This is a genomic window from Vibrio sp. SBT000027 (genome assembly GCF_963894355.1).
Taxonomy (GTDB): domain Bacteria; phylum Pseudomonadota; class Gammaproteobacteria; order Enterobacterales; family Vibrionaceae; genus Vibrio; species Vibrio splendidus.
In genome coordinates this window covers 2,825,779-2,883,449 of sequence record NZ_CAWQGD010000004.1, presented here as the reverse complement: position 1 = coordinate 2,883,449, position 57,671 = coordinate 2,825,779, and the positions used below count along the sequence as shown (strand labels likewise).

The 57,671-nt window shown below is 44.8% G+C and carries 45 protein-coding genes and 1 tRNA gene (2 of these 46 only partly in view); 26 read left to right on the top strand and 20 right to left on the bottom strand.

All coding sequences use genetic code 11. The annotated features are described in order from the left end of the window. Together djlA and AACU28_RS22660 are read left to right on the top strand one after the other, a co-directional pair. On the top strand, positions 1-624 hold the 3' portion of the coding sequence (gene djlA, locus AACU28_RS22665) for a co-chaperone DjlA (protein WP_102495647.1). Its footprint begins 231 nt before the window's first position; only the last 624 of its 855 coding nucleotides appear in the window; the start codon falls outside the window, past its left edge; the stop codon is at positions 622-624. A 58-nt stretch (positions 625-682) separates the two neighbouring features. Further along, positions 683-1,228: a DUF924 family protein gene (locus AACU28_RS22660; RefSeq protein WP_121603619.1), complete on the top strand. Its 546-nt coding sequence runs from the start codon at positions 683-685 to the stop codon at positions 1,226-1,228. Positions 1,229-1,324: 96 nt separating this feature from the next. Here the strand turns inward: AACU28_RS22660 and AACU28_RS22655 are convergent, their stop codons facing one another. The 5 genes from AACU28_RS22655 to leuA all read right to left on the bottom strand — a co-directional run bounded on the left by AACU28_RS22655 (position 1,325) and on the right by leuA (position 7,185). Further along, positions 1,325-2,107 carry a DUF547 domain-containing protein gene (locus tag AACU28_RS22655; protein WP_121603618.1) on the bottom strand — a complete coding sequence of 261 codons (783 nt, stop codon included), beginning with the start codon at positions 2,105-2,107 and terminating at the stop codon, positions 1,325-1,327. Positions 2,108-2,301: 194 nt separating this feature from the next. Beyond that, positions 2,302-2,904 carry a 3-isopropylmalate dehydratase small subunit gene (gene leuD, locus AACU28_RS22650; protein WP_065681809.1) on the bottom strand — a complete coding sequence of 201 codons (603 nt, stop codon included), beginning with the start codon at positions 2,902-2,904 and terminating at the stop codon, positions 2,302-2,304. 14 nt (positions 2,905-2,918) lie between these two features. Continuing rightward, a complete protein-coding gene (gene leuC, locus AACU28_RS22645; RefSeq protein ID WP_121603617.1) occupies positions 2,919-4,331 on the bottom strand; it encodes a 3-isopropylmalate dehydratase large subunit in 1,413 nt (470 codons plus the stop codon). A gap of 117 nt (positions 4,332-4,448) precedes the next feature. Continuing rightward, a complete protein-coding gene (leuB, locus tag AACU28_RS22640) occupies positions 4,449-5,540 on the bottom strand; it encodes a 3-isopropylmalate dehydrogenase (protein ID WP_004735886.1) in 1,092 nt (363 codons plus the stop codon). A gap of 97 nt (positions 5,541-5,637) precedes the next feature. Continuing rightward, positions 5,638-7,185: a 2-isopropylmalate synthase gene (leuA, locus tag AACU28_RS22635; RefSeq protein ID WP_004735885.1), complete on the bottom strand. Its 1,548-nt coding sequence runs from the start codon at positions 7,183-7,185 to the stop codon at positions 5,638-5,640. Between the two features lie 568 nt (positions 7,186-7,753). On the opposite strand from leuA, the gene AACU28_RS22630 reads away from it, so the two are divergent. From AACU28_RS22630 to AACU28_RS22585, 10 genes are all read left to right on the top strand, one after another. Beyond that, entirely contained in the window at positions 7,754-8,416 is a 663-nt protein-coding gene (locus AACU28_RS22630) for a TetR/AcrR family transcriptional regulator (protein WP_102441793.1), read from the top strand. Further along, positions 8,413-9,750: an efflux RND transporter periplasmic adaptor subunit gene (locus AACU28_RS22625; RefSeq protein WP_108091715.1), complete on the top strand. Its 1,338-nt coding sequence runs from the start codon at positions 8,413-8,415 to the stop codon at positions 9,748-9,750. The genes AACU28_RS22630 and AACU28_RS22625 overlap by 4 nt, the downstream gene beginning before the upstream one ends. After that, positions 9,747-12,854 (top strand): efflux RND transporter permease subunit, encoded by a 3,108-nt coding sequence (locus tag AACU28_RS22620; protein WP_108194347.1) that lies wholly within the window; start codon positions 9,747-9,749, stop codon positions 12,852-12,854. Before AACU28_RS22625 ends, AACU28_RS22620 begins: the two co-directional genes overlap by 4 nt. Before the next feature lie 306 nt (positions 12,855-13,160). Further along, a complete protein-coding gene (locus AACU28_RS22615) occupies positions 13,161-13,685 on the top strand; it encodes a phosphatase PAP2 family protein (RefSeq protein WP_004735880.1) in 525 nt (174 codons plus the stop codon). Positions 13,686-13,742: 57 nt separating this feature from the next. Beyond that, positions 13,743-14,798, top strand: coding sequence for an MJ1255/VC2487 family glycosyltransferase (locus AACU28_RS22610; protein WP_121603616.1), 1,056 nt, complete (start codon positions 13,743-13,745; stop codon positions 14,796-14,798). A 346-nt stretch (positions 14,799-15,144) separates the two neighbouring features. Further along, a complete protein-coding gene (leuO, locus tag AACU28_RS22605; protein ID WP_004735878.1) occupies positions 15,145-16,104 on the top strand; it encodes a transcriptional regulator LeuO in 960 nt (319 codons plus the stop codon). Positions 16,105-16,305: 201 nt separating this feature from the next. Continuing rightward, the gene (locus tag AACU28_RS22600; RefSeq protein WP_102445176.1) at positions 16,306-18,114 is read left to right on the top strand and encodes an AMP-dependent synthetase/ligase; all 1,809 of its coding nucleotides are present in this window, start codon (positions 16,306-16,308) and stop codon (positions 18,112-18,114) included. 460 nt (positions 18,115-18,574) lie between these two features. After that, positions 18,575-20,332: an acetolactate synthase 3 large subunit gene (locus AACU28_RS22595; RefSeq protein ID WP_102453214.1), complete on the top strand. Its 1,758-nt coding sequence runs from the start codon at positions 18,575-18,577 to the stop codon at positions 20,330-20,332. A gap of 1 nt (position 20,333) precedes the next feature. Continuing rightward, a complete protein-coding gene (ilvN, locus tag AACU28_RS22590; RefSeq protein WP_004735875.1) occupies positions 20,334-20,828 on the top strand; it encodes an acetolactate synthase small subunit in 495 nt (164 codons plus the stop codon). A gap of 111 nt (positions 20,829-20,939) precedes the next feature. After that, positions 20,940-22,823, top strand: coding sequence for a sensor domain-containing diguanylate cyclase (locus tag AACU28_RS22585; RefSeq protein ID WP_108093262.1), 1,884 nt, complete (start codon positions 20,940-20,942; stop codon positions 22,821-22,823). 664 nt (positions 22,824-23,487) lie between these two features. Here the strand turns inward: AACU28_RS22585 and AACU28_RS22580 are convergent. Continuing rightward, positions 23,488-24,159, bottom strand: a complete 672-nt coding sequence (locus tag AACU28_RS22580; protein ID WP_017080206.1) for a GntR family transcriptional regulator — start codon at positions 24,157-24,159, stop codon at positions 23,488-23,490. Positions 24,160-24,332: 173 nt separating this feature from the next. Beyond that, the gene (pykF, locus tag AACU28_RS22575) at positions 24,333-25,745 is read right to left on the bottom strand and encodes a pyruvate kinase PykF (protein ID WP_017077653.1); all 1,413 of its coding nucleotides are present in this window, start codon (positions 25,743-25,745) and stop codon (positions 24,333-24,335) included. Positions 25,746-26,174: 429 nt separating this feature from the next. Between pykF and AACU28_RS22570 the strand changes: the two genes are divergently transcribed. Further along, on the top strand, positions 26,175-26,945 hold the full coding sequence (locus AACU28_RS22570; RefSeq protein WP_121603615.1) for a DeoR/GlpR family DNA-binding transcription regulator: 771 nt from the start codon (positions 26,175-26,177) through the stop codon (positions 26,943-26,945). 107 nt (positions 26,946-27,052) lie between these two features. Beyond that, entirely contained in the window at positions 27,053-28,885 is a 1,833-nt protein-coding gene (gene glmS, locus AACU28_RS22565) for a glutamine--fructose-6-phosphate transaminase (isomerizing) (protein WP_102453216.1), read from the top strand. A gap of 111 nt (positions 28,886-28,996) precedes the next feature. Here glmS and AACU28_RS22560 read toward each other — a convergent pair whose 3' ends face one another. The 6 genes from AACU28_RS22560 to rpsU form a co-directional block, all read right to left on the bottom strand. Continuing rightward, positions 28,997-30,265, bottom strand: a complete 1,269-nt coding sequence (locus tag AACU28_RS22560; RefSeq protein WP_017080208.1) for an O-acetylhomoserine aminocarboxypropyltransferase/cysteine synthase family protein — start codon at positions 30,263-30,265, stop codon at positions 28,997-28,999. A gap of 182 nt (positions 30,266-30,447) precedes the next feature. Continuing rightward, positions 30,448-30,523 (bottom strand) — tRNA-Ile (locus tag AACU28_RS22555). Between the two features lie 163 nt (positions 30,524-30,686). After that, complete coding sequence (gene rpoD / locus AACU28_RS22550; RefSeq protein WP_009847799.1) at positions 30,687-32,531, bottom strand: RNA polymerase sigma factor RpoD; 1,845 nt, start codon at positions 32,529-32,531, stop codon at positions 30,687-30,689. 99 nt (positions 32,532-32,630) lie between these two features. Beyond that, positions 32,631-34,382, bottom strand: coding sequence for a DNA primase (gene dnaG / locus AACU28_RS22545; protein ID WP_017080230.1), 1,752 nt, complete (start codon positions 34,380-34,382; stop codon positions 32,631-32,633). 119 nt (positions 34,383-34,501) lie between these two features. Further along, positions 34,502-34,945 carry a GatB/YqeY domain-containing protein gene (locus AACU28_RS22540; protein WP_121603614.1) on the bottom strand — a complete coding sequence of 148 codons (444 nt, stop codon included), beginning with the start codon at positions 34,943-34,945 and terminating at the stop codon, positions 34,502-34,504. 25 nt (positions 34,946-34,970) lie between these two features. Then, the gene (gene rpsU, locus AACU28_RS22535; RefSeq protein ID WP_004396009.1) at positions 34,971-35,186 is read right to left on the bottom strand and encodes a 30S ribosomal protein S21; all 216 of its coding nucleotides are present in this window, start codon (positions 35,184-35,186) and stop codon (positions 34,971-34,973) included. A 258-nt stretch (positions 35,187-35,444) separates the two neighbouring features. Between rpsU and tsaD the strand changes: the two genes are divergently transcribed. Both tsaD and AACU28_RS22525 read left to right on the top strand, forming a co-directional pair. After that, positions 35,445-36,461, top strand: a complete 1,017-nt coding sequence (gene tsaD, locus AACU28_RS22530) for a tRNA (adenosine(37)-N6)-threonylcarbamoyltransferase complex transferase subunit TsaD (RefSeq protein ID WP_004735972.1) — start codon at positions 35,445-35,447, stop codon at positions 36,459-36,461. A gap of 178 nt (positions 36,462-36,639) precedes the next feature. Then, complete coding sequence (locus tag AACU28_RS22525; protein WP_121603613.1) at positions 36,640-37,455, top strand: alpha/beta fold hydrolase; 816 nt, start codon at positions 36,640-36,642, stop codon at positions 37,453-37,455. 92 nt (positions 37,456-37,547) lie between these two features. Here AACU28_RS22525 and plsY read toward each other — a convergent pair whose 3' ends face one another. Continuing rightward, on the bottom strand, positions 37,548-38,144 hold the full coding sequence (plsY, locus tag AACU28_RS22520) for a glycerol-3-phosphate 1-O-acyltransferase PlsY (RefSeq protein ID WP_004735970.1): 597 nt from the start codon (positions 38,142-38,144) through the stop codon (positions 37,548-37,550). A gap of 138 nt (positions 38,145-38,282) precedes the next feature. On the opposite strand from plsY, the gene folB reads away from it, so the two are divergent. The 3 genes from folB to AACU28_RS22505 are packed head-to-tail and all read left to right on the top strand — an operon-like array spanning position 38,283 to position 39,940. Beyond that, positions 38,283-38,642 carry a dihydroneopterin aldolase gene (folB, locus tag AACU28_RS22515; RefSeq protein ID WP_004735969.1) on the top strand — a complete coding sequence of 120 codons (360 nt, stop codon included), beginning with the start codon at positions 38,283-38,285 and terminating at the stop codon, positions 38,640-38,642. Further along, complete coding sequence (folK, locus tag AACU28_RS22510; protein WP_102495657.1) at positions 38,639-39,121, top strand: 2-amino-4-hydroxy-6-hydroxymethyldihydropteridine diphosphokinase; 483 nt, start codon at positions 38,639-38,641, stop codon at positions 39,119-39,121. Before folB ends, folK begins: the two co-directional genes overlap by 4 nt. A 15-nt stretch (positions 39,122-39,136) precedes the next feature. Beyond that, entirely contained in the window at positions 39,137-39,940 is an 804-nt protein-coding gene (locus tag AACU28_RS22505) for an undecaprenyl-diphosphate phosphatase (protein ID WP_004735967.1), read from the top strand. A gap of 88 nt (positions 39,941-40,028) precedes the next feature. Here the strand turns inward: AACU28_RS22505 and AACU28_RS22500 are convergent, their stop codons facing one another. Continuing rightward, positions 40,029-41,345: a multifunctional CCA addition/repair protein gene (locus AACU28_RS22500; RefSeq protein ID WP_121603612.1), complete on the bottom strand. Its 1,317-nt coding sequence runs from the start codon at positions 41,343-41,345 to the stop codon at positions 40,029-40,031. Positions 41,346-41,381: 36 nt separating this feature from the next. On the opposite strand from AACU28_RS22500, the gene AACU28_RS22495 reads away from it, so the two are divergent. Both AACU28_RS22495 and AACU28_RS22490 read left to right on the top strand, forming a co-directional pair. Continuing rightward, complete coding sequence (locus AACU28_RS22495; RefSeq protein WP_183091206.1) at positions 41,382-43,052, top strand: ExeA family protein; 1,671 nt, start codon at positions 41,382-41,384, stop codon at positions 43,050-43,052. Further along, complete coding sequence (locus tag AACU28_RS22490; protein WP_121603611.1) at positions 43,052-44,032, top strand: general secretion pathway protein GspB; 981 nt, start codon at positions 43,052-43,054, stop codon at positions 44,030-44,032. Before AACU28_RS22495 ends, AACU28_RS22490 begins: the two co-directional genes overlap by 1 nt. A gap of 129 nt (positions 44,033-44,161) precedes the next feature. On the opposite strand, the gene AACU28_RS22485 is transcribed toward AACU28_RS22490, so the two are convergent. The 3 genes from AACU28_RS22485 to AACU28_RS22475 all read right to left on the bottom strand — a co-directional run bounded on the left by AACU28_RS22485 (position 44,162) and on the right by AACU28_RS22475 (position 47,050). Beyond that, positions 44,162-44,773: a TIGR04211 family SH3 domain-containing protein gene (locus AACU28_RS22485; protein ID WP_004735962.1), complete on the bottom strand. Its 612-nt coding sequence runs from the start codon at positions 44,771-44,773 to the stop codon at positions 44,162-44,164. 205 nt (positions 44,774-44,978) lie between these two features. Beyond that, entirely contained in the window at positions 44,979-46,241 is a 1,263-nt protein-coding gene (locus AACU28_RS22480) for an inorganic phosphate transporter (RefSeq protein ID WP_004735961.1), read from the bottom strand. A 128-nt stretch (positions 46,242-46,369) separates the two neighbouring features. Further along, entirely contained in the window at positions 46,370-47,050 is a 681-nt protein-coding gene (locus tag AACU28_RS22475; RefSeq protein ID WP_004735960.1) for a TIGR00153 family protein, read from the bottom strand. A 207-nt stretch (positions 47,051-47,257) separates the two neighbouring features. On the opposite strand from AACU28_RS22475, the gene AACU28_RS22470 reads away from it, so the two are divergent. Beyond that, positions 47,258-48,775, top strand: coding sequence for a CYTH and CHAD domain-containing protein (locus AACU28_RS22470; protein WP_017077663.1), 1,518 nt, complete (start codon positions 47,258-47,260; stop codon positions 48,773-48,775). Positions 48,776-48,826: 51 nt separating this feature from the next. Here the strand turns inward: AACU28_RS22470 and AACU28_RS22465 are convergent, their stop codons facing one another. Beyond that, positions 48,827-49,576: a potassium channel family protein gene (locus AACU28_RS22465; protein WP_004735958.1), complete on the bottom strand. Its 750-nt coding sequence runs from the start codon at positions 49,574-49,576 to the stop codon at positions 48,827-48,829. Between the two features lie 97 nt (positions 49,577-49,673). Between AACU28_RS22465 and AACU28_RS22460 the strand changes: the two genes are divergently transcribed. The 3 genes from AACU28_RS22460 to hldE all read left to right on the top strand — a co-directional run bounded on the left by AACU28_RS22460 (position 49,674) and on the right by hldE (position 55,585). Next, positions 49,674-50,930, top strand: coding sequence for a methyl-accepting chemotaxis protein (locus AACU28_RS22460; protein WP_102455863.1), 1,257 nt, complete (start codon positions 49,674-49,676; stop codon positions 50,928-50,930). A gap of 253 nt (positions 50,931-51,183) precedes the next feature. Continuing rightward, positions 51,184-54,033 (top strand): bifunctional [glutamate--ammonia ligase]-adenylyl-L-tyrosine phosphorylase/[glutamate--ammonia-ligase] adenylyltransferase, encoded by a 2,850-nt coding sequence (gene glnE, locus AACU28_RS22455; protein WP_004735956.1) that lies wholly within the window; start codon positions 51,184-51,186, stop codon positions 54,031-54,033. A gap of 121 nt (positions 54,034-54,154) precedes the next feature. Beyond that, a complete protein-coding gene (hldE, locus tag AACU28_RS22450) occupies positions 54,155-55,585 on the top strand; it encodes a bifunctional D-glycero-beta-D-manno-heptose-7-phosphate kinase/D-glycero-beta-D-manno-heptose 1-phosphate adenylyltransferase HldE (RefSeq protein ID WP_017087492.1) in 1,431 nt (476 codons plus the stop codon). 129 nt (positions 55,586-55,714) lie between these two features. On the opposite strand, the gene tolC is transcribed toward hldE, so the two are convergent. Continuing rightward, the gene (gene tolC, locus AACU28_RS22445) at positions 55,715-57,025 is read right to left on the bottom strand and encodes an outer membrane channel protein TolC (protein ID WP_017067235.1); all 1,311 of its coding nucleotides are present in this window, start codon (positions 57,023-57,025) and stop codon (positions 55,715-55,717) included. Between the two features lie 227 nt (positions 57,026-57,252). Here tolC and nudF point away from each other — a divergent pair, with 227 nt between their 5' ends. Next, positions 57,253-57,671: the 5' portion of an ADP-ribose diphosphatase gene (nudF, locus tag AACU28_RS22440; protein ID WP_121603610.1), read on the top strand. Its footprint extends 211 nt past the window's final position; 419 of the gene's 630 nt are visible here — the first part of the coding sequence; the start codon lies at positions 57,253-57,255; the stop codon falls past the right edge of the window.

Here is a 57,671-nt window from a genome sequence, read left to right as displayed (position 1 = left end):
CAGGTCACGCCAGAAGAGATTCAGCTCGCTTCTACAATGATGGAACGTATGAACCTGCATGGCGAACAACGTAAAGCGGCTCAAGATGCTTTCCGTGACGGCAAAGATAGTGACTTCCCGTTAAGCGATGTGCTTGAGCGTGTGAAAATCTCATCGGGTGGTCGTTTTGATCTTCTGCAGTTTTTTCTTGAGCTACAAGTGTCCGCAGCATTTGCTGATGGAAGCTTGCACCCGAGTGAACGTCAGGTTCTGCATAAGATAGCGCAAGGCCTTGGATTTTCTGCAGAACAGCTAGAGCGCCGCTTGCAGATGCAAGAAGCAGCATTTCGTTTTCAACAGCAAGGTGGAAGCTTTGGTGGACATCAAGGGCATGGGCAATCATCGGGTTGGCAACAGGCTTCGCAACAAAACCAACTGGCCGATGCGTTTAAAGTTCTCGGTGTGAGTGAAAGTGCCGACGGTAAAGAGGTGAAGAAAGCTTACCGCAAGCTGATGAATGAGCATCACCCAGATAAATTGATGGCAAAGGGCTTACCGCCTGAAATGATGAATGTTGCGAAAGAGAAATCGCAAGAAATTCAGAACGCTTATGATCTGATAAAGAAAGTAAAAGGTTTTAAGTAATTGAATATAGACCGAGTCATGATATTAAATGACTCGGTTTTTTATTAAAGGGAATTATATGACGGTAACGTATCAGGATGTTCTAGAGTTTTGGTTCGATGAACTGACGCCAAAAGACTGGTTTACTGGCGGTGAAGAGATCGATACTTTGATTGAGTCTCGTTTTGCTAAACTGCACAAAGCCGCTATCCAAGGTGAGCTATTTGAATGGCGACAAAATGCAGAAGGGCGCTTGGCTGAAATTATCGTGCTTGATCAGTTTTCTCGAAATATTGGTAGAAATAGTCCGACAGCTTTTTCGGCTGATCCGATGGCGTTGGCTCTAGCCCAAGAGGCGGTAGCGGGTGGTTTTGATCACCAGCTTAACGAGCAACAGAAAAGTTTCCTGTATATGCCTTACATGCACAGTGAATCTTTGCTGGTTCATGAACAAGCCGTGGAGCTCTTTTCTCAAACGGGATTAGAACATAATCTTGATTTTGAGTTTAAGCACAAGGTCATCATTGAGCGTTTTGGTCGCTACCCTCATCGTAATGAGGTGCTAGGGCGAGCTTCGACTCCTGAAGAGGTTGAGTTCTTGCAGCAACCGGGCTCAAGCTTTTAATCGTAGAAATACGGTCAAAGAATTGAGAAGAGGCTAGAGGTTAATAAAAACCTCTCGCCTCTTTTTTTGCTTTAGTGATCAACTTTAGCCTTAGAGCTAGTTTGCTTGGTTAAGCGACCAATCATAGTCATAACTGGTTTTTTCAGTGTTCGTCACCGGCTTTGTTCGATACTGGTCTAAGTGTTGAATGAGTTGTTTCTCTGTACCAAAATCCACAGCAAACCATTCGTAAATCGATGATAGTTGGAGTTTGTTGTTCCCAATCAACACGCCCTTATCGCTATTTACAAAATCACTAGCAGCTTGTTCCAACAAGGCTGCAGTGTTGTCAGAGGTAAAAGCTTCAGGCTGCAAGTTAGGGCATCCCAAACTCGCACAATTCACTGCATAATGCGTACGTGGATCTTGCCAAATCGGTCTTAAGATTCGATGTTCAATATCATTGAGTGTTAGTGACTTCCCGTTAACGATTACCACATCATCTCCCCATGGCCCAAAACTAAACAGTCCGCCGAGCTTGGTGATGGATTTTATTGGGTAAGCATCGAGAATTAGATCGACAGTCACGGCGTTATATAAATTAACCCAGTAGGCATATTGTTCCGCTTTTGAGTAGTCGAGTGGATTCAACTGCTCTAGCCTCTTGATGTATTGCTTGAGCTTTGTCTTATCTGCAGTGCTCACAGCTTGATAGCTAACTAGGGTGTTTTGCCCTTGTTTAACTAAGTAGCTATCGATAAATTGCTGCCAGTCTTGATGAGATACCTGTTCTTGGTTGGTTTCATTGCTTTGGTTCCAGTATGGCCAAAGATCAGATTTAGGCGCAGACCAAGCTAAGGTTGAGAAAAGTAGGCTGACAATAAAAAGTTGTTGTTTCATGGCATTCTCCTGATGACTGACTACTAAGACCTTATGCTTTACGATTTTCTTTCATAGCTCTTCAGTTAAATAGCGGAACTGCTCTAAATAAAGGGCAGAGCTTAATAAGCACATTAAGTTAAGCTAAAAGCTCAGCCAAATAAAAAAGGTTGGCACTAGGCCAACCTTTTATATGTACACAAAACTGTGTGATGCTATTTCAGGAAGCTAGGAATCTTAGCTTCAAACTCTGAAATCTTATCTGCGTGTTGAAGCGTTAGGCCGATGTTATCTAGACCATTCAGCAAACAGTGACGACGGAACTCATCAATTTCAAATGAGTACTCTTTTCCATTAGCATTGACTGTCATTGCTTCTAAATCAACGTCGATCTCAGCACCTGCATTCGCTTCAACGAATTGGAAAATCTCATCAACTTCTTGATCAGTAAGACGAACAGGAACCATTTGGTTGTTGATCGAGTTACCGTAGAAAATATCTGCAAAGCTTGGCGCGATCATCACTTGAATACCGTAATCGGCAAGCGCCCAAGGTGCATGTTCACGAGATGAACCACAACCAAAGTTTTCACGAGCCAGTAGAATTGAAGCGCCTTTATAGCGTGGTGCATTCATTACAAACTCAGGGTTTGGTTGCTGGCCTGCATCATCAAGGAAGCGCCAGTCGTGGAACAAGTGCTTACCAAAGCCAATACGGTTCACTTTCTGTAGAAACTGCTTTGGAATGATCGCATCAGTATCAATGTTGGCCGTATCTAGAGGAACGACTAATCCGGTGTGTTGTTGAAAACCTGACATGTTAAATCCTCTAATTAAAGTTCACGAATATCGACAAAGTGACCAGCGATTGCCGCTGCGGCTGCCATTGCTGGGCTAACTAGGTGCGTACGACCATCACGGCCTTGGCGACCTTCAAAGTTACGGTTTGATGTAGAAGCACAGCGCTCTTGTGGACCAAGACGGTCATTGTTCATTGCAAGACACATAGAGCAGCCTGGTAGGCGCCATTCAAAGCCTGCTTCGATGAAGATCTTATCTAGGCCTTCAGCTTCAGCTTGCGCTTTTACTTGCTCAGAGCCTGGAACGATCAGTGCTTGAACATGTTTCGCTACTTGGCGGCCTTTCGCTACTGCTGCTGCTGCGCGCATGTCTTCGATACGAGAGTTAGTACAAGAACCCACGAAAACTTTATCGACGTTGTAATCCGATAGAGATTTACCTGCTTCAAGACCCATGTAAGCTAGCGCTTTTTCAGCCGATGCTTTTTCAACAGGGTCTGCGAAGCTTTCTGGTGCTGGGATTGGTGTGTCTACTGAGATAACCTGACCTGGGTTAGTTCCCCAAGTGACTTGTGGTTTGATGTCTGCCGCTTCTAGCGTTACAACAGCATCGAACTCTGCATCAGCATCGGTTTTCAATGTGTTCCAGTATTCAATTGCCGCTTCTAAGTCTTCGCCTTGTGGAGAGAACTTACGGCCTTTGATGTATTCGTATGTTGTTGCATCTGGAGCGATTAAGCCTGCTTTAGCGCCTAGCTCGATTGCCATGTTACATACCGTCATACGACCTTCCATTGTAAGGTCAGTAATTGCCTCACCACAGAATTCAACCACATAGCCTGTACCGCCAGCCGCCGTTGTCTTACCGATGATCGCCAGTACGATATCTTTTGCTGTAATACCTTCCGCTACTTGACCTTTTACTTCAATCTTCATGGTTTTAGCGCGAGCTTGTTTTAGCGTTTGCGTTGCTAAAACGTGCTCAACTTCAGAAGTACCGATACCGAATGCAAGAGAACCAAATGCACCGTGTGTAGCCGTATGTGAGTCACCACAGACGATGGTCATGCCCGGTAGCGTGATACCTAGCTCAGGGCCCATTACGTGCACAATGCCTTGGTATTTGTGGTTTAGGTCGTAAAGCGTGACACCAAACTCTTCACAGTTCTTCGATAGCGTTTCCATTTGGATACGAGCCATCTCGCCAGAAGCGTTGATGTCTTTCGTTTGTGTCGATACGTTGTGGTCCATGGTCGCAAAAGTTTTACCTACTTGGCGAACTTTACGACCTTTTTCACGCAGGCCATCAAAGGCTTGTGGCGACGTTACTTCGTGGACTAAGTGCCGATCGATATAAAGGATTGGCGTTTCGCCTTTCACTGCAACTGCAACGTGAGCGTCATAAACTTTTTCGTATAAGGTTTTTGCTTGCTGGTTTGTCGACATAGCTTTTCTTCCTTGGGAGCATCAGTCCCAGTGTTTGTTTCTAGCCAAGTCATGCTATTTAAGCTGACTTGGCTTGATATTATTCTTATGTACTTGCTTCTAATCTAAGCATCTAGCTTATGAAGCTAAGATGTACTCAGCGATCTTGTCACCCATTTCAGAGGTAGTCAGCGCTTGGTTTTTGCCTGCAAGGTCAGCGGTTAGTTCGCCTGCAGAAAGTGCTTTAGATACCGCTGTTTCGATATCTTGAGCTGCGGCTTCTTCGCCTAGGCTGTAACGAAGCATTAGCGCTGCAGAAAGAATTTGCGCGACTGGGTTCGCGATGTTCTTGCCTGCAATATCTGGAGCGCTGCCACCTGCAGGTTCGTATAGGCCGAAGTTACTTTCGTTCAAGCTTGCAGAAGGAAGCATACCCATAGAACCCGTGATCATTGCGCACTCATCAGAGATGATGTCACCGAAGATGTTTGAACATAGCATTACGTCAAACTGAGATGGATCTTTGATTAACTGCATGGTCGCGTTGTCGATGTACATGTGGTTTAGCGTGACATCTGGGTAGTCTTTCGAGATTTCTTCAACCACTTCACGCCATAAGATAGAGCTCTGAAGAACGTTCGCTTTATCTATTGAGTACACGTTTTTGTTACGTAGACGAGCAGATTCAAAAGCAATCTTCGCAATACGTTCGATTTCGTAACGGTGGTAAACTTCAGTATCAAAGGCTTTCTCTGTTGCGCCTTCGCCTTCTCGACCTTTAGGTTGGCCGAAGTAGATGCCGCCAGTTAATTCACGAACAACAACGATGTCGAAACCATTACCTGAAATGTCAGCACGCAAAGGAGAGAATGACTCTAAACCCTTGTGGATTTGCGCAGGACGTAGGTTACAGAACAGTTGGAAGTGCTTACGCAGAGGAAGTAGGGCACCACGTTCTGGTTGATCGTTTGGTGGAAGGTGTTCCCACTTAGGACCGCCAACCGAGCCGAAAAGTACCGCGTCAGATTCTTCACAACCTGTTACTGTCGCTTCTGGAAGTGGACAGCCGTGGTTATCAATTGCGATACCACCAACATCATACTCTTCACGAGAAAAGCTAATCGCGTGCTTCTTTTCAATCGCGTCTAGCACTTTGTGTGCTTGCTGCATTACTTCTGGGCCAATGCCATCACCAGGTAGTACGGCAATCTTGTATGATTTATCAGTCATGTTAATCCTTTAATTCTTGTTACTGAGCTAGTTGGCTCGTTTTAAATTTTGTCCCTAAAGCCAACAACAGCGGCTCTAGGGCTCTGTTATTGGGTGCTTAAACTGTCGCGATTCTTTGCTGCTTCATTTCAGCGATGGTGTCTGCACGTTGAATGCTATTGATAACGTGCAATAGCGCTTGACCAGAAGCTTCAACGATATCCGTTGAAACGCCCGTACCGTGGTACTTACGGCCTTTATAGTTCGCAATAATATCGGCTTGACCTAAGCCATCTTCGCCTTCGCCTTTCGCGGTCAGGTCGAATTTATCCAATGCAATTTCGTAACCCGTTAAGCGGTAGATACATTGGTATAAAGCATCTACAGGGCCGTTACCGACAGCCGCTTCGCATTTCTCTTCATCGCCACATTGCAGCTTGATACTGGTGGTAGACATAACACTACCAGATTGTACGCTTAGGTAGTTAAGTTTATAGAAGTCATCTTCGTCACGTAGGTTTGCGAAGTGCATCAATGCTTCTAGGTCGTAATCGAACACTTGGCCTTTACGGTCAGCCAGCTTCAAGAAGTCTTCGTACAATGAATCTAGGTTGTACTCATTGTCTTTGTAGCCCATTGCGTCCATGTGGCTCTTAACAGCCGCTCGGCCACTACGGCTTGTTAGGTTCAATGCCTTGTTCTTCAAGCCGATAGACTCAGGCGTCATGATCTCGTAAGTGTTCTTATTCTTAAGCATGCCGTCTTGGTGAATACCTGAAGAGTGGCTGAATGCGTTAGCACCGACGATTGCCTTGTTGTCTTGAATTGGCATGTGGCAAAGCTGGCTAACCAACTTACTGGTACGGTGAATCTCTTTATGATCCAAGCCGGTGTGAACACCCAAAAGCTCTTGACGAGTTTTGATGATCATTGCGATTTCTTCTAAAGAACAGTTACCTGCACGTTCGCCAATACCATTGATTGTGCCTTCAATTTGACGAGCGCCCGCTTGCACAGCAGCAATTGAGTTTGCAACCGACATACCTAAGTCATCGTGACAGTGAACAGAGATGATCGCTTGGTCGATGTTGGGTACGCGATCGAATAGCGTTTTGATAATGCCACCAAACTCATTCGGTACTGTATAGCCAACGGTGTCTGGAATATTGATGGTTTTAGCGCCTGCGTTAATCGCGGCTTCAACCATACGACATAGGTTGTCGATAGGGGTACGACCGGCATCTTCACAAGAGAATTCAACATCATCGGTATAGTTACGAGCGTGTTTGACAGCTTTTACTGCCATCTCTACTACATCGTCGTAGCTGCGGCGTAATTTGTCTTGTACGTGAACCGTTGATGTAGAAATGAAGGTATGAATACGGAACTGGTCAGCAACTTTAAGCGCTTCTGCAGCGGCATCGATATCTTTCGCTACGGCACGAGAAAGTGCACAAATACGGCTGTCTTTGATGTGTTTAGCGATGGTTTGTACTGACTCAAAATCACCTGGAGAAGAGATAGGGAAGCCAGCTTCGATAACATCTACACCCAGTCTCTCAAGAGCATAAGCGATCTGTAACTTCTCTTTTACCGTAAGGCTTGCAGCCAATGCTTGCTCGCCGTCACGTAAGGTAGTATCAAAAATTATTACTTGATCGTTCATGGGTGCTTCCTTATATCGATAATGAATCGATTGCTATCCAAATTATTATTAAGAATGATGTTCTTTTAAAAGTGCCAGTTACAAAAAAACCCGCTCAGCGCGGGTTTTAATATTTGTGTAGTTCTTGACCCACAACTTACCCGCGCGATTGGTTCACGATAAGGAGAAGTTTCAGCAGTAGAGAAGAAGAAAAAATCATTACACAAATATCCGTAAATAAACTGTTAACACCATATTTACCGTAATTTATTCTGAGCGTCAAACAAGAAAATCCAATATCAGCGTACATTGGCAGTGTTTTGGTTTGGTTTGTGCTGTTTTTCATGTTGTGGATGGCTAAATCGACTGATTGGCGGTTTTGTATTGGCGGGTTAGTTTATCGTTTGGCTGATGTGTAGGTTAAAACTTTGTAGTAAATATTTTTGATGGAATGATTCACCAAAAAAATTACAAGCGTTACCCAATTAATTAATCACTTGATTAAATAGTGAGTAATTAATCTTCTACTGTTACGCCTGTTTATCTCTATAATTAATCGGATGATTAATTATAGAGATGGATTTTTGCCATGACGGCACGAAAAGCGGGGCGACCTCAACAGAACTTAGATGTTCGACAGTTATTGATTGAGCATGCTCGCGATCTGTTTGTTGTTCAGCCATACGACAAGGTCTCGACACGCCTGATTGCTGATCGTGCGGGTGTGAACATTGCGATGATCCGTTATTACTTTGGCAGTAAGGCTGGATTATTTGAGGCGATGCTACGTGAAACCCTACGACCGATGCAATTACAGATGCAAAGGTTGGTTGAAGAAAGTAGTCATGAGAACTTTCTTGATTTAATGCGGACTTACTACAAAGAGATGGTCAAGGTCCCCAAGTTTCCTCGCTTGATTGCCCAAGTGATGAATATGCCTCCCTCTGAAGTGCAAAGAGAGTTGCTCGAAAAGGTTTTCCTCGATGTGGCCAAGCCAGCCCAAGATGTCATTTTTGAAAAGTTGGTGGCACAAGGTGTCTTAAGAAAAGAGATGGATCCCAAGCTCTGTCGCGTGTCGTATATAAGTTTGATGGTATTTCCATTTATTGCGCCGCCCCCTCTATTAGCAATCCATGGTATTGAGATTAATGAAGAATTTCTTAACCGTTTAATCGAACACAACATTCAATTGATGACAGAAGGCTTTATAAACACGCCTAGCCCTTCTTCCGTGCAGGACCAAAGACAATGAAAATAAATAAAAAACTACTCTTCTTTCCGGCACTTGCGGTTGGTGTCATTGGCCTTGTGGTTGCGATTAACTTGAAGCCGGATCTTCCAACCAAGCCCGCGGGTGATAGAGCTCGCTTAGTTGATACAGTAAGCCTAGAGCAACAACTGATAGCACCGTTAGCGGTTGGCTTTGGCAAAGTGGTGCCGAAAGTCGAATGGAAAGCGATTGCCGAGGTAACAGGACAGATCGTTTATCGTCATCCGGATCTTGAGAAAGGTCAGGTGATCCCCGCCGGAACGGTCGTGCTCAAGGTTGATCCATTGGATTACGAATTGAAACTGATACAAGCAGAGGCGGATCTAAAATCAAGCCAAACCTCATTAGCAAAATTGAATCAAGAAGAAGACAACCTGAATCAGACTCTTAAGATCGAAAAGAATCGCTTAGTGATCAGCAACAAAGAGCTACAACGTAAACAAGATCTGCGTAAGAAAGGGCTGACTTCTCAATCGGATGTCGACCTGCAACAACAAAGTGCTTTATCTCAACAGAAGCTAGTGCTAGATATCGCGAACCAAATCGCTTTAATGCCAGATGAAAAACGTGTTGCGGAAGCGGTGATTAAGGTCAATGTATCTAAAGTGAAAGAGGCGCAGCGCTCTCTCGATAAGACCACCATCATTTTGCCAAGAGCGATGAGAATTGCTCAAGTTGATATCGAACAAAACCAAGTGGTTAACCTTCAGCAAGAGATGTTTGTTGCTCACGGAATTAATGTCATGGAAGTGGAAGCGCAACTTTCTATTCACGATATGCAAACTTTAGCCTCGAGCTTTAATCAATTCCCTCGCGATGCAGCAGGGATCCCTAATCCTTATGAAGTGTCAATCAAAGCGACGATTCAACTTAACAGCGGCAACCTGAAACTGAGTTGGCCTGCGAAGGTGGCAAGAATCAGTGAGACGGTTGATGAAAACCAAGCGACAGCCGGAATTATTCTTGAGATCGCTCAAGACTATTCACAACTGCAGCCAAGCAATGCGACCCCTTTGGTCAACGGCATGTTTGTAAAAGCTGAGATTGAAGGTGTCGCGAATCTAAGTTGGGTGGTTCCAGAGCGAGCATTGCACGGTGACAAGGTTTACCTGATGGATAACAATCAGCGCTTGCAAGTGGTGAATGTTGAAGTGCTTTATCGCAGAGATAACCAAGTGGTTGTGAGTGGCGAGCTACAAACGGGAGATAAATTGGTTCTTAATGACGTCCTGCCAGCTATCGAAGGCATGTTACTGAAAGAGTCGAACTCTGAAGAGGTTAAGCTTGAATCGGATACTCAGGAGAGTGCGTCATGATCAAGTTCTTTTCTAGGCACCCAACAGCTGCAAACTTGCTGATGCTTGGGTTATTGATCATGGGTATCAGCTCATTATCAACCATCAAGCGTGAAACCTTCCCTGCTTATGATCCGCCTTATATTATGGCGGCCATCGTTTATCCCGGTGCATCACCACAAGAAGTGGAAGAAAGCTTGTGTGTACGAATGGAAGATGCCGTCGATGGCCTAGCTAACATTGAAGAGACTCAGTGTGAAGCCATCGAAGGTAGCGCACGTCTAATCCTGAAGTTGAATGAGAAAGCGGATATTGGCCGAATGCTGGTGGACGTGCAAACTCAAATCAACTCGATCAATGATTTCCCAACTGAGATTGAATCGCCTGTTGTTCAAGAACTGGATTGGAATGAACCGGTTGTTGATATCGCCATCACAGCAGAAACATCGTGGCCGGAGCTTAAGGCCTACGCTGAAGACCTCAAGCGTATCATGAAGCTTGATTATGATGTTTCACTGGTCGATGTTAGCGGCTTCTCTGATCATCAATACCGCGTTGAACTGGATACTCAAGCGATTCGCCAGCTGGGTTTGAGTGTCGGTGATATCGCAGACCAGATTGGCCGTCAGAATGTAAAACTGCCAAGCGGTAACGTTGAAACACCAGACAAGAATTTTTTGATTCGTTTTGATGAAAGACGAATTACACCTGTTGAGCTTGAAAGTATCGTGGTTGGATCTGCGCCCAATGGCTCTGTGATCCGTTTGAGGGACATTGCAAAAATAACCGACCGCTTTGAGCTTGATGAACAGAAGGTGTTGTTTGATGGCAAGCCATCGGCTCTGTTGAAAATCAGTAAGAATAAAGAAGATGATGCGTTACGAATCAAAGAGAACGTAACACGATTCGTTGAAGATCAAAGCGCGATTGCTCCTGATGGCGTGACACTGCAAATGACCAACGATCTCTCGTCGGTACTTTGGGATCGCCTTACCATGATGGTTCGCAATGGCTGGCAAGGTATTTTGCTGGTATTTGCCACCATGTGGTTGTTCTTCAGTTTGCGTTATTCATTCTGGGTAGCTGCTGGCCTGCCGGTAGCCTTCCTTGGTGGTTTGTTCTTGATGGCTAACCTTGGTTTATCGATTAACATCATGTCATTGGTTGGCTTGCTAATGGCGATTGGTATCATGATGGATGACGCCATCGTGATTGCTGAATCGATAGCGTCCCATTTAGATCGGGGGCAAAACGTTGATGATGCGGTGTACAATGGCGTTAAGAAAGTGCTTCCCGGAGTCTTATCTTCTTTCTTAACTACAGTGTGTATTTTCGGTAGCTTGCTGTTTCTTGATGGGGAAATGGGCGCGGTGCTTAAGGCTGTTCCTCAAGTATTGATATTAGTGCTCTCGTTGAGCTTGATTGAAGCCTTCCTGATTCTGCCTAATCACTTGTCTCATTCATTACACAAAGAAAAGAATGACAAGCCAGCGCTGCGCTTCAAAGTTGTGTTGTTAGAGAAGTTTGAGAACTTTCGTAATACCACCTTGATGAACATGGTTGAGACAGTGGTGACATTCCGCTACGCCTTTATGGGCGGAGTGCTGACCCTGCTGTTGCTTTCGGTAGCCTTGATTGCTGGTGGCGTTGTTAAGTTCCAACCTTTCCCTGAGCTTGATGGTGATATTGCCGAGGCGCGTATCATTCTTCCGCCGGGCGCATCATTGTCTCAAACCGAGAGAGTCGTAGACAAAATTGTCGCGTCTGCTGAGCGTTTGAATGAGCAATGGAGCGAAGAGGTTGAGGATGGTAATAAATTGGTTGAGCATATCACCAGCCAATTCAATGCCAACGCAGACGCCAATGAATCAGGGCCACATTTAGCTACTGTGCGTTTAGACTTACGCGGTGCAGAGAGCCGTAACACGGTTATCGATGATTTCATCAATGCATGGCGTGAAGATATCGGCGATTTGGCTGATCCTATTTCATTAGTGTTCAAGCAGCCCACCATGGGGCCGGGTGGTCGTGCCATCGAGATCCGTGCCAAGCATGATGATCTGGCTGAATTGAAGTCCGCTTCTCTGGAGATTCAGGAGTACCTCAATCAGTTTGACGGGGTGCATGGTGTACTTGATGACATGCGTATGGGTAAAGAAGAAATCTTAGTTAAACTTCGCCCTGGAGCCGAAACCTACAATGTGAATGGGCAGATGATTGCGTCCCAATTACGAGCGGCTTTCTTTGGGCAAACTGCGGATGAGATTCAAATCGGTGTTGAGAACATCTCGATCGAAGTGCGTCTTGATAAAGAACAAGCGGGCGACATACAGCAGCTGGCTAACTTCCCGATCATTACCGCAGATGGTAGCCAGATCCCGCTGGCGACATTGGCAACGTTAGATTTTCAACGTAACTACGTACGAATCCAGCGCATCGATGGCTTAAGAACCATCAGTATCTTTGGTGATATTGATAATAAGAAAGCGAGTTCATCCGCGATTTTGGCTCAGTTCCAAAAAGATGAAGCAGCTAAGCTTATTCAAAAATACCCAGGATTACGCTTTGATTTTGAAGGGGAGGCTAAAGATGCCGCGAAGACAGGAGCCTCGATGGGTAAAGGCTTCTTGCTTGGTTTATTCGGCGTGTTTGCGATTCTTAGCTATCAGTTCAGAAGCTACTTAGAGCCTGTGGTTGTGATGCTAGCCATTCCACTGGCCTTTATTGGGGTGGTCGTTGGGCACTGGATACTTGGGCACTCTTTGAGTATGCCAAGCATGATGGGCTTTGTGTCGCTTGCCGGGATTGTGGTTAATGATTCCATCTTGTTAGTCCAGTACATTCGTCACCATGTCGATGAGGGAGATAGCGTGCACGACTCGGTAGTGAAAGCCAGTCGCGAGCGTTTCCGTGCGGTATTCTTGACCTCAATGACGACAGCGGCAGGTTTGTTACCGCTGTTGACGGAAACCAGCTTACAGGCTCAGGTTATCCAGCCTCTGGTTATTTCTATCGTGTTTGGCATATTTGCCTCGACCTTACTGGTGTTGTTTATGATCCCTGCGGCCTACGCGATACTGGCGGACTTTGGTTTAGTGAAAAAGCATGAGCCATTAGCGCTATAACTTTTAGTGCTATAACCTTTAGCGCTATTATCATTAGTGAGCACTATTATCATTAGCGAACGCTATAACCATTAACACGATAGAAGTAGCGTTTGCTTGCTTATATAAAGAAGTAAAAACGTAGAAGAATAAAGCGGCCTTGGGTCGCTTTATTTTTATCGGCAGTTTCTAGGCCCCATCAGCTTGCTTAGCGAAAGCTGTCAATTCGCCTCAAAATTCATTTTAGTTCATTCAAAACGTCACTTAACTGTCATTTCAGGAGCATAACTTGAGCCTTAACTGAATAAGGATTGTTAAGGAGATTGTATGCGTACTATCGAACCTATTGTCCGCTGGGATGTGGCATTTTCTGTTTTCTGTTTAAAGAGCCGTTATAGCGGACAACAGGCGACACTCAGTAAGGCGGTGTCTCATACTGGAGATGGACACCTTTACGTTTTGATTGCTTTGGTTGCACTACTGGCTGACAGTTACACCGGTCGAGATTTTCTATTGGTGGGCTTAACTGCCTTTGCAATCGAGTTACCTATTTACTGGTTTGCCAAAAATACCCTCAAGCGTCGCAGACCCGCTGAATTCTCTTCATTGCTTTACTCCCATATTGTGCCATCTGATAAATACAGCCTGCCTTCTGGGCATTCCGCTGCGGCTTTTGTTATGGCGACTCTAATCGGACATTTCTATCCGAGCTTATATCTTTTTAGCCTGATTTGGGCGGCAGCGATTGCTGGCTCTCGAATCCTACTTGGTGTGCACTTTTTAACGGACGTACTGATTGGCGCAGCCTTGGGCATCGCTTGTACTAGCCTTGCTATCAGCTTCATCCTGTAATCATTTTGTTGGCAACAACCACTGCCGAGCTTAAGTGGCAAACATAAAGGAACATGCATGAAAATTTTATATGGCGTACAAGGCACAGGGAATGGGCACATCGCTCGAGCGAGGGCAATGGCTGTGGCTTTTCGTCAGCAAAATATCGATGTCGACTTTCTGTTCTCTGGGCGAGACGAGAGCAAGTACTTCTCGATGGAAGCGTTTGGTAATTATCAGACCCGCAGCGGCTTAACTTTTTACAGCGAGCAGGGGCAGGTTAAATACGGCAAGACATTCATCAAGAACAACATCTGGCGATTTCTCAGTGAGATTAATCAGATCGATCTGACGCCTTATGACTTAGTGATTAATGATTTTGAGCCTGTGACGGCATGGGCAGCTAAGAGGCAAGGTGTGCCATGCATTGGGATAAGCCATCAGAATGCGTTCCGCTACGATGTACCTAAAGAAGGGGGCAACTGGATTGAACATTCGGTGATTCAACATTTCGCCCCAACTGAGCACTCGATTGGTTTGCATTGGTATCACTTTGAACAACCGATACTGCCGCCTATCGTTCATACGCTGGCTGGTGATCAACAAACCAAAACAGCACAAAACTTTACGTTGGTCTATTTGCCGTTTGAGGATCTTGAGTCGATCTCAGAGCTGCTGATGAAGTTCATTTCGCACAACTTTGTCTGTTACCACCCGGATGTTATTGAGCATAGCCGAGTCGAAAATATTGAGTTCAAACCACTCAGTCATGCCGGTTTCCAATTCGACCTCAATCAATGCTCTGGTGTAGTGGCTAATGGCGGCTTTGAATTGCCATCTGAAGCCTTAACTTTGGGGAAGAAATTGCTTCTTAAACCACTCGAAGGGCAGTTCGAACAACAGAGCAATGTGGCGACGCTAGAGGCTCTTGGATTAGCTCAAACTATGACCTTTTTAGATGCGGCTATCATGCGCAGTTGGCTCGGTGAAAAGCAGGCTGAAGTGGTCACTTATCCCGACGTGGCAAGTGCACTTGTTGAGTGGGTATTAGCGGGCAATTGGTCCAACCAAGATGACTTAAGAAAGCAACTTTGGGACAAGGTAGATTTTCCTAGTTATGCATCGCTCACTTAACTCATAAGTGTTATTTCTGAATCAACCAGTCAAACAATTCATGGGTTCAATAAATTGTAACAAATGTAACCAAACGATAGAACAGCTAAATAAGTCGAAATGAAACTCATAAGTGATGCATTTTATGTTTTTTTATAACTCTATAAATAATTGATTTTTAGATGTTATTTAATCATTAAGGTAAAATAAAATTATTCTTTATCAATCTTGTTGGTAGCTCGAGATTTATTGGTTAATAGTAATGGTAATCCGAAAAACATCGGTCTGATAAATATAAGAATTAGTGGTTATCTATTCCTATACCATTACCAATTTAACGCTGTCGAACCGACAAGAGGCAACTTGAATGTTAGAGAAAAAAGACGCAATGAGTGCTATTGCAAGCTACAGAATGGAAAGCACACTTCGTGGAGTCGACTTAAATCTTTTGACTGTATTTGATGCAGTTATGCAAGAGCAAAACATTACACGTGCAGCTCATAATCTGGGTATGTCTCAGCCTGCTGTAAGTAACGCTGTTGCTCGTCTAAAAGTGATGTTTAACGACGAACTATTCATGCGTCAAGGTCGTGGTATTCAGCCGACTCAACGTGCTCGTCAGTTGTTTGGTCCAATCCGCCAAGCACTGCAGTTAGTACGCAATGAACTGCCAAGTTCTGTGTTCTCTCCAGAGTCGTCTTCTCGTCTGTTCAAACTTGCGATTTGTAGCCCTTGTGACATGCGTTTTGCACCTAAGATCATGTCGACAATCAACGACCAAGCACCGAGCGTTAAACTGCACATGGATGCAGAATTCGATCGTCAACTTTCTGAGCGTATGCGCTACCAAGAAATCGACTTCGTTATTGATTACGCTCGTTTTGATGAGCAGGGCTTTTCAAGCACTGAGATCTTCCAAGACGAATTAGTTGTTGTTGCTTCTGCTTCTCACCCACGTATCAACGGTGAAGTTTCAGCGGCAGAGTTGCTTAACGAAAAGCACGCAAAACTGTCTCGCATCCATGGTCAACGCAGCTTCTCAGAGCAAGCTTACCGTGACCTAGATTGCACGCCTTTCTACGAAGGTACGAGCTTAAGCAACGTACTTTACGTTGTTGGTCAATCTGAGCTTGTGACGATTGCACCTCGTTGGATGGTTGAGCATGCCGCGAACAAAGATCAGCTTCAGATTCTAGATTTCCCATTCGATAATGCGGCAATTTCTGGCTTCCTAAGCTGGCACGAATCAAGTGAAAAGGATAAAGGACACATTTGGTTACGAGATCAGTTAATGATGATCTGTGGCGAAGTCGTGGCGCTTAACTAAGCACTAATCCCTATGATTTGTAAGCCCTAAGCTGGGAGTCTGGCTTGGGGCTTTTTTGTGCCTGCTATTTTTGTTGATAGAAAACTTAGCGTGAGACGTACTATTACTTATAACTTTGAGCTTCATCAGTTGCCTTTTCCATGATCAGAGGTACACTTGTGCGCTCAAAAAAGCTTACAGGTGTAAGCCAAAGGTAAAGAGATGGCCAATTTAGATTTTCATATCGTAAAAAGACTTCGTGACCAAATTGCCCAAGGCGGCAACCGTACAGCTTTGAAGCATAAAGTCGACAATGTATGGCAAGGTATTAGCTGGGAACAGTTTGGACAACAAATCGATACGCTTTCATTAGCACTGTTGGCTCACGGACTGAGAGTTCAGGATAAGATCGGTATCTTTTCGAACAATATGCCTCAGTGGACTGTGGCAGATTTTGCATCTTTACAAGCGCGTCTTGTAACGGTCCCAATCTACCCAACCAACACAGCGGCGCAGTCTTCTTACATTATCCAAAATGCAGATGTGAAGATCTTATTCGTTGGCGAGCAAGCTCAATTTGATGCGGCGGTTAGCCTTTTTGAAGAGTGTGAACAGCTAGAAGTTGTTGTGGCGATGTCTGATGATATCGATCTGCAAGGACATCGCTTTGCCGTCTCTTGGAAAGAATTCATGGCTCGTGGTGTTGAAGATCAGCAAGCTGAACTTGATGTTCGTCTTGCGGATGCCTGTATGGATGACTTACTGACGCTTATCTATACCTCTGGTACAACAGGCCAGCCAAAAGGCGTAATGCTTGATTACACGAACGTTGGCTATCAACTAAAAGGCCATGATGAGCGCCTTAGCTTAAGCAAAGACGACGTCTCATTGTGTTTCTTACCTTTATCACATGTATTTGAGCGTGCTTGGACTTTCTATGTGCTTTATAAAGGCGCAACCAACTGTTACCTGCAAGACACAATGCAAGTGCGTGATGCGCTGAGTGATGTTAAGCCAACGGTTATGTCTGCAGTTCCTCGTTTCTACGAGAAGATATTCTCAGCGATTCACGAGAAAGTATCTAAAGCACCGTTTATCCGTAAAGTCCTCTTTACTTGGGCCGTGAACATGGGAGCGAAGCTTTCTGTTTGTCACCAAGAAGGTCGCACACCATCATTCATGCTGAAGAAGAGCCATGCGCTTGCCGATAAGCTTGTGTTATCTAAACTGCGAGCTCTGTTAGGCGGTAACATCAACTTCATGCCATGTGGTGGCGCGAAGCTTGATGAAACCATTGGTCGCTTCTTCCACGCGATTGGTATCAACGTAAAACTTGGCTACGGCATGACAGAAACCACGGCAACAGTATCGTGCTGGGATGACCGTTGTTTTAACCCTGATTCAATTGGTATGTCGATGCCGGGCGCTGAAGTGAAAATTGGTGCTAAGGATGAAATTCTTGTTCGTGGTCCAATGGTGATGCGTGGCTACTACAAGATGCCAGAAGAGACCGCTAAGACGTTTGACGAGCACGGTTTCCTAAAGACTGGTGATGCGGGACATTTTGATGAAAATGGTAACCTGTTCATTACTGATCGTATTAAAGAATTGATGAAGACCTCTGGCGGTAAGTACATTGCACCGCAAGTGGTTGAAGGCGCGATTGGTAAAGATCACTTTATCGAACAGATTGCCGTTATCGCTGATACGCGCAAATTCGTTTCTGCGCTGATCGTTCCTTGCTATGACTCGCTAGAAGAGTATGCCAAAGAGCTGAATATCAAGTATCACGACCGTGTTGAGCTTGTTAAGCACCACCAGATTGTCGAGATGCTAGAGAAGCGCGTGAATGACTTACAAAAAGAGTTGGCTAAGTTTGAGCAAGTGAAGAAATTCAAGTTGCTGCCAAAAGCATTTTCTATGGATGATGGCGAACTGACACCTACTCAAAAATTGCGTCGTAAAGTTATCAACGATAAGTATCAAGACGAAATCGAAGAAATGTACAATGAAAAGCCTAAAGATAAGTAGTTTTCTGCTTAGATAAATTTTCAGTTGTTTAAAAATCCCCCTACGAATGTGATTGCATTTTTAGGGGGATTTTTTATGCCTGCTGACACAGCACAATGTGCGAAAGCGCACACCAATAAGGGCGTAATTAATCGATAAACCGTGATTCATTTGAATATTAAGCTCTTTTTTTTAGGTGTTAATTGGTTTTTAAATCTAACTATTGGGTTTGGTTTGGGTTTTATTTAATGCTTTCAGCTAATAGTTGGTTTTTTGACGTAATTATCGGATAACAGGTGTTAGACCAGATGATAATAAAGCGTTAAAGTTGTTTCGTATTACTGTTTGTTGTTATCACGACAGACAGCCATAGCCGAAAAAGTGGAAGTATTTCGAATTAGGCTACGAATAAGCCCTAGACTATGAAAAACCAGCCCAACATGTTCACCAAATATGGTTGGAAACTGGTGAGGAGAGCAATATGACAACAAAACCTGAAACAGCCATGTCATCCGACGCTGAAATGTTATCTGGCGCTGAGATGGTGGTGCAGTCTCTAATTGAAGAGGGTGTAGAACAAATCTTTGGTTACCCAGGTGGTTCTGTACTTGATATCTATGATGCGCTGCATGCTAAAACTGCTGAAATTAAACACGTATTAGTACGACACGAACAAGCCGCTACCCACATGGCAGATGGCTATACTCGTTCTACCGGTAAGCCGGGCGTAGTACTTGTGTGTTCTGGTCCGGGTGCGACCAATACCGTTACTGGTATTGCCACCGCCTACATGGACTCAATTCCAATGATAGTTATTTCTGGTAACGTACCAAATAGCTTAATTGGTAATGACGCCTTCCAAGAGTGTGACATCGTGGGTGTATCCCGCCCGATCGTTAAACACAGCTTCCTCGTTAAGAAAGCGGAAGATATCCCTGAAGTCGTTAAAAAAGCATTCTATATTTCAACGACAGGACGTCCTGGTCCTGTGGTTATTGATCTGCCAAAAGACATCTTAAACCCACAAATCAAGCTTCCTTATGAATACCCAGAAACGATCAAAATGCGTTCGTATAACCCAACGGTTACGGGTCATAAAGGTCAGATCAAAAAGGCGCTAAAAGCCCTTCTTGAAGCGAAGAAGCCGGTACTTTATGTCGGTGGTGGTGCAGTTATTTCTGAGGCAGATAAGCCGCTGTTAAAATTAGCAGAGGCACTGAATTTACCCGTGGTAAGCACCCTAATGGGGCTTGGCGCTTTCCCTGGTACCCATAAGAACTCTTTGGGTATGTTGGGCATGCATGGTTTGTATGAAGCCAATATGGCGATGCACAATGCGGACTTGATCTTTGGTATTGGCGTACGTTTCGATGATCGAACGACCAATAACCTAGATAAGTACTGCCCTGATGCGAAGATCATGCACATTGATATCGACCCATCTTCTATCTCTAAGAACGTTAAAGTGGATCTACCGATTGTAGGTTCAGCGGAAAAAGTACTAGAGAGCATGGTTAACCTGCTTATTGAGCAAGGTGGAACTAACGATGCAGACGCGATGGAAAGCTGGTGGAGTGAAATTAAACAGTGGCAAGAGCGTGACTGCTTGGCATATGACAAAACGTCTGGTCGTATTAAGCCACAACAAGTTATTGAAACACTTCATAAAGTAACCAATGGCGATGCCTATGTTGCTTCTGATGTAGGTCAACACCAAATGTTTGCTGCTTTGTACTACCCGTTTGACAAGCCACGCCGTTGGATTAACTCTGGTGGTCTAGGCACGATGGGCTTTGGCCTACCTGCTGGTATGGGCGTTAAGTTTGCGAAACCTGATGAAGAAGTTGTGATTGTTACTGGTGACGGCAGTATTCAAATGAATATCCAAGAGCTGTCGACTGCGCTGCAATACAATATTCCCGTTAAGATTATTAACCTTAACAACCGTTTCTTAGGCATGGTAAAACAGTGGCAAGACATTGTTTATCAAGGTCGTTACTCTAATTCATATATGGACTCTGTTCCTGATTTTGCTGCGATTGCTGAGGCTTATGGCCACGTTGGCATGCGTATTTCATCTCCGGATGAACTGGAATCAGGTTTGGAAAAAGCACTGGCGATGAAAGACCGTTTGGTATTTGTCGATATCAGTGTGGATGACACCGAGCACGTATACCCAATGCAGATCAAAGGCGAGGGTATGGATAACATGTGGCTAAGCAAAACGGAGAGAACATAATATGAGACACATCCTTTCACTATTAATGGAAAACCAACCAGGTGCACTTTCTCGAGTGGTTGGCTTGTTTTCTCAGCGTGGCTACAACATCGAGTCTTTGAATGTATCTCCTACGGATGATCCAACGCTTTCTCGTCTGAATGTCACCACTAACTCGAGCGAAATGCAGCTTGAGCAGATCCAAAAACAGCTACACAAGTTAATCGACGTACTTAAGGTACAAGAAGTGTCTGAGCTTGAGCATATCGAGCGTGAACTATTGATGGTAAAAGTACGCGCTAGCGGCTTTGCTCGCGCCGAAGTGAAGCGCACCGCGGATATCTTCCGTGGCCAAATCGTTGATGTAACGGCTTCGCAATATACGGTGCAAATGGCCGGCACTAGCGAGAAGCTGGATGCTTTCATTCAGGCATTGTCTGAAGTAACGGAAGTACTTGAAGTGGCTCGAAGTGGGGTTGTTGGCATCGCACGTGGTGAACGAGCGTTGAAAGCCTAAACAATAAGTATTTAAAAAATAGTTTTAAAGCCGCTTTTTTAAGCGGCTTTTATTTTGTTAATTTCCTAGAGTGCTATAATCTTGCGCTCTCTTTTTCTTCCTGAGCTAGTAATGCGAAATAAAAAATCAATAATTACATTACTAATCATCTCAATCACACTCTGTTCAGCTGTCGCTCTATATTACTTGCAGCGATATAAAGAAGTGAAGCAGCAGAGTTTTGACTACTCGGCTAAGCAAGCTGTCCATCAATTGGTGTACGCGAAGCGAGACTACGATCTTCTTAAGAGTCAATTAGTTTCCGTAATGGGCCTGTTAAGCCACAGCCAAAGCTTGGTTAACTTTGCCTCTTCTCCCTCTGACCAAACCAAAGATCTACTTGAAGAGGTTTGGCAGTCTGTCCTCGTGAACCAAAAATGGTATACACAGATCCACCTGCTAGATATCTCGGGTAAAGAGCTGGTTCGTGTCAACTACTCCGCTGATTCAGGCCACATAACGGTACCGCAACAACTTCAAGATAAATCTGACTCGAGCTACTTTCAATACGCTCAAAAACTAGAAGCTGAACAAATTGGCGGTTGGGGCATTGAGCTTGAAATGGAACATGGTGAGATCACCTTCCCTTATATGCCGGTTATTCGTGTCTTTACCCCCGTAGAAACACCTGAGAAAAGAGTGGGCTACCTTGTTATTAATCTCGACGTATGGGGTTTATCGTCGCGTCTTAGCTTTTCCCCTGATAATGATCTTAGAGCAGAAGTTCTTAATGAAGCGGGTTATTACATAGCGAGTAACCATAGCGGTAAGCTGTTTGGCGATTCTATTCCAGAAAGAAAAGGCTATAACCTGAAAAACATCGCACCAAAGGCATGGGAAGCGATCTCTAATGATCAGGTGGGGCACGTTTTTGAAGATGGCAATTTGTTTGCGTTTAACACGGTGATGCTCGCGAATAGTCAAAAGGTTCATTTACTGATTCAACTTAATCAGAAACAACTGATGGATCGAGCTGAACCGAGCTTAAGTGACCTCTCTCAAGAAGAAGTGTTTGTGTTGCTAACGGTACTGGTTTTTGCATTTCCGTTTGCTTATTTAGTGACTCATTACCGACGTCGAAGTCTAGAAAGTAAGTTGGCACGCGCCGCATTGAGCGGCATGTCGGCCGTCATGATCTCTGATAAGCAGCATCGCACTATGATGATCAACAACGAGTTTGAGAACATGACTGGGTACTGCAAAACTCAAGTTATCGGTCAAAATGCATTACAGCTGTTGCTTGAAAATACCGAGCAGGCACTCTCTAGCGATTCAATCTGGCAACACTTAGAGCAAGAAGAAGTATGGGAGGGAGAAGTTCTGTGTAAGAACAAGTTACGTATCCCTTTCACCGTCATCATGCGAGTACAAGCCGTTAAGAATCGCTCTGGAAAGATCAGTTACTATATTACGTCTTTGGTTGATATTTCTGTAAGGAAGGAGCTTGAGGTGCGTTTGAGGATCTTAAGTGAACGAGATTCTTTGAGTAACCTTTGGAACCGCCGAAAGTTCGAAGAGCAGCTCGCGTATTATTCTCGCTTGGTCGAGCGTTACCCTAATGAAGCGACCACTTGCTTAGCTTTAGTCGATATTGATAACTTCAAACGAATCAATGACGAACTTGGCCACGATGAAGGCGACCGAGTGATTGCAAGTGTTGCAAGGCTTCTGCAAGACAGCCTACGCAATACTGATTTTGTTGCTCGCGTTGGGGGGGAGGAGTTTGCATTACTGATGCCACACACCTCACTGCCGGAAGCGAAACGTGTGTTGGATCGATTACGAATAGAAATAGAGCTATCCTCAGGGACTAAAGTGACGGTGAGTGTCGGTTTCACTGATTTGACAAGCAACAGCACTCGCTCATACAAATGTGCCGATGTTGGGCTCTACGAATCTAAATCGTCTGGGCGCAATACCGTCTCTATGTGCCCTAGTCATGCTGATGTCGCTTAATTTTTCATTACTCGATTCGTCTTTAATATTTCACTTGGCCTTCAACAGACTTAGCCCTTAAAAAGATTTACGTTTTAAGTGACTAACCACTTTCCTATCAAGCCATCTTTCTCGCTTCGTATCTTTTAAAGCTAGCACTTCAGCCTTGCCTTTCTACATCTATACTAGGAATCTCACTTTTGAGGCGACCTATGTCACAAGTCTTATGTAGTTAGACTAAAGTCTAATGCTGATGAAAATTTGAGCTAAAATAAACAATAAGTAAACTATCTTGCTTCAGGTTGCGTCGTGTTAAGCGAACCAATAAACAGAGTGTTTACCCGATATAAAAGGGATGACACCGTTAACTTAATTCAGCTGGTTAGCTCGCCTTATCAATGGCTTGAGAGATAACAGTAGAATTAGGTTAGCTGTAGCAAGAGTTTGGGGATCATACTGTCTGGTTAAAAGAGGCGTGGTATGTTTGTCGATTTTTTAGTGAGGTTAACCATAGGCACATTAGTCATTCTTGGCTTTCAACTGAGTGCACTGTATTTTTTACCTATGGTTGTACTGCTCAATACTCATCACAAAGAGTTTTTTGGGTGGTAGTTCAGTCGTGATACTGGAAACAAAAAACGGAGCCGTGGGCTCCGTTTTTATTTGGTTAGAATCTATCTTGGCGTTATGCCGCTTCGATAACTTCTTCAATTCGTTTCATTGAACCTAGTAAATGTTGATCAAGTAACTCTGTTGCTTGTTCTGCATTCTTAGAGAGTACTAGCTTCATGATCATTTCGTGCTCATCAATATTGAACAGATCATCAGATGCTGTTTCAGCTGACATTGCTAAGAAGCGGTAACGTTTAACTTGGTTAATTAGTTCATCAAAGAACTTAAACATGTTTTCTGAATCAGCACCTTCAAGCAACGCGACATGGAACTGTTGGTGGCGTTCTTCCCATTCAACAGAATCAAATTCTTCTTCTACGTTCTGAAGGCGTGATAGCTTGTGGTAAGAGGTCAACACTTCTAATTCCCAGCTTTCATCGCCAGCTGAGATCGCTTTTTTAAGCAGAACGGAAGAGACCAGTCGAAGGCTTTCGTATAGGTCATTGAGTTCTTTCTTTGATACCGGAGATACCCAGCAGCCTTTTTGTGGCTCTAGCTTTACGTATTTACTCCAAGATAACTGCACTAAGGCTTCACGAATTGGAGATGCGCCTACGTTGTATCGTGCTTTTAGATCAGCAACAACGAGTTTTTGGCCAGGGGTTAACTCACCATTAAGAATATCTTGGCGAATCATCTTTGATACTTTGTCTGTGAGCGTAGGACTAGACATTACAAACCTCATGCATATTTGATTCTAGTCTGCTAATCCGTCTCTTAGAAAGAGCCCATGGAAGTTAACAGTACGTGATTCTACTGTGATTGATAATACAGCGTACTGAAAAGTTAGGCAAGATTTGTTTCATAAAAAAAGAGGGCCGAAGCCCTCTTTTATATTTTATGCGTATCGGTTCATTCTTATAGAACGTGAACAGATGCCGTGTTTGTAGTACCAGAAGCTACTAGAGCACCAGAAACCATAACTACGATGTCGCCTTTGTTACCTAGGCCAGATTGTAGAGCGATTTCTTTACCGTTGATGTAAAACGCGTCTGTGTTCTCGATAGAGTCAACAAGAACTGGCTTAACACCTTTAGTTAGAACTAGCTGTGCAGCTGTCTTTTCGTTAGTTGTTAGAGCAAGGATGTTTGCAGTTGGGAAGTACTTACGTACTGAACGTGCAGACTTACCGCCTTCAGTTGCAACAACGATTAGAGGAGCAGCTAGCTTCTCTGCTGTGTCTACAGCGCCTTTACATACTGCTTCAGTGATGCGTAGACGTGGGCTGTCTAGACGAGAACCTAGCTCAGCTTTAAGAGCTGAATCAGTACGGTTCGCGATTTGAGCCATGATAGTTACAGCTTCAACTGGGTACTTACCTTTAGCTGTTTCACCAGAAAGCATTACTGCATCAGTACCATCCATGATTGCGTTCGCAACGTCACCCGCTTCAGCACGAGTTGGACGTGGGTTGCTGATCATAGAGTCAAGCATTTGAGTTGCAGTGATAACCATCTTACGTGCGCGGTTACACTTCTCGATCATCATCTTCTGAGCGAAGATTACTTCTTCAGCTGGGATTTCAACACCTAGGTCACCACGAGCAACCATGATGCCGTCAGAAGCTTCAAGGATTGAATCGAAGTTATCTACACCTTCTTGGTTTTCAATCTTAGAAATGATGTGGATGTTCTCGCCGCCGTTAGCGTTTAGAAGCTCACGGATTTCTTTAACGTCGTCTTCTTTACGGATGAAAGAAGCAGCTACGAAATCAACGCCTTGCTCACAACCAAACTTAAGGTCAGCTTTGTCTTTCTCAGAAAGAGCTGGAAGTTGAACAGAAACGCCAGGAAGGTTAACACCTTTGTTTTCGCCTAGAGCACCGTTGTTAAGAACTTTACACTTAACTTCAGTTTCTGTTGTTGCGATAACTTCCATTTCGATTAGGCCGTCATCAACAAGGATAGTGTTACCAGCTGTTAGGTCTTTAGCGAAACCTAGGTAAGTTACTGCTACTACGTCTTTGTTACCAACAACTGTTGCGTCAGTTGTGAAAGTGAACTCTTGACCAGCTACTAGATCTACGTCGTTACCATCTTCAAGTTTGATAGTACGGATTTCTGGACCTTTAGTATCTAGAAGGATAGCAAGTTGCTCACCTTTGTTTTCCATTACTGTACGGAAGTTCGCGATACGAGTGCCGTGTTCTGCGAAGTCACCGTGAGAGAAGTTAAGACGCATAACGTTCATGCCAGCATCTACTAGTTCAGTTAGCTTCTCTACAGATTCAGTTTTAGGGCCAATCGTACATACGATTTTGGTCTTTTTCATGGAAGGTACTCTCCGGTAAGTATTGTTACAATTTGAAATTTATTTAAGGTCTGAAGATTGGTCCGCTACATCAACATTTTGTGCCTGTTGTGTAAAAGCGCGGGACTTCCAATATGTCCTTCAGAGTTGTAAGTCTTTCATCAATTTTAGTCATTTTATGACCAAAAGATTTTGATTCAATATCGGTTTTATGTGACTTACCCCACTATATAAGAGGTAAGTTGCAAAAAAATAACAGTCAGTTTTGTAATTTTTTTTCTTTTCGGGTGCGGATTCTACCACCTAATCAGTTCAATATCACTGCTTAACAATTGTCTTAGGACAAGGTTTTATCGCTATTTATTAATTTTTTGGATCAAAATAAATGGACTAAATAGTTTCGTTGTAACTATAATATGTTTCAAATCGAAACTTACTGGCCTTTTTTAAATGTCGAAACGAAACACCCAGCTCAGAAGACATGCTATTTCTAACCTCGTTAATGAAAAGGGGGAGGTTAGTGTTGATGAACTATCCGCTAAATTCGAAACCTCAGAGGTCACGATTAGAAAGGACTTAGCGTCTTTAGAGAAAAACGGTCAGCTTTTGCGCCGTTATGGTGGTGCGATTTCATTACCGAAAGAGGTTGTGAACGAAGAACTGGGTCCACAAGTTTCGACTCGAAAGATTTCATTAGCGAAAGCCGCTGCAGATTTAATTCGCGACCATAATCGCATTGTGATCGATAGCGGTAGCACGACAGGGGCGCTAATTCAGCAGCTCAATAGCAAGCGTGGTTTGGTTGTGATGACCAACTCGTTGCATGTCGCTAATGCACTTAATGAGTTGGAAAGCGAACCAACACTGCTAATGACCGGCGGCACTTGGGATACCCATTCGGATTCTTTTCAAGGCAAAGTCGCAGAATCAGTACTTCGAGCTTACGATTTTGATCAACTATTTATTGGGGCTGATGGTATCGACCTTGATAGAGGCACAACCACGTTCAATGAATTGGTTGGCCTAAGTAAAGTAATGGCTGAAGTGTCACGAGAAGTGATCGTGATGGTTGAGTCGGAAAAGGTGGGACGAAAGATCCCGAACTTAGAGCTGGCATGGGAACACATTGACATCTTAATTACCGATATAGACTTAGGCGAAGAATCCAAAGCAAGTATCGAATCACATGATGTTCGAGTGATCCTGACCGATCCAGCGTAAAAACAAATTTAAGTGTTATGCATTTACCTTCCTATAATTGATCTTAATAAAGATCTGGCCTTTGCTTGCTGCCAATAGGAATAAAACGAAATTGATGGAGTGAAACTATGTGTGGAATTGTTGGTGCAGTAGCACAGCGTGATGTAGCCGAAATTTTAGTAGAAGGCCTTCGCCGCCTAGAATACCGAGGCTACGATTCAGCGGGTGTCGCTGTAGTTGACAGCGAATCTAACCTAACTCGTGTACGCCGCCTTGGTAAAGTACAAGAGCTAGCAGACGCAGTCGATCAACAACATGTTATTGGCGGTACTGGTATCGCTCATACACGTTGGGCGACACACGGTGAGCCTTCTGAAGCAAACGCACACCCACACATGTCGGGCGATATTGCTGTTGTACACAATGGTATTATCGAAAACCACGAAACACTGCGCGCTCTGCTGCAAGAGCGTGGCTACGTGTTTACTTCACAAACAGATACAGAAGTTATCGCTCATCTTGTTGAGTGGGAACTTCGTACTTCTGATTCATTGGTTGAAGCGCTTCAAAAGACAGCGAAACAATTAGACGGTGCATACGGCACAGTGGCGGTTGATCGTAAAGATCCTAGCCGTATCGTTGTTGCTCGTTCTGGTAGCCCAATCGTTATCGGTTTTGGTGTCGGCGAGAACTTCCTTGCTTCTGACCAACTAGCGCTATTAAGCGTGACTCGTCGCTTCATGTACCTAGAAGAGGGTGATGTTGCTGAGGTAACTCGTCGTGATGTTACGGTATTTGATGTAGCGGGCGAGCGTGTTGAGCGTGAAATCGTTGAATCAAACGCAGAGCACGATGCAGGTGACAAAGGTCAATACCGTCACTTCATGCAGAAAGAGATCTTTGAGCAGCCAACAGCGCTGATCAACACAATGGAAGGTCGTATCTCTGACACTTCGGTTATCACTAACGCAATCGGTGTTAAAGCGGAAGAGATCCTAAGCAAGGTTGAACACGTGCAGATCATCGCATGTGGTACGTCTTACAACTCAGGCATGGCAGCTCGTTACTGGTTTGAATCTCTAGCAGGCGTAAGCTGTGACGTAGAGATTGCCTCTGAATTCCGTTACCGTGATTTCGTTGTTCGCCCGAACAGCCTATTGGTGACTTTGTCTCAGTCTGGTGAAACGGCGGATACGCTTGCTGCACTTCGTCTTGCAAAAGAAAAAGGTTACATGTCAGCAATGACTATCTGTAACGTTGCAGGTTCTTCACTGGTTCGTGAATCTGATTTTGCCTTCATGACTCGCGCAGGAACAGAGATCGGCGTTGCTTCTACTAAAGCTTTCACCACTCAACTAGCTGCAATGCTGATGATGGTAACGTCAATTGGTCGTCTACAAGGTCGCATCAATGAAGAGAAAGAAGCTGAGATCGTTCAAGCACTGCATCAACTGCCTGCTGATATCGAGAAAGCATTAGCGTTTGATAAAGAGATTGAAGCGCTAGCACCTGATTTTGCAGATAAGCACCACACACTGTTCTTGGGTCGTGGTGAGTTCTACCCAATCGCGATGGAAGCGTCTCTTAAACTGAAAGAGATCTCTTACATCCACGCAGAAGCATACGCGGCTGGTGAGCTTAAGCACGGTCCTTTGGCTCTTATCGATGCCGATATGCCAGTCGTCGTTATTGCACCAAGCAACGACTTGCTAGAGAAGCTGAAATCAAACGTTGAAGAAGTACGTGCTCGTGGCGGTCTACTTTACGTATTCGCAGATGAAGATGCAGGCTTTGAAAGCGATGAGAACATGAAGATCATCAAGATGCCTCACGTAAGTGAAGTAACAGCACCTATCTACTACACAGTACCGATGCAGCTGTTGTCTTACCACGTAGCGCTAATCAAGGGTACCGATGTTGACCAACCTCGTAACCTTGCGAAAGCGGTAACGGTTGAGTAATCGTTAGCCTATCTAAGAAAATTAGATAATAAGAAGCCCATCCTGTGATGGGCTTTTTTGTGTCTGTTAGCTAACGATCAGCGTTAGATCTAGCTTTAACGGCATTAAGCATTAAGCATTAAGTGCTTGCTCTAGGTCAGCCAAGATATCGTCAATGTGTTCAATACCTACTGAGAGGCGAATCATCTCTGGTGATACACCTGCTTGCTTTTGTTCCGCTTCGCTTAATTGACGGTGTGTCGTCGAAGCTGGGTGACAAGCGAGAGATTTTGCATCACCAATGTTCACCAAGCGCTTGAAGATTTGCAGCGCATCATAGAAACGAACACCGGCTTCATAACCATCTTTCAAGCCAAAAGATAAAATGGCAGACGGCTTACCTTGCATGTATTTCTCAGCCAATGGGTAGAACTCAGAGGTTGGTAACCCCGCGTAGCTTACCCAACTCACATTCTCATGTTGCTTAAGGTATTCTGCTACTTTCAATGCATTCTCGGTGTGTCGCTCCATGCGTAGCGACAACGTTTCTAGACCCTGCATCAACATGAAGGCATTCATAGGCGACAGTGCTGCCCCCGTATTTCGCAATGGAACGGTTCGAGCACGGCCAATAAATGCGGCTTCACCAAAGGCTTCGGTATACACCACACCGTGATAAGAAGGCTCTGGCTGATTAAAGACCGGGAAGCGATCTTTGTGTTCTGCCCATGGGAATTTGCCTGAATCGACAATCACGCCACCTAATGTTGTTCCGTGACCACCAACGTATTTGGTTAGCGAGTGCACCACAATATCGGCACCAAAATCGATAGGTTTACACAACACTGGTGTCGCCACCGTGTTATCGACAATCACAGGTACACCTTGCGCGTGAGCAAGCTCAGCAACACGTTCTAAGTCGATAATATTGCCTGCTGGGTTACCGATACTTTCGCAGTAAACCGCTTTGGTTTTTTCATCGATTAGTGCAGCCAAGCTTTCAGGCTTGTCGTCTTTGGCAAAGCGAACCTCTATGCCTTGGTTTGGTAGCATGTGAGCAAATAGGGTGTAAGTACCACCGTAAAGCTGAGGTGTTGAAACGATGTTGTCACCGATTTGTGCCAACGTTTGAATCGCGTAGTTGATCGCCGCGCTGCCTGCACTCACCACTAAGCCTGCAATCCCGCCTTCTAAGGCTGCCATGCGTTTTTCCAACACATCGTTGGTTGGGTTCATTATGCGAGTGTAGATATTGCCCGGCACCGCAAGGTTAAACAGGTCGGCGCCGTGTTGTGCATCATCGAATTCATAAGCAACGGTTTGGTAAATAGGAGTCGCAACCGATTTGGTTGTTGGATCAGTGTCGTAGCCGAAGTGAATCGAGAGCGTTTCGTCTTTCATGAGTCTTCCCTGAACTATTGAATGATTTGTGTACTCTCATATTGCCGATTTTTTTATAAAAGAAAAGTATGTTTAGTCACATAGAAGAAACTGGACGAATGGGGCTGAGCGTTAAGCTAGAAGATAAAGGGCTAGAAAAGCAAAAAGCCAGAGCAGCGTGAACTGTTCTGGCTTTTCTAATTTGGTGGCCCCTCCCAGATTTGAACTGGGGACCGAACGATTATGAGTCGTGCGCTCTAACCACTGAGCTAAGGGGCCGTAGGGCATAGATTATAGGGGAACCAATCAATGGTGTCTAGACACTATGAGGGGCAATTCCGCTTACATCTTAGCCACTTAAATCACGTAGGCACAAAAAAGGTGAGCCAACGCTCACCTTTTTTATTTTATGCTTAAAAGCTAACCACACTAAAGCGTGTAATTACTCGTCTAGGAAGCTACGCAGAGTTTCTGAGCGGCTTGGGTGACGAAGTTTACGCAGTGCTTTTGCTTCGATCTGACGGATACGTTCACGAGTTACGTCGAACTGTTTACCAACCTCTTCAAGAGTGTGGTCAGTGTTCATGTCGATACCGAAACGCATACGCAGTACTTTCGCTTCTCGAGGCGTTAGGCCTGCAAGAACGTCTTTAGTTGCACCGCGCAGGCTTGTTGCCGTTGCAGAGTCTAAAGGCAGTTCTAGCGTTGTATCCTCGATGAAATCACCTAGGTGCGAATCTTCGTCGTCACCGATTGGTGTCTCCATTGAGATAGGCTCTTTAGCAATTTTCAGTACTTTACGGATCTTGTCTTCAGGCATTTGCATGCGCTCAGCCAGTTCTTCCGGAAGCGGTTCACGACCCATCTCTTGTAGCATTTGACGAGAGATACGGTTTAGTTTGTTGATCGTTTCGATCATGTGAACCGGAATACGGATAGTACGAGCTTGGTCGGCAATCGAACGAGTGATTGCTTGACGGATCCACCACGTAGCGTAAGTAGAGAACTTGTAACCACGACGGTATTCAAACTTATCTACCGCTTTCATCAGACCGATGTTACCTTCTTGGATTAGATCCAGGAATTGTAGACCACGGTTTGTGTACTTCTTAGCAATCGAGATTACTAGACGTAAGTTCGCTTCAACCATCTCTTTCTTCGCACGACGAGCTTTCGCTTCACCGATAGACATACGACGGCTGATATCTTTGATGCTTTGAACAGTAAGAGACGTTTCACGTTCGATGATATCCAGCTTTTGGATAGAGCGACGGATGTCGTGTTCGTTACGTTTGATCTTTTCTGCGTATGGCTTGTCTGAAGCAAGAACTTCGTCCAACCATGCTTCGCTAGATTCATTGCCAGTAAATAGAGCAATGAAAGATTTCTTCGGCATTTTGCCGTACTCAACCGTTTGACGCATGATTAGGCGTTCTTGAGTACGTACGCGATCCATTGAAGTACGCAGTTCGTTTACTAGGTAATCAAACTGTTTTGGCGTCAGACGGAATTCTTTGAATACGTCTTGCATCATTGTTGTTGCAAGCGTTGCTTTCGGGCTTTCGTGGCCGTATTCATTGATTGCTAGTTGACGGTTTTGGTAGCTAGTGCGAAGCGCTGTGAATTTCTCAAGAGCAAGCTCAGGATCAATACCTGTATCTTCCTCTTCTTCTTCTTCGTCGTCTTCTGCTTCTTCTTTGTCTTCGTCTTCTAGATCAGTTTTAGCGAGCTCTGAACCGATGTGAGTCGCCGTTGGCGCAGCTGTGCCATCGTCGTCTGGGTCAACAAAGCCATTAATTAGATCTGTTAAGCGAATCTCTTCAGCGAGTACGCGGTCAAACTGTTCCAAGATGTATGGAATCGTGCCTGGGTACTCAGCAACAGATAATTGAACGGTATTGATACCATCTTCAATACGCTTTGCAATGTCGATTTCGCCTTCACGAGTCAGTAGTTCAACTGTACCCATTTCACGCATGTACATACGAACTGGGTCAGTTGTACGGCCAATCTCGCTTTCTACGCTTGAAAGCGCAGCAGCAGCAGCTTCAGCTGCATCTTCATCTATATTGGCATCGTCATCATTAAGAGCTAGATCATCAGCGTCAGGTGCAGTTTCTACTACCTTGATACCCATGTCATTGATCATTTGAATGATGTCTTCTACCTGTTCAGAATCCACGATTTCTGCAGGTAGGTGGTCGTTTACTTCGGCGTAGGTCAGATAGCCTTGTTCCTTGCCTTTAATAACAAGTAATTTTAGCTGTGACTGCGGATTTTGATCCATAGATGATATCCAACTTCAGGTCTGGTGAAGGACGTTGCATTCTCAAATGCAAACCAATTATGTTAACAAATTTATTAAATGCTGACTAATCAAACAGGGTTACGCTTTTAGATCTAGCATTAAAGCTAGTAGCTCCCTTTTTTCTTCGGCTGATAAACCGACACTTCTTGCTTTGGCCTGCAGGTTTTCAATTTGTTTTTCAACGCACTGGGCAAGGATATTGTCCAATGAGTCTAAAAATATGTCTTCTTGATTGTCTTCGTCGAGGGGGATTTCCCAGCTCGCGAGACGAGACAGAAGTGCCTCATGTTTGTTCTCTCGCCAATGTTCTAATAATTGGCCTGTGCTGATATGGGGGTTCACTCGGCAGATATCAAGTACTTCGACGAATAAACTTAGTCCAGGCAGCTGTAAGCCTTTGACACTTGATAAATCCGGTACCATATCAGCATAGCTCGGATTTTGGATAAGCAAAGCGATAACTTCACGCATTGGAGTGCGCTTGAGCTCTTTATGCGGTTGAGGTGTCGGGTTCTTTGTGTGAACGCGAGCACGCCTCAATTGGTTATCAAATCCAGTTCGCTCATCGAGCAATTTTTCGAGCAGTTCTTGGAAGTAACTGTCAGGAATTTTACTAATCAAGGCGCTCGCGTGTGCACGCAGTGCCGATTTTCCTTCTGTTGTTCCTAAATTCAGCTTGTGTATTTCTATCAGGTTATCGAACAAATAGGTCGAAAGCGGCGTCGCATTGTGGACGAGCTGTTCGAAAGCAGCCTGACCGTGTTCTCTAATATAGCTGTCTGGGTCTTCACCGTCTGGCAAGAACAGAAACTTGAGTGTGTTACCTGTTTTTAGGTATTCAAGCGCATTTTCTAGTGCGCGCCACGCGGCCTCTTTACCTGCTCTATCACCATCGTAACAACAAACCACAGTATTGGTCTGGCGGAACAACATCTGAACGTGATCACCGGTTGTTGAGGTACCCAGTGATGCCACTGAGTAATCGACACCGTACTGCGCTAGTGCGACAACATCCATATAACCTTCAACCACAAGTACTTGAGGCGGTTCACGGTATGCTTGTAACACTTCATAAAGGCCGTAAAGCTCTTTACCTTTATGGAAGATCGGCGTTTCTGGCGAGTTTAGATACTTTGGCGTGCCGTCTTCTAAAACACGACCACCAAACCCGATCACTCGGCCTCGACGGTCACGAATCGGGAACATCACGCGTCCACGGAATCGATCGTATCGGTTGCCTTTATCGTTTTCTATCAACATGCCGCCAGTAACGAGCATATCTTGGGCTTCTTTTTGTTGGCCAAAGTTCTTACGAACCAAGTCCCATTCATCAGCGACGTAGCCAATGCCAAATTTCTGTACGATTTCACCAGAAAGACCGCGATTTTTTAGGTAATCAATCGCAGGTTTGTTCGCTGAGATTTTCAGCTGAGAGCGGTAAAAATTACTGATGCCGCCCATCAAATCGTAGAGGTTACGTTTTTGTTCGCTGTTGGCTCTTGGCGCCGTGGATATTTCACCGCTGCGCTGTTCTCTAGGAACATCAAGTCCTAAAAATGAGGCCAGCTCTTCAATCGCTTCAACAAAATCGAGACGTTCGAACTCCATAATGAAGTCGATAGCATTGCCGTGTACGCCACAACCAAAGCAGTGATAAAACTGTTTTTCTTGGCTTACGCTGAAAGAAGGGGTCTTTTCGTTGTGAAATGGGCAACAAGCACCATAGTTTTTGCCTTTTTTCTTAAGTTTCACGCGTGCGTCCACAATATCGACAATGTCGAGACGCGCTAGGAGATCATCGATGAAACTACGCGGGATGTGTCCTGCCATAAAACCTTAGAAAAATGCACTAACTGAGAGTGTGGATAATAATAGTTTGAATAGGTTACAGATACAAACAAGCCGTGCGTTCCGAAGGATTGCACGGCTTGTTGCAATTTGATTTGGGATTAAGCGAGTTTAGAACGAACTAAACCACTAACTTTACCCATATCTGCACGCCCTTGAATTTGTGGTTTCAAGATAGCCATTACTTTACCCATGTCTTGCATGCCCGCAGGTTGAGTTTCTGCAATTGCGCTATCAAGTAGTGCAATAACTTCTTCTTCAGTTAGCGGTTGAGGCATAAAGCCTTCAAGTACCGTAATTTCTGCTTTTTCCACGTCAGCAAGATCTTGACGATTTGCCGATTCATATTGAGCAACAGAATCGCGACGTTGCTTAACCATTTTAACTAATATCGCAATAATGTCGTCGTCGTTCAGAGTGATCCGTTCGTCAACTTCACGTTGCTTAATTGCTGAAAGAGCTAAGCGGATAGTGCCAAGGCGCGGTTTGTCCTTGGCTTTCATCGCTAATTTTTGCTCTTCTTTGAGTTGTTCAATAAGAGCCATAACTCAGTCCTTATGGATTAAGTTATTAGTACAGACGAACGCGACGTGCGTTTTCGCGAGCTAGCTTTTTAGCGTGACGCTTTTGAGCTGCTGCTTTAGCGCGTTTGCGAACTGTAGTTGGCTTTTCGTAATGCTCACGACGACGCACTTCAGAAAGGATACCTGCTTTTTCACAAGAGCGCTTGAAACGACGTAGTGCAACGTCGAACGGTTCGTTTTCACGTACTTTAACTATTGGCATATGCCTTTCACCTCAGGGGTTATTCATTATCGCTGGTTACTCAGTACCAAATCAGAGAAGTTACCCATCGAGCTAACTCTCTATTCGCGTTTGGCCATTAACCAGCTTGATCAAAAATGGTGCGGAATTTTAATCCGATCACAGTGGCTTTGTAAAGCACTTTGTCGATTATAGTCTGTACAATATTTGTTTGAAGAGCTTAGGCAGGGTAATATTGCGCTAATTTCCCATTTTAGACGAAAGCGTGCCGAGAAAATTATGCGCATTATTGGTATTGAAACCTCTTGTGATGAAACAGGAATCGCAATTTATGATGATGAGCAAGGGCTGCTTTCTCATCAGTTATACAGCCAAGTAAAACTGCACGCCGATTACGGTGGTGTGGTACCTGAGCTAGCGTCGCGTGACCACGTAAAAAAAACTATTCCACTGATTAAAGCGGCATTGGCAGAAGCGAACCTAACGTCGAAAGACATTGATGGCGTGGCTTACACAGCTGGTCCCGGTTTAGTTGGTGCATTGCTTGTGGGTGCAACAATTGGTCGCAGTATTGCTTATGCGTGGGGCGTGCCTGCTGTGCCAGTACACCATATGGAAGGTCACCTTCTTGCGCCAATGCTAGAAGACAATCCTCCACCATTCCCATTTGTTGCTCTGCTGGTTTCTGGCGGTCATACCATGATGGTCGAAGTAAAAGGCATTGGTGAATACCGAATCCTTGGTGAATCGATTGATGATGCGGCGGGTGAAGCGTTTGATAAAACCGCGAAGCTGATGGGCTTAGATTACCCGGGTGGCCCGCTGTTATCTCGACTCGCAGAAAAAGGGACTCCGGGGCGTTTTAAGTTCCCACGTCCAATGACCGATCGCCCAGGGCTAGATATGAGCTTTTCTGGTTTGAAAACGTTTGCGGCAAATACCATTCGCGCTAATGACAATGATGACCAAACTCGTGCTGATATTGCTTACGCGTTCCAAGAAGCGGTTTGTGCGACCTTGGTAATCAAGTGTAAGCGTGCCTTGGTAGAGACGGGCATGAAACGTATCGTGATTGCTGGCGGTGTTAGTGCCAACAAACAGCTACGTATTGAGCTTGAAGCGCTAGCGAAGAAAATCGGTGGTGAGGTTTACTACCCACGAACTGAGTTCTGTACAGATAACGGTGCGATGATCGCTTATGCGGGCATGCAACGCCTTAAAAATGGTGAAACGGCTGATTTGTCTGTTCATGCCACGCCGCGTTGGCCAATTGACCAACTAGAGCCAATTGCTTAGCTCGTAGCAATCGCTTGGCTAGTAGCAATCGTTCAACGAGAAACCGTCGATCAACAAAAGCTAAGCGCAGAATAAACCAGTGTGTTTCGATAAACGGTCGCCTTGTGCGGCCGTTTTTATATCCTAGCTTACCGACTATGTGTCGATAAATAATTGCTAATAGAGATTAGGGAAGAAAATGAACAAGTTTACAGTAGACAACCAGTCGATGGCGTACCTAGATGAAGGTCAAGGCCCTGTTGTTGTGTTAGGCCACAGCTACCTTTGGGATAGTGCAATGTGGAAGCCGCAGATCGAAGCATTAAAAACGCAGTATCGCTGTATTGTTCCAGAGCTTTGGTCTCATGGTGAGTCTCAAGCTGCACCAGCTTCGATGCGTAACTTGAAAGATTACGCTCAGCACGTTTTGGCTCTGCTTGATCATTTAGATATCGATGAATTTTCTGTGGTTGGCTTATCGGTTGGCGGTATGTGGGGAACAGAGTTGGCGGAGTTAGCTCCTGCACGAATCAAGTCTCTGGTACTTATGGATACCTTTGTTGGTTTAGAGCCAGAAGTTGCTCATGCTAAATACTTCAGCATGTTAGACACAATTACTCAAACCAAAATGGTTCCTCAGCCGATTGTAGAAGCGGTTGTTCCACTGTTCTTCGCCAATGATGCTCAAACTAACTCACCAGCTTTAGTGGAAGGTTTTACTCAGCAGCTATCATCACTTGAGGGTGAGAAAGCAGAAGAAGTCGCACGAATCGGTCGAATGGTGTTTGGGCGTCGCGATATGATTGAAGCGGTAGAGAACTTTGCACTGCCAGTGTTGATTGCCGTTGGACAAGAAGATAAGCCGCGTCCGGCACTTGAGTCATACCTAATGCATGATTGCATTACGGGCAGTGAGTTAGTGGTGATTCCTGGCGCTGGTCATATTAGCTCGCTTGAGCAACCAGAGTTTGTGAACACAATGCTGAAGACGTTTTTAGATAAACATCTGCTGTAAGCTCTTAAAGACTGAATAGTATTGATCGATTGAGACTTGTGTCGGTTTAAATTTATCTCGGTTTAAAAATGGTTCGGCTTAGACATGACAGTTTAAGCCGATTTTTTTTGCCCGAGTTTTGGTTCACTGCCATCGAGTAGGCGACGAATATTCTGATGGTGACGTAGGACGATCAAACAACACAACATGGCTACAGGCAGTGTGTATTGAGGTTTGACTAACCAAGCGTAGAAAGGTGCGAGCAACACAGTAACCAGTGCCGCTAGAGAAGAATAACGAAACAAAAATGCCACAACCAACCAAGTCGCCATGATCATGCCCGTTAGATCGAATCCAATTGGGGCGATGGCTCCGAGTGCCGTTGCGACGCCTTTACCACCTTTAAAGTGGAAGAATATTGGATACATATGACCAAGGCATGCAGCAATCGCCACGACGCCTAAAATGATCGAGTCGATATTGAGGTAGTAGCCAAGCCAGACCGGAATGGTGCCTTTAAGCATGTCACAAAGTAGCACGGCTGCAGCGGCGCCTTTGCCGCCCACACGCAGTACATTGGTGGCCCCTGGATTGTTGGAGCCTACCGTTCTTGGATCAGGAAGTCTTAAGACTCGGCATATCAAGACCGCACTCGAAATTGAACCTAGCAAATAGGCCGCAATGATCATGATAAGTGCCAAAGGGGTCATGTTTTTCCTTAAACGGTTATAAGTCTAACGATGGGAAAATAATGCTCAATCCAAGAGTAATTGATATCATATCTGGAATTACACGAATAATACGTTTTTTTCCCCCATATGGGTATCCGACCTCTAAAAGGACAAGTCATGGCACTGGATAAAGTTTTCATTGAACAGCTAGAAGTAATTACAACGATCGGTGTTTACGATTGGGAACAAGAGATCAAACAAAAACTTGTACTTGATATTGAAATGGCTCATGACAACCGCCCTGCAGGTAAGAGTGATGATGTTGTTGATGCTTTGGATTACTCGACAGTCAGCACTGCCGTACTTGACCACATTGCGAATGGCCGATTCCTATTGGTTGAGCGTGTGGCAGAAGAAGTCGCTGAATTAATCATGACTCAGTTCTCAGTGCCTTGGATTAAAATCCGTTTAGCGAAGCCTGGCGCAGTGCCACAAGCAAAAGCCGTCGGTGTGATCATCGAACGAGGTCAAGCATGACAATAGCCTATGTTGGTGTTGGCACGAACATAGACCGCGACAAGCATGCAAGGGTGGCATGGACAGAGCTTCAATCGTTAGGGACTAACCTTAAATGCTCTAAGATCTATCATTGTGAGCCTGTAGGGTTTGAAAGCCATTCGTTTTATAACTTTGTGATAGAGCTCGACACATCACTCTCATTGACTGAATTTTCACAGCAACTTCGTAAAATTGAGTTTAAATGGGGTCGCTCTCAAGATGCTCATAAACTTCAAGATCGAAAGCTCGATCTTGATATTGTGCTGTTTGGAGACGTGGTTTCTGAAAGCGAACCAGAATTACCACGCAGTGATATCTATAAATATCCTTTTGTAACACAACCACTTTATGATCTCTGTCCTACGAGAGTAATCCCGCAAGATGGAAGAACCGTCAGTGAAATATGGCAGAAGATGCAGCAATTAGATTCGCTCTCTGTCGTAGATATAACACTATAATTTTTAAGGTAAGTAATGAGTTATTTTGAAGCGTTTATGTTGGCGTTGGTGCAAGGCTTTACTGAGTTTTTACCTATTTCCAGTTCTGCACACTTAATCCTTCCTTCGGCTGTTTTAGGTTGGGAAGATCAAGGCTTGGCTTTTGATGTTGCGGTCCACGTTGGTACTTTGGCCGCAGTAGTTATCTATTTCCGCAAAGAAGTGGTCTCTCTGTTGAGCGCATTCTTTGGTTCCGTGTTTAAAGGCGATCGCAGTAAAGAAGCGAAGCTCGCGTGGATGATCATTCTCGCGACGATTCCCGCGTGTATCTTTGGTTTGTTAATGAAAGATATTGTTGAGCTTTACTTGCGCAGTGCATGGGTGATCGCGACGACCACGATTATCTTTGGTCTGTTGCTATGGTGGGTGGATAAGAACTCAAGCCTGCGTGATGACGAATATCAAGCGGGTTGGAAAAAGGCGCTGTTTATTGGTCTTGCTCAAGCCATGGCGATTATTCCAGGTACGTCCCGTTCTGGCGCGACGATTACTGCAGCGCTTTACCTTGGTTTCACACGTGAAGCCGCGGCTCGATTCTCTTTCCTAATGTCTATCCCAATCATCACTCTGGCGGGTGGTTACTTAGGTCTGAAGTTAGTGACCAGTGGTGACCCTATCCATGTTGGCACCTTGCTTACGGGTATCGTGGTTTCTTTCATCAGTGCTTATATCTGTATTCACTTCTTCTTGAAGCTTATCTCACGTATGGGCATGACACCGTTTGTTATCTACCGCCTGATTCTAGGTTTTGGTCTGTTTGCTTTCTTGATGATGCAGTAAAAAGCGCTTATGCAGCACCCTACAAGTTGAAACGAAAAACCCGCCTAGTCGCGGGTTTTTTAATGCATTTTAATCAGCGTTATAAAGCTTATTGATCAGCGAGTTCTGATAGGGCGTTTTCAATTGCGGAAGCTCTACGCTTCTCTTGTTCTTCTCGAATGTCTTTACCTTGAAAACCATCGGCAATAATCGCTTTAACTTCGACTTGAAGCGCTGCTTGGTAAGCCATTTCAAAACGCGCTTTCTGAGGGTAAGGCTGATCTTCTAATCCTTTACGACCAGCATGATCGGCTTGGCAGCAAAGCAGTATATCGTCGAGCCTATCTGGCTTACGCCAAACATCAAACTTATTGAGAACCTTGAGAAAGGTGGTTGGCTTGAGCTCGCCTGCACGGTGGATATTAGAATGTTGCTCGCAAACTAACAGTGCGAGATCTCTGAATTCATTGGGCACTCTGACTCTTTCACACAGCTTCTTAATGATTTTTAAGCCTGTATGGCAATGCATTTTGTGGCTTGGCAACTCGCTTTTTGGCGTGACGCCTTTACCTAAATCATGTACTTGAGCGGCAAAACGCACGGGTAATGATGAGCTTAATAGCGCAGCTTGCTGAGCAACCATCAGAGTGTGAATGCCCGTGTCGATCTCAGGGTGCCATTTTTCAGGTTGAGGCACACCAAACAGCGCGTCAATTTCAGGCAACACAACAGCCAATGCGCCACACTCTTTCAGTACAGAAAGGAACACTTCAGGATGCGGAGTACTAAGGGATTTATGCCACTCTTGCCAAACTCGTTCGGCAGTGAGATGTGCCAGTTCACCGGATTGAACTATCTCACTCATCATCACCATTGTTTCTGGTGCAACCGTAAAGTTGAGGTGATGGAGTTTGGCGGCGAAGCGAGCCACACGCAGCACACGAAGAGGATCTTCAACAAAAGCGTCCGAGACGTGCCTTAGAATACGATCATAGAGATCTTTTTGGCCATGGTAAGGATCGTAAAGCTCGCCTTTGTCATCTTGAGCGATGGCGTTTATCGTGAGATCGCGGCGCATGAGATCTTCTTCCAAACTCACATCTGGTGCAAAGTAACATTCGAAACCTGTGTAACCCGAACCTGACTTTCTTTCGGTGCGAGCCAGTGCGTGCTCTTCTTTCGTCTTTGGATGTAAGAATACGGGGAAGTCTTTGCCCACAGCAGTAAAGCCAAGGTTTTCCATCTCTTGAGGAGTACTCCCTACCACGACCCAATCTCTATCATAGCTATCAATGTTGAGCAGCTTATCGCGCACCGCTCCACCGACTAGGTAGCGTTGTAGCCCATTGTCTTTTGGTAGGCTATCGTATATTTGCAACTTATCACCTCGAAATGTTTTATCACTGCTGGACTTTACTGCAAGCAATGGTACTTTCCATTAATCGTAATTATAGGGCAGCACATGTATAAGGAATATTTTGGCTTCGTTGAGATGCCATTTTCGATTGTACCAAATTCTCGCTACTTGTTTTTGAGTCAGCGTCATCAAGAAGCGATGCAGAACCTACAAGCCGGTTTAGGCGAGGGTGGGGGCTTTGCGATGCTTACTGGTGAGGTTGGTACAGGGAAAACAACGGTCGCCAAAGCGATGTTGTCATCACTCGATAATCAGACTCAAGCTGGCCTTATACTCAACCCTACGTTTTCCAATACGGATTTACTAGAAGCTATCTGTGATGAGTTTGAGGTCGAGTACCCTGAACAAGCATCGTTGAAACAGCTGAGTCAGGCCATTCATTACTTCCTGCTCGATAGTCATGCTGAAGGCATTCAAACCCTATTGGTGATCGATGAAGCCCAACATCTTGCAGCTGATGTGCTGGAGCAGCTACGCCTTCTGACCAACTTAGAAACCGACAGTCGCAAGCTGTTAAAAGTACTGTTGGTCGGCCAACCGGAATTACAACAGCACTTACAAACCACTCAATTACGTCAGCTAGCACAGCGTATTACAGGTCGCTATCATTTACTGCCTCTTAATACTGAAGAAACTGGCAAGTACATCGCGTTTCGTTTAGAAACGGCGGGTGGCGAGCAGATGCTGTTTTCGAATCGTTCAATCAAGCTGATCGCCCAATATACTCATGGTATTCCAAGGCTCATTAACTTGGTGTGTGACAAAGCCCTGCAATTGGCTTTTCATGATGGTGAGCCATTACCGAACAATGAAACGGTTAACCGAGCGTGTCAGCAAGTTATGTCGTTTCAGGCCGATGTGTATCATGTCGAAAAGCCTCGATCTTCTCTCGTCGTACCTAAGTTATTCCAATACGCAGGGATTGCTACATTAAGTGTCGGCCTCGCAATGGCGACCTTTAATTTTGCTCCAAGCTATATCAATTCATGGCAGTCGGCTGAGACTTCAAGTGAAATGAAAACAGAAGTGTCTGCACTGGCTCAGCGCTCTTTGGTGGCGAATGAACCTCAGTTGGTTGCTGAGCCAAAACCTTCAAAGTTTGCTTTGCCACAAGATATTCAACAGCACTTGATGCAGGGAACCAATCGTTCTCTCGCTATCAAGGACTTGTATACGCTCTGGGGGTATCAGTCTTCACTGCGTGATGGCTTGTGCTTAAGTGAGCCGCAAAGTGTCTTTGTGTGCGAGCAACAACAGTCAAATTTGGATACATTGTTAGAGCTTGGCGTACCCGTGGTCCTTAATCTGGATATCGATCAAGAGCCAGTGTTTGCTGTGCTTTATGGTGCGTCTGAGGAGTCTGTCGAGCTCCTCGTTAACGAAAAGCTCTTGGTGATGCCTAAGCGTACCTTAAAGAAAATCTGGCAAGGTGATTATGTCGCGATTTGGAAACAGCCACTCAGAGATACGCTCAAAGAGGGTTATCAAGGTGAGGCGATTGCACTGCTTGATCTGCTATTGTCTGAAGTTTTGGGTGAAGACGTATCGGGCAGTGATGTATTTGATTATGAGTTAAAAATGAAAATTGAAGCGTTTCAAATGTGGCAAGGGATGTCAGTCGATGGCATTGCAGGAAAACGCACGCTGGCAAGATTACAAAGATTGGCTCAACTCGATTCGCCTAAGTTGATGTCACTCGATGGAGGCGCAAGTTAATGTCACGCATTATGCATGAGCTTAATCAGTCGTCTGCTAAGCAGCCGCCTCTTAACCAAGCGTCTCTTAAACAATCATCTTTTAATAGCCCTAGCTTCAAAGGCTACCAAAATCATCATGTGCCAAGTTCTGTTAAAGGGATTAGCAATAAACGAGGCGCATCGTTAGCAATGGGGCTACTCCTTATCTTGGTGCCTTCTTTGTTGGTGGGTGGTGTTCTGGCTTATCAATCGTATAACCAACAACAAAACTCGGCTAGCCAAGCTGCCTATGTCGCTCTGCCTGAATCAAAACCTCAATCAGACCTTGAGTCTCAAATCGCTGGTGCTGATATAGCCAATGTGGAGGCTGTGTCAATGGATGCAGAAGGTGAAGTATTATTTGCCGTTCGCCCAGCGCCGGCAAGCCAACCTTTGAAAGCACTGCCACGCCAAGAGGTGTATGCGCAGGTTGGCTCTGAAAGTACGAATGTCGCTGGTGGAGCTATTGTGCCTGTGGCTAGTTCAGAGAGTGGTGTGCGAACATCAGAAGAGTCAGAATCACTAGCTCAGCAAGAGGTTCAGCCAGGTGTAAGCAATGAGAATACGGCTCTGCAATCGGACAGTGATTTACTGCAAGGGCTAGACCTCAGTGAGTTACCCCCCGATTTGGCCTTAAAGCTTGAATCAATGATGGGTGAGCAACAAAGCGCACCTGAGCCAATGGACTCGCGTCCAGCAGGACAGGTAGGGTCTCAGGTCATTGAGCTGGAAACGCACACCAATAGCTTATCAGGGGTATTACCTAAGTTAGATCTACAAACTCACATGTACTCGAGTAGCGAAACCAAGCGTTGGGTCAAAGTGAATGGTCAAGAAGTGGCGCAAGGGGATTGGATTGGAAGAGACATCCAGTTACTCGAAATTAAGCCGCAATCAGTGATTATCGAGTTCAATCAACAGAAAATAGAAATCCCCGCTCTGTACGAGTGGAAAGGCTAAAAGCTAGATAGCCCTAAAGACCTAGAGAACAGACAAATAAAAAGGAGCACCGAGGTGCTCCTTTTTGATATTCGATACTGAATTTACTCTGTTTAGCGCAAGATAAGCCAAACAGGTAAAGTGATCAGCTTACGACCAGCCGTTTGGTGACTTTCTGCGACGAGGTATAATGTGTGGCAGGACAAGGCCAAGAAGTAGACCAATACCAGCAACACCACCACCATACATAAAGTATTTCAGTAGCAGATCATCTTTTTGAGTGTCTAGCTTAGCGCGTAGCTCACGGTTCTCTGTTTGAGAGCTCGTAAGTTGTTGGCTAATCTCGCTGTAGTTTTGCTCAAGTTCAGAAATTTGCTTGTTACGAGAGTCTAAAGAGCTCGCTAGGCCAGCTTTTTCGCTGTCAGCACTTTGACGAGCATTCGCTAGCTTGCCTTTAACGTCAGTCAGCTCTTTCTCTAGCTTAGGCATACGCAGAGCCATGCTTTCTTGTGTGCTTACAAACTTGCTTTCAACCCAACCTTTACGGCCACGGTTATCTTGAACCTGGGTGTAACCCGTGCTCTTGTTAGTTTGCAGGTAAGTAATCTTTTCACCAGCATCAACACTACCGATGATACGGAATGTGTTGTTTGGGCCAGAATGCATATAAGTAAATAGTTTGTCAGCAATATAACGGTCTTGTGCAAAGGCAGCTGGAGCCGCAAGCATTGCGAGCAAAACTAAGCTAATCAGTTTTTTCACAGTAAATCCCTTAACGATTCAAATTGGGTAGGCGTATGAGTCAGCCTCAATGAGCAAATAATATTTAGTTTCTTTATGCGGTGCAACAAAGAAGGGAGGCAAAGCCTCCCTTTCTGTGCGTTTGAGTCAATAATGACATGGTATTTACATATCATTACCGAAGCTCACCGTTTTCTGACGCTAATATTTACTAACGCCAGGGCTATTACATAGTAAACATAGCCTGAATTGCGTAGAAGAACACAACAGCAAGTAGAGCACCTGCAGGTAGCGTTACAATCCACGAAGCAACGATGTTACGCACAACGCCTAGGTTGAGTGCTGCGATACCACGAGCAAAACCTACACCTAAAACCGCACCAACCAATGTTTGCGTGGTTGAAATCGGAAGGCCAGTACCAGAAGCAAGTACAACCGTACATGCCGTTGCTAGTTGAGCGGCAAAGCCACGGCTAGGTGTTAGTTCTGTAATACCAGTACCCACAGTCGCCATTACTTTATGACCCATGGTAGCAAGACCAACAACGATACCAATACCACCTAGTGGAAGAATCCACCACGCAATGCTGCTTTTCGCTGTAAGTTCACCCATATTCTCAACGGTTGATACTACAGCAGACAATGGACCAATCGCGTTTGCTACATCGTTAGAACCGTGAGCGAATGCCATCGCACAAGCGGTAATAACCATTAGAACGCTGAAGATACCTTCTACACCGGCAAAGCCATGGTCTTCTTCGCGATTAGCAAATTTCTTTTGAATGTATAAGTAACCGCCAACCATGACTACAGCAGAAACACCTGCTGCCCATAGCCATGCTTCAGTGCCGCTTAGGTGAAGGCCAACGTGCTTAAGACCTTTCTTGATTGTTACAAGTGCAATAACCATTGTCGTAATGAACATGTACACAGGCACAAAACGCTTAGCGTTAAACAACGGATTTTCTGTATCGAATATCAGTCGTTGGGCACTGACAAAAATGAGATAGGCAAAAATGCCGGAAATCAACGGTGTGACAATCCAACTACCCACAATACCTTGAACGCTGTTCCAGTCTACGGCTTCTGTACCTACAGACACACACGCGAAACCGATGATTGCACCGATGATCGAGTGAGTCGTTGATACTGGCCAGCCCATGTATGATGCTAGAAGCAACCATGTACCAGCAGCCAGTAGCGCCGACATCATGCCGTACACAAGTACGTCAGGTTGATGAGCGAATAGAGACGTTTCGATAACACCTTTACGGATCGTGTCAGTTACTTCGCCGCCCGCAAGGTAAGCACCTGCGAATTCAAAGATCATTGCGATAATGATCGCTTGTTTTACGGTTAGAGCTTTAGAGCCTACTGAAGTGCCCATTGCATTCGCAACGTCATTTGCACCAATACCAATAGCCATCAAGAAACCGAAAGCTGCTGCAACAATAATCAGGACAGTGCCGTAGTTAGCAAGGATATCCATCGTAATACCTAGTTGTTTGATAACAAGCGGAACAAATTTAGACGCAAAAAACCGCTCAGCGAGAGGGATACTCAGCGCATAAGTGGTTTGGTTAAAAAATGCTCTTCGTTATATAGTTAGCGTATGATTTAAGATCGAGAAAGCATTACTTCAAGACGAGCGCCTACACGCTGTGCTTGATCTGCAATACCACCAACCCATTCAAGAATTTTGTATAAGAACATGATGTCAACTGGATTCATATCGTCTTCAATCGCCATTAATTGTTGGCGTAATTCGATCTGCATCGCGTCCGTGTCATCTTCAATTACATCTAACTGATGAATCATTTCAGCAACGAGTGTTACTTCACGGCCCTTAAAGCCAGTCTCAAGTAATTCGTCTAGTTCATTGATTACGTTTTGTGCTTGGTTCGCTGCATCTAGACAACGTTTAACGTAAGCGATGAAGTTTTCTTGCATTGGAGCTGGAATGACGAGTTGACGACCATATACACGGCCAGCAATGTCTTTCGCTAGGTTTGCGAGTTTGTCTTGTTGAGTTAATAGCTCCAACATATCGGTGCGATCAACTGGCATAAACAAACCACGAGGAAGTTTAAGGCGAATTTCACGTTTTAGTACGTCAGCTTCTTTCTCAAGGTGAGAAATCTGAGCTCGAATTTCTGATGCTTTCTCCCAGTCACCTTTTGAAGAAACTTCAAAGAAATTAACTAGGTGAGAACAACATTCGTTCACGCATACTACGTGACGCTGCAAAGGTTTAATTGGGGACTTTGCAAATAACCCCATAATTGTATTTACTGGCATGGTCATCCAACCTAATAAATAATAACCTTAAAACAACATACACCATATTCATGGTGAAATGTTAAGCGATGGCTACAAAGTCGCGCATGTTAACCTAATCAATGTCTCATTAAAACTGTTTTAGATCATCATAAGGGCGATATTTCTGACTTGCTGAGTTTTCAAATTGGCAATATCCTGTCCCTATCTTCACAGAAAGGTATAACTATGGAAACCGAGATAGAACTGAAGTTTTTTGTTTCTCCTGATTTTTCAGAGACTTTACGCAATAAAATTGCTGAAACTAAAGTACTTCAGCACAGTTGTCGCGAGCTAGGTAACATCTACTTTGACACCCCTGACAACTGGCTACGTAAGCACGATATTGGCTTGCGTATTCGACGTTTTGATGACGTATTTGTACAAACCGTAAAGACCGCTGGTCGTGTGGTTGCTGGTCTGCATCAAAGGCCTGAATACAATGCAGAACACGATAGCAATGAACCTAAGCTAGCCCTGCATCCAGAGGATATCTGGCCAGCGGGTAAAGACATCGAAACGTTGCAAGCTGAGCTGACTCCTCTGTTCTCTACCAACTTCACGCGTGAGCAGTGGTTGATTGGTATGCCAGATGGCAGCCAGGTTGAGGTTGCGTTCGACCAAGGCTTTGTTGAGTCAGGCGATCTGCAAGAACCGATTTGCGAAGTCGAATTGGAACTTAAATCGGGTCAAACGGATGCTCTATTTACATTGTCTCGTCAATTCTGCGAACAAGGTGGCATGCGTTTAGGGAATCTCAGCAAAGCCGCTAAGGGTTACCGTCTTGCTCAAGGTTATCAAGGAGATGAAGTCACTCCTTTGACCTTAGTTGATACTGATAAAAGTGATACTGTTGAATCGTGTTTCATTCAATCTTTAGAGCATGCTCTCGCTCATTGGCACTCTCACGAGCAGATTTTTACTGAGCGTCAATCGATTGAAGCGTTACATGAAATAAGTCATTCGCTAAGTTTTATTCGTCAAACCTTCACTATCTATGGTGACATTGTTCCAAGACGCGCGAGTGCTATTTTACGCCAAGAACTTAAGTGGCTTGAGCAAGAGCTTGATTGGCTAAAAAGTTATGACCACTTCGAAGACTTGCTTGAAGATAAAGGCCACGTGCTGCGTAAGCTAGATGCACGTAAGTTCTTGGTCGCTGAGCTGAAAGAGATGCAAGAGCAACTGCCAGATCGTGAAGACCTGCTGACCTTATTGAGTTCTGCTCGATACACCGGTTTATTATTAGATCTTAGCCGTTGGATCTTGTCTCGTGGCTGGCAACCTTTCTTAGATGAAAAGGCACGTGAGCAAATGGCTCGTGGTATCGAATGGTTTTCCGTGCAGCAACTCGATCGCACATGGGCTGATTTGATGGAAGCTTTCCCGCCAGAGCGAGTGATGACCAGCCAAGCGTATATTGATCAGCAATACCGTTTGATGCGTAATCTGTATTCTGGCGTTGGTTTCGCGAGTTTGTATGATGACGATGAACGAAACAGCTTCCGCTTGCCATGGGCCGATATGGTACAAGGCATTGATGACTTGCTGGCACTTAAAACGTTAGAGCCTTTGACTGAGAAATTGGAAGGCGATGAGAAGGTTCAGCTAGAGCGTTGGTTGGCTCGCCAAGAAGTGTCTATTCTGCATGCGATGGAACAGACACGCCAAATCAGTGTTGAGGTTGAGCCATACTGGCAAGACTAAACTCAATACCGGCATCAGTATAAGTATGAATTTGAAAATAGGGTTTCGGCCCTATTTTTTTGTTTGTTGCTCGAGCTTTTCTAGTCGCTCTAGTATTTTCTGTTGTTGCTCTATGATCTTTTCAAGATGCTTCTCTTTGTTTTCTGCTCGTTGATTCTCATGGTGAGTTGGGGAGGTGATCAGAGAAGTAATCAAGCCTGAAATCATACCGAAAACACCCACACCACAAATGATCACCAGAGAGGCGACTAATTTCCCTGAGTTCGTCACGGGGTAATGATCGCCGTATCCTACGGTACTGATGGTAACGAAAGCCCACCACAAAGCATCTTGGCCAGTGGTAATGTTGGCATTGGGATCTTTGTGTTCTAACAGAAGTATTGTTCCAGCTCCTATGGTTAGGAGAATAACCAGCAGCAGAATAATCGAGGCGAGCGTGGTTTCTTTGCGATTACGAAACAGCTCTCTGAAAACACGTTTACCCGAGCGGAGCACAAGAATGACACGCAGGATCTGAAAAATGCGAGCGAAACGAAGTGGTTCGATCATTGGGATGCTTGCTAAGAAATCGATCCAGTGTACTTTTAGATATTCTTTCTTATTTTGTGATCTCAATAGATCAATCGTGAGCTGAAAAAGAAAAACACTACAGATTATAAAATCGAGGCCGATAAGAACTTGTTTTGATTCTTTATCAATCGGAACGAACAATAAGCCTGAGATCACAAATAACGCTAAGAAAGAGAGAATCAGTGACAATAAGCTCATCGGCTTGGTGGCGTCTTTGGTATTATTCAACATTCATACGAGGCTCAAAATAAATCGCGAACTTTGACTGACATAGCCACCTCGCGGATATAGAAGCCATCAATATATAAGAATTAATGGAGAACTGACAATGACTAAACTGTCATTCAAGCCGTGGGAAAGGATAATCTCTGACGTTCGTCTCGTTCCAAAAATGGTCATGCTGATGATATTCAGCACTATCTTGATCATTTCGAAGCAGTTATGGGACGCAAGTACGTTTTACGATTCATTGCTTGCTGTAACCAATAATGCGCAAGTTGCACAGCAGCATTACGAGACTTACCTAGTTCAAGTGGCTTGGCAAACAGCCTTGATGATCATTGTGTTTGTGGTTCTTCTATTAGCGGCGGCGCGCGTTATGCTTCGCCAAACTCAGTACCTTAATGACGCCATTAAAATCATGGCCGATAAGAATCTATCAGTGCCGATTGAAATGGACTGTAAAGATGAATACGGCGATGTGGCACGCGAACTTGAAAAAACTCGCGTCCAACTGAACGACATGATCAAAACTCAAGTGGCCTCTTCAGACGAGTTATTTGCTCTGACAGAAGTGATGACCATTAGCATGTCAGAAACCAAAGATTCGGCTCAAGAAGAGTTCGACGAGATCGATCAGCTAGCGACAGCTATGAGTGAAATGACTTCGACCGTACAAACTGTCGCTGAGCATGCACAAAGTGCGTCTTCATTGACTGAACAGGCATCAGGCCAAGCATTGACCGGTCAGAAGTTCGTTCAAGGCTCAGTTTCTAAGATGAGTGAGCTATCTTCAGATATCGCAGCATCTGCAGCAGCGGTAAATCAAGTAGAAGAACGCGTTGATTCGATTGGCAGCGTTGTGGGTACTATCCAAGGAATTTCAGAGCAAACGAACCTGTTAGCATTGAACGCAGCGATTGAAGCCGCACGTGCAGGTGAAGCGGGACGTGGTTTTGCGGTTGTTGCCGATGAGGTTCGTAACCTTGCGCAGCGTACTCAACAAGCGACAGTTGAAATTCAAGATATGATCAGTCACCTACAAAGCAGCGCTAATTCAGCCGTAGAGTTGATGGAGAAGAGTGTTGTAGAAGCGGCTGAAGGCGTTGAACTGGTAACCAATGCTGGCTCAGAGTTGGATGGCATAGTAAGCCAAGTCAACCAAATCAATGATATGAACTTCCAGATCGCGACCGCTGCAGGCCAACAGAGCAGTGTTGCTGAAGAGATGAGTGTCAACCTAACGAATGTTCGTGAGCTTGTCGAAGCTTCTGTCGTGGTCGTTGGTGAACTGTTAGAGACTTCTCAGCTCATGGAAACCAACGCGCAAGAACTGGACGGTAAGATTAAACAATTTAAGGTTTAATTATGGGGTCTTGGTCTTTACTCCTCAGAAGTACTTCTAGTATTCGATAGCTAGGAAAGGCCCGATTCGATAAGTTAACCGATAAAACGCCCACATTGCTAATGTGGGCGTTTTTTATTGGCGTAACTTTGGTATAACTTATCCTTAGATATTAAAACGGGTTCTCAAAGCTCGTTGTTAAACTTGCCTGTTAAAACTATTTACTAAAGAACAGAACCAATTGTTCGGCGCGCAGCTTACACAAGGAAGAAACATGCCATTGCCTTCTCAACTCACCACGCATTCCCAGTCTGCTTTTGAGCAATTATTAGAGCATCAAAGTGAAGCTATCAATGCTTGGCCAGAGCCAATGATTGAAGATCTTAAACGTGTACTCGGTTTAAGTTGTTTTGTTGCTGATTGCTTACAGCGTGATACGGTTTTATCCAACTCCCTACCTGATATGCTGGCATGTGAAGAGCGTGCTGAAGGGTATCGTCAGCGATTAGCCGAGTTACTTTCTGGTTGTGCTGATGAAATGAGTGGCCAGCGTGTGCTGCGTCAATTCCGTAATCGAGAAATGACCTACATTGCTTGGCGTGATTTTTTGGGTGCGTGGGAGCTAGAGCAGAGCTTAAGCCATCTATCGATGTTGGCAGAGGCGATGATCTTCGAGACCTATCAGTGGCAGTACGATATTTGCTGTAAAGAGTGGGGCACACCTTGTAATGATCTGGGTGAAGCGCAGCCGATGTTGATCATCGGTATGGGCAAGCTTGGTGGCGGTGAGCTTAATTTCTCTTCTGATATCGATCTGATTTTTACTTACCCTGAGAATGGTGAAACACAAGGTGCACGACGAAGTATCGCCAACGCCCAATTTTTCACGCGTTTAGGGCAACGGATTATCAAGGCGCTTGATCAGCAAACCTTTGATGGATTCTGTTATCGAGTAGACATGCGTCTGCGTCCATTCGGTGAGAGTGGTCCACTGGTCATGAGTTACGCTGCGCTAGAAGATTATTATCAAGAACAAGGCCGAGATTGGGAACGCTACGCGATGGTTAAGGCGCGAGTGATGGGTAGTGAAATGTACCCTGAATATCAAGAGCTTCGCCAGATGTTGCGCCCGTTTGTGTTTCGTCGTTATATCGATTTCAGTGCGATCCAATCTCTGCGTCGAATGAAGTCGATGATCAGCAGTGAAGTTCGCCGTCGTGGCCTTTCCAATAACATCAAGCTTGGTTCTGGTGGTATTCGTGAAGTTGAATTTATTGCGCAAGTTTTTCAATTGATTCGTGGCGGGCGCGAGCCTAGCCTGCGTGGTCGAGGGTTACTAGAAACGTTAAGTGCTATTGAGTCTCTCAATTTATTAGAGACCAAAGAAGTCGGTCATTTACGTGAGGCCTACCTGTTTTTACGTCGCCTTGAAAACCTATTGCAAGCGATGTCTGACAAGCAAACTCAAACCTTACCAGATGGTGAGTTCGAGCAACTGCAGCTCGCTGTCGCAATGCAATTTGCTGATTGGGATAGTTTGATTACGGCAACTCGTGTTCATATGGCGAATGTACATACTGTTTTCGAAGATCTGATTGGTGTCGATGAAGACGACGCCAATCCAATCGCGAGTCACTTTAGTGAACTGTGGGATATGGCCCATAAACAAGACGTGATTGAGCAGGTTCTTGAGCATGACATCGCGATTGCTAACCCGCTGGAAGCGGCGAAAACCATTATCCAATTTAAAGCGGATTTAGCGAAGAAAACCCTTGGCCCACGTGGACGGGAGGTTTTAAATCGCTTGATGCCTAAAGTGTTCCAAGCGTTGTACACCGCCAAGGATGCAGAGTTTGGTTTATCTCGAGTGTTGCACCTTCTCCATAAAATAGTCACGCGCACCACGTACCTTGAGCTATTGGATGAACACCCAGCCGCGTTAACTCAGTTAGTTCGTTTATGTACTGCGAGCCCGATGATTTCGGAGCAGCTTGGCCGTTATCCAATTCTATTAGATGAACTTATTGACCCTCAACAACTCTATAATCCAGTACCTTTAGAGTCTTACAAGACTGAGCTGAGAGATTACCTAGCTCGAATTCCTGAAGATGATATGGAGCAACAGATGGAAGGTCTGCGTCAGTTTAAGCAGACTTGTATCTTGAGGATTGCAGCCGCGGATATTGCAGGTGCTCTGCCTGTCATGAAGGTCAGTGATCACCTGACCTATTTAGCCGAAGCGATTGTTGAGGCGGGTATTAACCAAGCGTGGCTGCAAGTGTCAGCTAAGTTCGGTGAGCCCACTCATGTGAAAGACCGAGAAGGCCGTGGTTTTGCGGTTGTCGGCTATGGCAAGGTCGGCGGTTGGGAGCTGGGCTATAACTCAGACCTTGATATTGTCTTCATGCACGACTGCCCGGTACACATCTATACTGACGGTAAGAAAGAGATTGATGGACGCCAGTTCTATTTAAGATTGGCACAACGAATTATTCATATTTTCTCAACGAGAACCGCTTCCGGTATTTTGTATGAGGTCGATACTCGTCTGCGCCCTTCTGGTGCCTCTGGTCTATTGGTTAGTCCAACCGATGCCTTTGACGAGTATCAGCACAATGATGCGTGGACTTGGGAGCACCAAGCTCTAACTCGTGCTCGCATGATTTACGGCGATGACTTATTGGCTTCGGCATTCAACAAAACTCGCCATGAGGTTCTGTGCTTGGCTCGTGATGAGGCAACACTCAAAAAGTCCGTTGTGGATATGCGTGAAAAAATGCGCGGTCATTTAGGCGGTAAAAAAGCCGATCGGTTCATGCTGAAACAAGATGCGGGCGGTATTACTGATATTGAGTTCTTGGCGCAATATTTAGTGCTGAGATACAGCAACGAAAAACCTAAGCTCACCCGTTGGTGTGACAATGTACGAATCTTTGAAAGCTTGTTGTCACAGGGGATTATGGACGAGCAGCAAGGCATGGCATTAACCAATGTCTATACGACGTTAAGAGATGAAATCCATCATCGTAATCTACTCAACCTTGATGCGGATGTGGCGATTGAGAAGTTTGAGATGGAAAGAGAACATGTTGTTCAAGCATGGAAGCAATGGATGGAAGCTTAACCAAGTCATAACGTAGTGACTGATGTGTCTATCTTGATAGGCTTTTACTCATTTATCTATAGTTTAGCCACTGTAATCAGTGTGCTAGACTCTAGCCAGATTCGATTTTTGGAGATCCATAATGAAACCAATTCTACCTGACTACAGCCAATCAGGCGTTCTTGTTGTCGGTGACGTAATGCTTGACCGTTACTGGTATGGCCCAACTGGCCGTATTTCACCAGAAGCACCTGTACCCGTTGTGAAAGTAGAAAATAACGAAGAGCGTCCTGGTGGTGCTGCCAACGTAGCAATGAATATTGCCTCTCTTGGTGGGCATGCTCATATCGTTGGTTTGACTGGAAAAGATGAGCCTGCTGAGGTGTTAAAAAACACCCTAGGTGCACTAAAAGTTAAATGTGATTTCGTTGAGTTAGAAGACTATCCAACTATTACTAAATTGCGAGTGATGAGCCGAGGACAACAGCTAATCCGCCTTGATTTTGAAGACAAATTTGAGAACACGGATCCCGAGCTTGTTTTGTCTCGCATGGAGCAAGCGCTTCCTAATGTACGTTCGGTGATCCTATCTGATTACGCAAAAGGTGCCTTGGAGCATGTGCAAAGTTTTATTCAAAAAGCACGTGCGGCAAAGGTTCCGGTATTCATTGACCCGAAAGGCGCAGACTTTGAACGTTACCGTGGTGCGACTTTGCTTACGCCTAATATGGCTGAGTTCGAACTGGTTGCGGGCAAAGTAAAATCTGAAGAAGAAATGATCGAAAAAGGACTCGCGTTAATCGAAGAGTTTGATTTCGAGGCTTTGTTGGTAACGCGCAGCGAACATGGTATGACTTTGCTTCGCAAAGGTTTGGAGCCATTCCACTTGCCGACTCAAGCGAAAGAAGTGTATGACGTGACAGGTGCGGGTGATACGGTTATCTCGGTACTCGCGGCTTCTGTTGCTGCTGGTAAGCCACTAGATGAAGCGTGTGCATTAGCGAACGCTGCTGCAGGTGTGGTAGTTGGCAAACTTGGTACATCTACGTTGTCTACGATTGAGTTAGCGGAAGCGATTCATGGTAGCCAAGACACTGACTACGGCGTTATCTCTGAAGCGGCACTGGTTGAAGCGGTGAAACGTGCTCGTGCGAAAGGCGAGAAAGTAGTTATGACTAATGGTTGCTTTGATATTCTGCATGCCGGCCATGTTTCTTACATGAACCACGCGGCTGAGCTGGGTGATCGTTTGATCGTTGCAGTGAATACTGATGAATCAGTCAAACGTTTGAAAGGTCCAGGTCGCCCAGTGAACCCAACGGATCGTCGTATGGCGGTATTGGCTGGCTTAGGCGCGGTTGATTGGGTGGTTCCGTTTTCTGAAGATACACCTCAACGTTTGATCTCTGAGGTTCTACCAAGCATTCTAGTGAAAGGTGGTGATTACAAACCTGAAGAGATTGCTGGTGGTGAAGAAGTGATTGCGGCTGGTGGTGAAGTGAAAGTACTTAACTTTGAAGATGGTTGCTCTACGACTGAAATCATTAAAGCGATTAAAGGTGGTCGAGGCTAACTCTTAGCCTTCTCGTTTTCTAGCCTCAAGGCTTAACCTTTGAGTTAGGTTGAGAATTAGCTTTTAATCGATAATAAAAATGCCGCTCAATGAGCGGCATTTTTGTAACGGTAACTGAGTAATTAAGAATTACTTACTTGCTACTTTTAGACCTGCGTTTACATCAACAATGTCTTGTTCGCTTAGTGTACCAACCGCTTGACGAAGCTGAAGTACACTTAGGATGTAGTTGTAACGAGCATCTGAAAGGTTTTTGTTCGCATCGTATAGACGACGAGTCGAATCTAGTACGTCGACGATAGTACGAGTACCTACATCAAAACCTGCTTCTGTTGCTTCTAGAGCAGACTGAGCAGAAACAACAGACTGTTCGTAAGCGCGTAGAGCGCCGATCGAAGCTGTGATGTTGTTGTTGAATGCACGTACGTCTTTTACAACGCTACGGTAAGTTGCTTCTAGATCTTCACTTGCAGCAACGTAGTTGTATTCTGCCTGTTTAGTCAAAGAAGTCGTGTTACCACCTGTATATAGAGGCACAACTAAGTTCAAACCTAGGTTTAGGTTGTCTTGGTCGTAATCATTTGAGCTGTTTGATTGATCTGCAAGAGAGTAGCTACCATCTAACGTTAAGCTTGGTAGGTGACCAGAACTTGCTAGTGTGATGTTGTCTTTTGCTACATCTTGAGAAATACGAGAGGCTAAAAGGCTCAGGTTCTTTTGCTCTGCTTGCTCAACCAGTGCAGCAGCAGATTCAGAAGATTTGCTTGCTGAGAAACGATCAGTGTCTAGGATGCTTAGGTTAGAGTGTTCCTGACCTGTAATCTCACGTAGACCTTCGTAGTTATTAATCAGAGTGTTCTCTGCTAACACTTCGTCAGCCAATACGCCATCGTACTGAGCTTGTGCATCATGTACATCGGTGATTGCTGAAAGACCGACTTCAAAACGTTGCTTTGTTTGTTCTAGTTGACGAGCAACTGCGGCTTTCTCTGCACGAACAAATTCTAGGTTATCTTGAGCTCGAAGTACTTCAAAGTATGCCGTTGCTACACGTAGGATCAAAGCTTGTTGCTCTGCCGCGTACGCTGAATCAGATTGACGAGCAGTTTTCTCTGCCGTGTCTAGCGTGATCCATGAAGAGCGTTGGTAGAGCTCTTGAGAAAAGTAAATCCCAGCTCCCCATTGGTTATTGTCATTGTTTTTATCGCTTAAATCACCACGGTTGATATCGTAGTTAGCTCTTAAATCAATTTGTGGTAGCAAATCACTACGGCTTGACGTTACTGCTTCAAAAGCGGCATCGCGCTGCGCTGCGGAACGAAGAAGTTGTGGATCGTTCTGTTTTGCTTGGTCGTAAACTTCAGCTAGCGTATCAGCAAAAGCTGACGAACTCAGGCTGCCGATTGCTGCACTGATAAATAGTGGAAGCAGTTTTTTCATTTTCCTATTCCTGCCTTTAATGGAATTTTCTTCAAAAGAGTTTAACCCAGTTTGGTGGTAATTTACTCGAAACTTTGCACTTTTTTACAGTTAACTGTCCACTTGTGCAATATTTATTTTTTAAAACTTAACTTTAATTATAAATTTTATATAAAAAGTTGAACCTTATCCTTGGTAGTTAACTCGGACAATGAGTAAACTATAAAGATCACTTAGTGAGGTACCAAATGCAACAGTATGACAATCAACGACATGAGTTTACTCCGCAAGATGTGGAAATAGTCTCAAAAGAGACGCTGTTTCGTGGTTTTTTCAAAATGGTTAAGTACACATTTAAACATAGACTGTTTGAGGGCGGCTGGAGCCAACCAATAGAACGAGAGATGTTTGAGCGTGGACATGCTGCCGCTTTGCTACCTTATGATCCTGTGCGTGACGAAGTAGTGATCGTCGAGCAGATTCGTGTCGGTGCTCTAGAGCATGAGAACCCATGGCAATACGAAATTGTTGCTGGGATCATTGATACCGATGAATCACCGCAAGATGTCGCTCGTCGTGAAGCAATGGAAGAAGCTGGAGTCGAAGTCGGATCTGTATTTCCGATTACTTCGTATTACCCTTCATCTGGCGGTTGCTCAGAAAAGCT

Excerpts from the sequence above, each read along its gene's own strand:
- AACU28_RS22660 (WP_121603619.1), top strand. The coding sequence starts at position 683 with ATGACGGTAACGTATCAGGATGTTCTAGAGTTTTGGTTCGATGAACTG.
- AACU28_RS22655 (WP_121603618.1), bottom strand. The coding sequence starts at position 2,107 with ATGAAACAACAACTTTTTATTGTCAGCCTACTTTTCTCAACCTTAGCT.
- leuD (WP_065681809.1), bottom strand. The coding sequence starts at position 2,904 with ATGTCAGGTTTTCAACAACACACCGGATTAGTCGTTCCTCTAGATACG.
- leuC (WP_121603617.1), bottom strand. The coding sequence starts at position 4,331 with ATGTCGACAAACCAGCAAGCAAAAACCTTATACGAAAAAGTTTATGAC.
- leuB (WP_004735886.1), bottom strand. The coding sequence starts at position 5,540 with ATGACTGATAAATCATACAAGATTGCCGTACTACCTGGTGATGGCATT.
- leuA (WP_004735885.1), bottom strand. The coding sequence starts at position 7,185 with ATGAACGATCAAGTAATAATTTTTGATACTACCTTACGTGACGGCGAG.
- AACU28_RS22630 (WP_102441793.1), top strand. The coding sequence starts at position 7,754 with ATGACGGCACGAAAAGCGGGGCGACCTCAACAGAACTTAGATGTTCGA.
- AACU28_RS22625 (WP_108091715.1), top strand. The coding sequence starts at position 8,413 with ATGAAAATAAATAAAAAACTACTCTTCTTTCCGGCACTTGCGGTTGGT.
- AACU28_RS22620 (WP_108194347.1), top strand. The coding sequence starts at position 9,747 with ATGATCAAGTTCTTTTCTAGGCACCCAACAGCTGCAAACTTGCTGATG.
- AACU28_RS22615 (WP_004735880.1), top strand. The coding sequence starts at position 13,161 with ATGCGTACTATCGAACCTATTGTCCGCTGGGATGTGGCATTTTCTGTT.
- AACU28_RS22610 (WP_121603616.1), top strand. The coding sequence starts at position 13,743 with ATGAAAATTTTATATGGCGTACAAGGCACAGGGAATGGGCACATCGCT.
- leuO (WP_004735878.1), top strand. The coding sequence starts at position 15,145 with ATGTTAGAGAAAAAAGACGCAATGAGTGCTATTGCAAGCTACAGAATG.
- AACU28_RS22600 (WP_102445176.1), top strand. The coding sequence starts at position 16,306 with ATGGCCAATTTAGATTTTCATATCGTAAAAAGACTTCGTGACCAAATT.
- AACU28_RS22595 (WP_102453214.1), top strand. The coding sequence starts at position 18,575 with ATGACAACAAAACCTGAAACAGCCATGTCATCCGACGCTGAAATGTTA.
- ilvN (WP_004735875.1), top strand. The coding sequence starts at position 20,334 with ATGAGACACATCCTTTCACTATTAATGGAAAACCAACCAGGTGCACTT.
- AACU28_RS22585 (WP_108093262.1), top strand. The coding sequence starts at position 20,940 with ATGCGAAATAAAAAATCAATAATTACATTACTAATCATCTCAATCACA.
- AACU28_RS22580 (WP_017080206.1), bottom strand. The coding sequence starts at position 24,159 with ATGAGGTTTGTAATGTCTAGTCCTACGCTCACAGACAAAGTATCAAAG.
- pykF (WP_017077653.1), bottom strand. The coding sequence starts at position 25,745 with ATGAAAAAGACCAAAATCGTATGTACGATTGGCCCTAAAACTGAATCT.
- AACU28_RS22570 (WP_121603615.1), top strand. The coding sequence starts at position 26,175 with ATGTCGAAACGAAACACCCAGCTCAGAAGACATGCTATTTCTAACCTC.
- glmS (WP_102453216.1), top strand. The coding sequence starts at position 27,053 with ATGTGTGGAATTGTTGGTGCAGTAGCACAGCGTGATGTAGCCGAAATT.
- AACU28_RS22560 (WP_017080208.1), bottom strand. The coding sequence starts at position 30,265 with ATGAAAGACGAAACGCTCTCGATTCACTTCGGCTACGACACTGATCCA.
- rpoD (WP_009847799.1), bottom strand. The coding sequence starts at position 32,531 with ATGGATCAAAATCCGCAGTCACAGCTAAAATTACTTGTTATTAAAGGC.
- dnaG (WP_017080230.1), bottom strand. The coding sequence starts at position 34,382 with ATGGCAGGACACATCCCGCGTAGTTTCATCGATGATCTCCTAGCGCGT.
- AACU28_RS22540 (WP_121603614.1), bottom strand. The coding sequence starts at position 34,945 with ATGGCTCTTATTGAACAACTCAAAGAAGAGCAAAAATTAGCGATGAAA.
- rpsU (WP_004396009.1), bottom strand. The coding sequence starts at position 35,186 with ATGCCAATAGTTAAAGTACGTGAAAACGAACCGTTCGACGTTGCACTA.
- tsaD (WP_004735972.1), top strand. The coding sequence starts at position 35,445 with ATGCGCATTATTGGTATTGAAACCTCTTGTGATGAAACAGGAATCGCA.
- AACU28_RS22525 (WP_121603613.1), top strand. The coding sequence starts at position 36,640 with ATGAACAAGTTTACAGTAGACAACCAGTCGATGGCGTACCTAGATGAA.
- plsY (WP_004735970.1), bottom strand. The coding sequence starts at position 38,144 with ATGACCCCTTTGGCACTTATCATGATCATTGCGGCCTATTTGCTAGGT.
- folB (WP_004735969.1), top strand. The coding sequence starts at position 38,283 with ATGGCACTGGATAAAGTTTTCATTGAACAGCTAGAAGTAATTACAACG.
- folK (WP_102495657.1), top strand. The coding sequence starts at position 38,639 with ATGACAATAGCCTATGTTGGTGTTGGCACGAACATAGACCGCGACAAG.
- AACU28_RS22505 (WP_004735967.1), top strand. The coding sequence starts at position 39,137 with ATGAGTTATTTTGAAGCGTTTATGTTGGCGTTGGTGCAAGGCTTTACT.
- AACU28_RS22495 (WP_183091206.1), top strand. The coding sequence starts at position 41,382 with ATGTATAAGGAATATTTTGGCTTCGTTGAGATGCCATTTTCGATTGTA.
- AACU28_RS22490 (WP_121603611.1), top strand. The coding sequence starts at position 43,052 with ATGTCACGCATTATGCATGAGCTTAATCAGTCGTCTGCTAAGCAGCCG.
- AACU28_RS22480 (WP_004735961.1), bottom strand. The coding sequence starts at position 46,241 with ATGGATATCCTTGCTAACTACGGCACTGTCCTGATTATTGTTGCAGCA.
- AACU28_RS22475 (WP_004735960.1), bottom strand. The coding sequence starts at position 47,050 with ATGCCAGTAAATACAATTATGGGGTTATTTGCAAAGTCCCCAATTAAA.
- AACU28_RS22470 (WP_017077663.1), top strand. The coding sequence starts at position 47,258 with ATGGAAACCGAGATAGAACTGAAGTTTTTTGTTTCTCCTGATTTTTCA.
- AACU28_RS22465 (WP_004735958.1), bottom strand. The coding sequence starts at position 49,576 with ATGTTGAATAATACCAAAGACGCCACCAAGCCGATGAGCTTATTGTCA.
- AACU28_RS22460 (WP_102455863.1), top strand. The coding sequence starts at position 49,674 with ATGACTAAACTGTCATTCAAGCCGTGGGAAAGGATAATCTCTGACGTT.
- glnE (WP_004735956.1), top strand. The coding sequence starts at position 51,184 with ATGCCATTGCCTTCTCAACTCACCACGCATTCCCAGTCTGCTTTTGAG.
- hldE (WP_017087492.1), top strand. The coding sequence starts at position 54,155 with ATGAAACCAATTCTACCTGACTACAGCCAATCAGGCGTTCTTGTTGTC.
- tolC (WP_017067235.1), bottom strand. The coding sequence starts at position 57,025 with ATGAAAAAACTGCTTCCACTATTTATCAGTGCAGCAATCGGCAGCCTG.